The organism is Flaviaestuariibacter flavus (genome assembly GCF_004337505.1).
Lineage (GTDB): Bacteria > Bacteroidota > Bacteroidia > Chitinophagales > Chitinophagaceae > Flavisolibacter > Flavisolibacter flavus.
Genome location: NZ_SJZI01000047.1, coordinates 1 through 55,916 on the forward strand (window position 1 = coordinate 1; position 55,916 = coordinate 55,916).

53 protein-coding genes (1 of these 53 running past the window's edge) are annotated in these 55,916 nt (G+C 59.3%); 27 read left to right on the forward strand and 26 right to left on the reverse strand.

All coding sequences use genetic code 11. The features are described from left to right. Positions 1-186: 186 nt before the first annotated feature. Positions 187-906 (reverse strand): DUF4197 domain-containing protein, encoded by a 720-nt coding sequence (locus tag EPD60_RS13545; RefSeq protein ID WP_131448177.1) that lies wholly within the window; start codon positions 904-906, stop codon positions 187-189. A 101-nt stretch (positions 907-1,007) separates the two neighbouring features. Here EPD60_RS13545 and EPD60_RS13550 point away from each other — a divergent pair, with 101 nt between their 5' ends. The 3 genes from EPD60_RS13550 (at position 1,008) to EPD60_RS13560 (ending at position 4,005) form a co-directional block, all read left to right on the forward strand. Beyond that, a complete protein-coding gene (locus EPD60_RS13550) occupies positions 1,008-1,460 on the forward strand; it encodes a hypothetical protein (protein ID WP_131448175.1) in 453 nt (150 codons plus the stop codon). 94 nt (positions 1,461-1,554) lie between these two features. Then, positions 1,555-3,108, forward strand: coding sequence for a lysine--tRNA ligase (gene lysS / locus EPD60_RS13555; RefSeq protein ID WP_131448173.1), 1,554 nt, complete (start codon positions 1,555-1,557; stop codon positions 3,106-3,108). Positions 3,109-3,117: 9 nt separating this feature from the next. Beyond that, on the forward strand, positions 3,118-4,005 hold the full coding sequence (locus tag EPD60_RS13560; RefSeq protein WP_131448171.1) for a glycosyltransferase family protein: 888 nt from the start codon (positions 3,118-3,120) through the stop codon (positions 4,003-4,005). Positions 4,006-4,146: 141 nt separating this feature from the next. Here EPD60_RS13560 and EPD60_RS13565 read toward each other — a convergent pair whose 3' ends face one another. The 7 genes from EPD60_RS13565 to EPD60_RS13595 form a co-directional block, all read right to left on the reverse strand. Beyond that, positions 4,147-4,968, reverse strand: coding sequence for an SDR family oxidoreductase (locus EPD60_RS13565; protein ID WP_131448169.1), 822 nt, complete (start codon positions 4,966-4,968; stop codon positions 4,147-4,149). Between the two features lie 227 nt (positions 4,969-5,195). Further along, positions 5,196-6,185: a potassium channel beta subunit family protein gene (locus tag EPD60_RS13570; protein ID WP_131448167.1), complete on the reverse strand. Its 990-nt coding sequence runs from the start codon at positions 6,183-6,185 to the stop codon at positions 5,196-5,198. Positions 6,186-6,331: 146 nt separating this feature from the next. Continuing rightward, positions 6,332-6,877, reverse strand: a complete 546-nt coding sequence (gene lptC, locus EPD60_RS13575; protein ID WP_165871447.1) for an LPS export ABC transporter periplasmic protein LptC — start codon at positions 6,875-6,877, stop codon at positions 6,332-6,334. Between the two features lie 130 nt (positions 6,878-7,007). Beyond that, on the reverse strand, positions 7,008-8,426 hold the full coding sequence (locus EPD60_RS13580; RefSeq protein ID WP_131448163.1) for a hypothetical protein: 1,419 nt from the start codon (positions 8,424-8,426) through the stop codon (positions 7,008-7,010). After that, positions 8,395-9,132, reverse strand: a complete 738-nt coding sequence (locus EPD60_RS13585; RefSeq protein WP_131448161.1) for a type III pantothenate kinase — start codon at positions 9,130-9,132, stop codon at positions 8,395-8,397. The genes EPD60_RS13580 and EPD60_RS13585 overlap by 32 nt, the downstream gene beginning before the upstream one ends. A 238-nt stretch (positions 9,133-9,370) precedes the next feature. Then, entirely contained in the window at positions 9,371-10,009 is a 639-nt protein-coding gene (locus EPD60_RS13590; RefSeq protein WP_131448160.1) for an LON peptidase substrate-binding domain-containing protein, read from the reverse strand. 332 nt (positions 10,010-10,341) lie between these two features. After that, positions 10,342-12,093 (reverse strand): ABC transporter ATP-binding protein, encoded by a 1,752-nt coding sequence (locus EPD60_RS13595; protein WP_131450071.1) that lies wholly within the window; start codon positions 12,091-12,093, stop codon positions 10,342-10,344. Between the two features lie 83 nt (positions 12,094-12,176). On the opposite strand from EPD60_RS13595, the gene EPD60_RS13600 reads away from it, so the two are divergent. Then, positions 12,177-12,467, forward strand: coding sequence for a YciI family protein (locus EPD60_RS13600; RefSeq protein WP_131450072.1), 291 nt, complete (start codon positions 12,177-12,179; stop codon positions 12,465-12,467). 32 nt (positions 12,468-12,499) lie between these two features. Here EPD60_RS13600 and EPD60_RS13605 read toward each other — a convergent pair whose 3' ends face one another. After that, positions 12,500-13,561 (reverse strand): endonuclease/exonuclease/phosphatase family protein, encoded by a 1,062-nt coding sequence (locus EPD60_RS13605; RefSeq protein WP_207896658.1) that lies wholly within the window; start codon positions 13,559-13,561, stop codon positions 12,500-12,502. A gap of 66 nt (positions 13,562-13,627) precedes the next feature. On the opposite strand from EPD60_RS13605, the gene EPD60_RS13610 reads away from it, so the two are divergent. Both EPD60_RS13610 and EPD60_RS13615 read left to right on the forward strand, forming a co-directional pair. Then, positions 13,628-14,515 (forward strand): M48 family metallopeptidase, encoded by an 888-nt coding sequence (locus tag EPD60_RS13610; protein WP_165871546.1) that lies wholly within the window; start codon positions 13,628-13,630, stop codon positions 14,513-14,515. Positions 14,516-14,586: 71 nt separating this feature from the next. Next, on the forward strand, positions 14,587-14,835 hold the full coding sequence (locus tag EPD60_RS13615) for a hypothetical protein (protein ID WP_131450074.1): 249 nt from the start codon (positions 14,587-14,589) through the stop codon (positions 14,833-14,835). On the opposite strand, the gene EPD60_RS13620 is transcribed toward EPD60_RS13615, so the two are convergent. Next, a complete protein-coding gene (locus EPD60_RS13620; RefSeq protein ID WP_131450075.1) occupies positions 14,826-15,776 on the reverse strand; it encodes a glycosyltransferase in 951 nt (316 codons plus the stop codon). The genes EPD60_RS13615 and EPD60_RS13620 overlap by 10 nt on opposite strands. Positions 15,777-15,863: 87 nt before the next feature. Here EPD60_RS13620 and EPD60_RS13625 point away from each other — a divergent pair, with 87 nt between their 5' ends. Genes EPD60_RS13625 through EPD60_RS13635 form a run of 3 tightly spaced genes read left to right on the forward strand, consistent with a single transcriptional unit; the run spans position 15,864 to position 18,783 of the window. Next, on the forward strand, positions 15,864-16,847 hold the full coding sequence (locus EPD60_RS13625) for a glycosyltransferase family 2 protein (RefSeq protein ID WP_131450076.1): 984 nt from the start codon (positions 15,864-15,866) through the stop codon (positions 16,845-16,847). Then, positions 16,847-17,971 carry a UDP-galactopyranose mutase gene (gene glf / locus EPD60_RS13630; protein ID WP_131450077.1) on the forward strand — a complete coding sequence of 375 codons (1,125 nt, stop codon included), beginning with the start codon at positions 16,847-16,849 and terminating at the stop codon, positions 17,969-17,971. The genes EPD60_RS13625 and glf overlap by 1 nt, the downstream gene beginning before the upstream one ends. 56 nt (positions 17,972-18,027) lie before the next feature. After that, entirely contained in the window at positions 18,028-18,783 is a 756-nt protein-coding gene (locus EPD60_RS13635; protein ID WP_131450078.1) for an FkbM family methyltransferase, read from the forward strand. 85 nt (positions 18,784-18,868) lie between these two features. Here EPD60_RS13635 and EPD60_RS13640 read toward each other — a convergent pair whose 3' ends face one another. Both EPD60_RS13640 and meaB read right to left on the reverse strand, forming a co-directional pair. Next, positions 18,869-19,786 carry a glycosyltransferase family 2 protein gene (locus EPD60_RS13640; protein ID WP_131450079.1) on the reverse strand — a complete coding sequence of 306 codons (918 nt, stop codon included), beginning with the start codon at positions 19,784-19,786 and terminating at the stop codon, positions 18,869-18,871. A gap of 267 nt (positions 19,787-20,053) precedes the next feature. Beyond that, a complete protein-coding gene (meaB, locus tag EPD60_RS13645; RefSeq protein ID WP_131450080.1) occupies positions 20,054-20,965 on the reverse strand; it encodes a methylmalonyl Co-A mutase-associated GTPase MeaB in 912 nt (303 codons plus the stop codon). 39 nt (positions 20,966-21,004) lie between these two features. On the opposite strand from meaB, the gene EPD60_RS13650 reads away from it, so the two are divergent. Continuing rightward, the gene (locus tag EPD60_RS13650; protein WP_131450081.1) at positions 21,005-22,255 is read left to right on the forward strand and encodes an O-antigen ligase family protein; all 1,251 of its coding nucleotides are present in this window, start codon (positions 21,005-21,007) and stop codon (positions 22,253-22,255) included. Further along, positions 22,221-22,976, forward strand: a complete 756-nt coding sequence (locus EPD60_RS13655) for a glycosyltransferase family 2 protein (RefSeq protein ID WP_165871547.1) — start codon at positions 22,221-22,223, stop codon at positions 22,974-22,976. Before EPD60_RS13650 ends, EPD60_RS13655 begins: the two co-directional genes overlap by 35 nt. Before the next feature lie 95 nt (positions 22,977-23,071). On the opposite strand, the gene typA is transcribed toward EPD60_RS13655, so the two are convergent. Further along, on the reverse strand, positions 23,072-24,886 hold the full coding sequence (gene typA / locus EPD60_RS13660; protein ID WP_207896661.1) for a translational GTPase TypA: 1,815 nt from the start codon (positions 24,884-24,886) through the stop codon (positions 23,072-23,074). A 239-nt stretch (positions 24,887-25,125) separates the two neighbouring features. Between typA and EPD60_RS13665 the strand changes: the two genes are divergently transcribed. Continuing rightward, positions 25,126-26,412 (forward strand): serine hydrolase, encoded by a 1,287-nt coding sequence (locus EPD60_RS13665; protein ID WP_131450084.1) that lies wholly within the window; start codon positions 25,126-25,128, stop codon positions 26,410-26,412. 167 nt (positions 26,413-26,579) lie between these two features. Here the strand turns inward: EPD60_RS13665 and EPD60_RS13670 are convergent, their stop codons facing one another. Beyond that, complete coding sequence (locus EPD60_RS13670) at positions 26,580-26,804, reverse strand: DUF2905 domain-containing protein (protein WP_131450085.1); 225 nt, start codon at positions 26,802-26,804, stop codon at positions 26,580-26,582. 39 nt (positions 26,805-26,843) lie between these two features. Between EPD60_RS13670 and EPD60_RS13675 the strand changes: the two genes are divergently transcribed. Continuing rightward, on the forward strand, positions 26,844-27,293 hold the full coding sequence (locus tag EPD60_RS13675) for a hypothetical protein (protein ID WP_131450086.1): 450 nt from the start codon (positions 26,844-26,846) through the stop codon (positions 27,291-27,293). Positions 27,294-27,450: 157 nt separating this feature from the next. Further along, entirely contained in the window at positions 27,451-28,344 is an 894-nt protein-coding gene (locus tag EPD60_RS13680; RefSeq protein WP_131450087.1) for a diacylglycerol/lipid kinase family protein, read from the forward strand. Between the two features lie 230 nt (positions 28,345-28,574). Here EPD60_RS13680 and EPD60_RS13685 read toward each other — a convergent pair whose 3' ends face one another. Together EPD60_RS13685 and EPD60_RS13690 are read right to left on the reverse strand one after the other, a co-directional pair. Then, a complete protein-coding gene (locus EPD60_RS13685; protein WP_131450088.1) occupies positions 28,575-29,576 on the reverse strand; it encodes an NAD-dependent epimerase/dehydratase family protein in 1,002 nt (333 codons plus the stop codon). Positions 29,577-29,673: 97 nt separating this feature from the next. Next, positions 29,674-30,522 carry a 3-hydroxyacyl-CoA dehydrogenase NAD-binding domain-containing protein gene (locus EPD60_RS13690; RefSeq protein ID WP_131450089.1) on the reverse strand — a complete coding sequence of 283 codons (849 nt, stop codon included), beginning with the start codon at positions 30,520-30,522 and terminating at the stop codon, positions 29,674-29,676. A gap of 83 nt (positions 30,523-30,605) precedes the next feature. Here EPD60_RS13690 and EPD60_RS13695 point away from each other — a divergent pair, with 83 nt between their 5' ends. Further along, on the forward strand, positions 30,606-30,791 hold the full coding sequence (locus EPD60_RS13695; protein WP_131450090.1) for a hypothetical protein: 186 nt from the start codon (positions 30,606-30,608) through the stop codon (positions 30,789-30,791). Between the two features lie 87 nt (positions 30,792-30,878). On the opposite strand, the gene EPD60_RS13700 is transcribed toward EPD60_RS13695, so the two are convergent. Continuing rightward, positions 30,879-31,751, reverse strand: a complete 873-nt coding sequence (locus tag EPD60_RS13700; protein WP_131450091.1) for a cupin-like domain-containing protein — start codon at positions 31,749-31,751, stop codon at positions 30,879-30,881. A gap of 106 nt (positions 31,752-31,857) precedes the next feature. On the opposite strand from EPD60_RS13700, the gene EPD60_RS13705 reads away from it, so the two are divergent. Continuing rightward, a complete protein-coding gene (locus EPD60_RS13705) occupies positions 31,858-32,463 on the forward strand; it encodes an L-threonylcarbamoyladenylate synthase (RefSeq protein ID WP_131450092.1) in 606 nt (201 codons plus the stop codon). Positions 32,464-32,602: 139 nt separating this feature from the next. Here EPD60_RS13705 and EPD60_RS13710 read toward each other — a convergent pair whose 3' ends face one another. Further along, complete coding sequence (locus tag EPD60_RS13710) at positions 32,603-33,016, reverse strand: c-type cytochrome (protein ID WP_131450093.1); 414 nt, start codon at positions 33,014-33,016, stop codon at positions 32,603-32,605. A gap of 293 nt (positions 33,017-33,309) precedes the next feature. Between EPD60_RS13710 and EPD60_RS13715 the strand changes: the two genes are divergently transcribed. The 7 genes from EPD60_RS13715 (at position 33,310) to EPD60_RS13745 (ending at position 38,891) form a co-directional block, all read left to right on the forward strand. After that, on the forward strand, positions 33,310-34,395 hold the full coding sequence (locus EPD60_RS13715; protein ID WP_131450094.1) for an efflux RND transporter periplasmic adaptor subunit: 1,086 nt from the start codon (positions 33,310-33,312) through the stop codon (positions 34,393-34,395). Then, complete coding sequence (locus EPD60_RS13720) at positions 34,392-35,651, forward strand: ABC transporter permease (protein WP_131450095.1); 1,260 nt, start codon at positions 34,392-34,394, stop codon at positions 35,649-35,651. Before EPD60_RS13715 ends, EPD60_RS13720 begins: the two co-directional genes overlap by 4 nt. Next, positions 35,648-36,316: an ABC transporter ATP-binding protein gene (locus EPD60_RS13725; protein ID WP_131450096.1), complete on the forward strand. Its 669-nt coding sequence runs from the start codon at positions 35,648-35,650 to the stop codon at positions 36,314-36,316. The genes EPD60_RS13720 and EPD60_RS13725 overlap by 4 nt, the downstream gene beginning before the upstream one ends. 75 nt (positions 36,317-36,391) lie before the next feature. Beyond that, positions 36,392-36,922 (forward strand): GNAT family N-acetyltransferase, encoded by a 531-nt coding sequence (locus EPD60_RS13730; RefSeq protein ID WP_131450097.1) that lies wholly within the window; start codon positions 36,392-36,394, stop codon positions 36,920-36,922. A gap of 117 nt (positions 36,923-37,039) precedes the next feature. Then, entirely contained in the window at positions 37,040-37,621 is a 582-nt protein-coding gene (locus EPD60_RS13735) for a YdeI/OmpD-associated family protein (protein WP_131450098.1), read from the forward strand. Positions 37,622-37,779: 158 nt separating this feature from the next. After that, positions 37,780-38,331, forward strand: coding sequence for a hypothetical protein (locus EPD60_RS13740; RefSeq protein ID WP_131450099.1), 552 nt, complete (start codon positions 37,780-37,782; stop codon positions 38,329-38,331). A 38-nt stretch (positions 38,332-38,369) separates the two neighbouring features. Continuing rightward, positions 38,370-38,891 (forward strand): hypothetical protein, encoded by a 522-nt coding sequence (locus tag EPD60_RS13745; protein ID WP_131450100.1) that lies wholly within the window; start codon positions 38,370-38,372, stop codon positions 38,889-38,891. A 204-nt stretch (positions 38,892-39,095) separates the two neighbouring features. On the opposite strand, the gene EPD60_RS13750 is transcribed toward EPD60_RS13745, so the two are convergent. Together EPD60_RS13750 and EPD60_RS13755 are read right to left on the reverse strand one after the other, a co-directional pair. Further along, positions 39,096-41,246 (reverse strand): S46 family peptidase, encoded by a 2,151-nt coding sequence (locus EPD60_RS13750; protein ID WP_131450101.1) that lies wholly within the window; start codon positions 41,244-41,246, stop codon positions 39,096-39,098. 281 nt (positions 41,247-41,527) lie between these two features. Continuing rightward, complete coding sequence (locus EPD60_RS13755; protein ID WP_207896666.1) at positions 41,528-42,055, reverse strand: glycine zipper domain-containing protein; 528 nt, start codon at positions 42,053-42,055, stop codon at positions 41,528-41,530. Positions 42,056-42,244: 189 nt separating this feature from the next. On the opposite strand from EPD60_RS13755, the gene EPD60_RS13760 reads away from it, so the two are divergent. Further along, entirely contained in the window at positions 42,245-42,943 is a 699-nt protein-coding gene (locus EPD60_RS13760) for a hypothetical protein (RefSeq protein ID WP_131450102.1), read from the forward strand. On the opposite strand, the gene EPD60_RS13765 is transcribed toward EPD60_RS13760, so the two are convergent. Next, entirely contained in the window at positions 42,894-43,925 is a 1,032-nt protein-coding gene (locus EPD60_RS13765) for a DUF4339 domain-containing protein (RefSeq protein ID WP_131450103.1), read from the reverse strand. The two genes, EPD60_RS13760 and EPD60_RS13765, sit on opposite strands and share 50 nt — an antisense overlap. 153 nt (positions 43,926-44,078) lie before the next feature. On the opposite strand from EPD60_RS13765, the gene EPD60_RS13770 reads away from it, so the two are divergent. Together EPD60_RS13770 and EPD60_RS13775 are read left to right on the forward strand one after the other, a co-directional pair. After that, complete coding sequence (locus tag EPD60_RS13770) at positions 44,079-46,172, forward strand: TonB-dependent receptor (RefSeq protein WP_165871548.1); 2,094 nt, start codon at positions 44,079-44,081, stop codon at positions 46,170-46,172. A 353-nt stretch (positions 46,173-46,525) separates the two neighbouring features. After that, positions 46,526-46,921 (forward strand): response regulator, encoded by a 396-nt coding sequence (locus EPD60_RS13775; protein ID WP_131450105.1) that lies wholly within the window; start codon positions 46,526-46,528, stop codon positions 46,919-46,921. A gap of 25 nt (positions 46,922-46,946) precedes the next feature. Here the strand turns inward: EPD60_RS13775 and EPD60_RS13780 are convergent, their stop codons facing one another. The 5 genes from EPD60_RS13780 to EPD60_RS13800 all read right to left on the reverse strand — a co-directional run bounded on the left by EPD60_RS13780 (position 46,947) and on the right by EPD60_RS13800 (position 55,399). After that, a complete protein-coding gene (locus EPD60_RS13780; protein ID WP_131450106.1) occupies positions 46,947-48,530 on the reverse strand; it encodes a sensor histidine kinase in 1,584 nt (527 codons plus the stop codon). Between the two features lie 90 nt (positions 48,531-48,620). Continuing rightward, entirely contained in the window at positions 48,621-50,144 is a 1,524-nt protein-coding gene (locus tag EPD60_RS13785; RefSeq protein WP_131450107.1) for a GH3 auxin-responsive promoter family protein, read from the reverse strand. A 618-nt stretch (positions 50,145-50,762) separates the two neighbouring features. Further along, positions 50,763-51,830: a carboxypeptidase-like regulatory domain-containing protein gene (locus tag EPD60_RS13790; RefSeq protein ID WP_165871549.1), complete on the reverse strand. Its 1,068-nt coding sequence runs from the start codon at positions 51,828-51,830 to the stop codon at positions 50,763-50,765. A gap of 134 nt (positions 51,831-51,964) precedes the next feature. After that, a complete protein-coding gene (locus EPD60_RS13795) occupies positions 51,965-54,115 on the reverse strand; it encodes a patatin-like phospholipase family protein (protein WP_207896668.1) in 2,151 nt (716 codons plus the stop codon). Positions 54,116-54,331: 216 nt separating this feature from the next. After that, positions 54,332-55,399: a COX15/CtaA family protein gene (locus tag EPD60_RS13800; RefSeq protein WP_243647837.1), complete on the reverse strand. Its 1,068-nt coding sequence runs from the start codon at positions 55,397-55,399 to the stop codon at positions 54,332-54,334. 153 nt (positions 55,400-55,552) lie between these two features. On the opposite strand from EPD60_RS13800, the gene EPD60_RS13805 reads away from it, so the two are divergent. Then, positions 55,553-55,916: the 5' portion of a ribonuclease HII gene (locus EPD60_RS13805; RefSeq protein WP_131450110.1), read on the forward strand. 248 nt of this gene lie beyond the right edge of the window; the window shows 364 of its 612 coding nt (coding positions 1-364); it begins with the start codon at positions 55,553-55,555; its stop codon lies beyond the right edge, outside the window.

Consider the following 55,916-nt stretch of genomic DNA (forward strand, 5'->3'; position numbering starts at 1 on the left):
GGGCTCGGGCGCCTGCAGCCCGAGCCCGGCTACCGGTGGCAGGGCGGCAAGGTCGATGGGCGGGTTGGTAAAGGTCATGCCTAAAATTAGGAAGGCAGGACGATAAGAAGGGCTTTAAGGTTCCGGGGTTCTAAGGTTCTGCGGTTCCGTGTTCCTGATTCCCTGTTCCGTGTTCATTATATCGGCTTAGCCGCGGTTATTGGCGGCAGCCCCAAACACCCGCTTCAGCACATCCGTCGTACGGGCGGCGGCGTTGGCGCGGATATTGGCTTCTTCCTGTGCCACCTGGTCAAAGAGTGCGTCGACGGCCTTGCCGGCTACATAGGAAACGAGGTCGGGGTTGAGCTTCTGCTGCGTGGTGGGAAAGCCGTTGTAGATGCCGATCACCTCGTCGTAATATTTCGTGGCGTTCACCTGGTCGAGGGTGCTGCGGATGATGGGCGTAAAGGCCGTGATGAGTGCGGCGGTGGTTTTGTCCCGGAAATACTGCGTAGCGGAATTGCGGCCGCCGCGCACGATGTTGAGGGCATCGGTGATGGTCATCTGGCGAAGCGCGTCCACAAAGATGGGACGGGCCTGCACTACGGCCTGTTCGGCGGCGCGGTTCACCTGCAGGATGGCCCGGTCGACCATCGAGCCCATCCCCAGGTCGCGGAGCGTTGTTTCAATACGCTGGGCGCCCGGCGGCATCAGGATCTTGTACGCGGCATTGCCGAAGAAGCCATCGCGCGCATTGAGCGTGCTGATGCCGCGGCTTACGCCCTGGTCGAGGGCCTGGCGGATGCCTTCGGCGGCTTCCGCCTCGGTAATGGGGGCATAGGTGCCCGCGCCGGGCAGGTTCTTAATGGTGTCGCAGGAGGTGAACGGCAGTGCAGCAAGACTGAGCAGCAAAATATATCGATACATGGGGCTCTATTTTGACGGCGTACTTTCAAAAAGAAGGCCACAGTCGCGTTTGCGGTTGCGCAACACATTTAATTACCTGTAGTATCTTGGCGCTCATGCGTATGTGCAAGGCATTTGTCACCCTGCTGTTCCCGCTGCTGCCTGCTACCGGCGCTTTTGCCCAAAGGCGGCCGGAGCCGCCCGGTGTGACCGAGCCGTATTCGCCCGACTGGTACCTCCGTAAGTCGCGGCGCCAGAAGGTGGTTGCCCTGAGCTCCCTCGGCAGCGGGCTCACGCTCTCGCTCATCGGCGTGTTCATGCTCAAGCCCGATTACCGCGACATCTACCAGGTGGAGACCGAAGCGCAGCGGATGCGCCGCAAAGCACGCGAGCGCACCGGTGTGGGGCTGACCGTCGGCGGGCTCGCACTCGTAGCCGGAAGCATTCCCCTTTTCGTGGCCAGCGGCCGCAACCGGCGCCTTGCGCGCGTGGTGCTCGCCCCTGAAGCCGCCCTGCTGCCCTATCCCGCCGCACGCCATTCCTTTGCCGCGATGCACCTTCGGATCGCGCTGTAAACTGCCTGGCGGCAAGGGTTGCATTCACGATTCATACCCCGAAGCTTCGGGAGACGATTCACGATCGTACCTTTGCCGCACTTTTTCCAGGAACATGAGCACACAACACCTTTCCGAGCAGGAGCTGATCCGCCGCGAGAAGCTGGCCGAACTCCAGCGTCTCGGCATCGAGCCTTATCCCGCAGCCCTCTATCCCGTGAGTCACTATTCGCAGGAGATCAAAGCCGTATTTAACGACGATAACAAAGACGACTTCGCCGCCGTTTGCCTCGCCGGCCGCGTAATGAGCGTGCGCGACATGGGCAAGGCTGCCTTCGCCGAGCTGCAGGACAGCCAGGGCCGCATCCAGGTGTATGTGCGCCGCGACGACATCGCCACCGACGGCGACACCATGCTGTACGACAACGTGTGGAAGAAGCTCATCGACCTCGGTGACTTCATCGGCATCAAAGGCTTTGTATTCCGCACCAAGATGGGCGAGATCTCCGTGCACGTGCAGGAGCTCACCTTCCTGGGCAAATCGCTGCGCCCGCTGCCGGTGGTGAAGGTGGCCGAAGGACAGACCTTCGACGCTGTTACCGATCCCGAATTCAAATACCGCCAGCGCTACGCCGACCTGGTGGTAAACCCGCTGGTAAAAGAAACCTTCGTGAAGCGCACGAAGATGATCAACGCCATCCGCGAGTTTCTCAACGAGCACGGCGCCCTCGAAGTGGATACGCCGGTGCTGCAGTCGATCCCCGGCGGTGCGGCGGCGCGCCCCTTCATCACGCATCACAATGCGCTCGATGTGCCTTTTTACCTGCGTATCGCCAACGAGCTTTACCTGAAGCGCCTCATCGTAGGCGGCTTCGACTGGGTATATGAGTTCAGCCGCAACTTCCGCAACGAAGGCATGGACCGCACGCACAACCCCGAGTTTACCATCCTTGAATGGTACACGGCCTATAAAGATTATTTCTGGATGATGAACGTGACCGAGCAGCTGCTCGAGCGCACCTGCATCGCCGTCAACGGAACCGATGAAAGCATCATCGGCGGCAAAACGATATCGTTCAAGGCACCCTTCAAGCGCGTACCGATCTATGAAGCCATCAAGGAGCACACCGGCTTCGATGTAAGCGAGATGGATGAGGCCGGCCTCCGCGAAGTATGCGGCAAGCTCGGACTGGAAGTGGCCCCTTCGATGGGCAAAGGCAAGCTGATCGACACCATCTTCGGCGAGCGTTGCGAGCATCATTATATCCAGCCCATCTTCATCACCGATTACCCGGTGGAGATGAGCCCGCTTACCAAGAAGCACCGCAGCAAGCCGGGCCTCGTGGAGCGATTCGAGCTGATGATCAACGGCAAGGAGATCGCCAATGCCTACTCCGAGCTCAACGATCCCATCGACCAGCGGGAGCGCTTCGAAGACCAGGTGAAGCTGATGGAGCGCGGCGACGACGAGGCGATGTTCATCGACTACGACTTCCTGCGCGCCCTCGAATACGGCATGCCGCCCACGGCGGGCATCGGCATCGGCATCGACCGCCTCTGCATGCTGCTCACCGGCAACGTATCGATCCAGGATGTGCTGCTCTTCCCGCAGATGCGCCCCGAGAAGTCGGATGACGTGCCTGCAGAAGAAAATGAAACGAACGCCTAACTGTAGTTCATGAAAGTCGTCGGCTTTTCCTTCATCCGCAACGCGGCCACGTTTCAATACCCGATCGTGGAAGCGATCCGCTCTATCCTGCCGCTCTGCGACGAGGTGGTGGTGGCCGTGGGCCGCTCTACGGATAATACCCGCGAGCTGGTGGCGGCCATCAGCCCCAAAGTGCGCATCATTGACACCGAGTGGGACGATACCCTGAAAGAAGGCGGACGCGTGCTGGCCGTGGAAACCGACAAGGCTTATGCCGCGATTCCCGCCGATGCCGACTGGTGCATCTATATCCAGGGCGACGAAGTGCTCCACGAAGATGGCTACGACAACCTGCGCGCCGCGATGACCCGCTGGCTGGATAACAAGCGTGTGGACGGGCTCCTGCTCAGGTACCGGCACTTCTTTGGTTCCTACAACTACGTGGGTGCCGAAGGTCATTGGTATCGCCACGAGATCCGCGTGCTGCGCAAGCGACCGGATTTTTATTCGTATAAAGACGCACAGGGATTTCGGAAGGGCAACAACCAGAAGCTGCGCGTGAAGCCGGTGGACGCTTATGTGCATCACTATGGCTGGGTGCAGGATCCGAAGGTGATGAAGGCCAAGTTCAATGTGAAGGACATCATCAACCACGGTGCCGAAGGCACGATCGATAATGTTTCGGATGTCGACAATGTGGTGGTGCCCGAGGGCTATGCTTTTTCGCTGGTCAACTCGCTGGCCCGCTTTGAAGGCCGTCACCCCGCCGTGATGCAGGAGCGCATTGCGAAGATGGACTGGAAGTTCGAGTGGGATATGTCGCGCAACTGGCTGCGAAAGAAAGACAAGTTCAAGAACTTCATGGAGAAGTGGACCGGCTGGCGGCCGTTTACCTACAAGAATTACAAAGTGATTTAGAAGCGGAGAGAAAGAACGCGGATTTCTTATGATTGGTTATGATGCACACGGATATTGGTACCAAAATCCGTATAGATCATAACCAATCTGCGTATTCCGCATGCGGAATCAGCGTTCCTTCTCTCCGGCTTCCTCACATGTTCAAGCGATAAACAAATCCTTCTGCAACTCGTTCTCCGGGTTCACCGCGTACTTCGAAAAGTCGGTGATGCCTTCCTGCTGCAGCACTTCTTCATCGATGAAGAAGTTGCCGGTGCATTCCTTTGAGTTTCGCGAAAGAATGGCGAAGGCCGCTTCGGCCACGATGTCGGGTGTGCGGCTGCGCTGCACGAGGTAGTCGCCGCCGAGCAGGTTCTGTACGGCTGCTGTGGCGATGGTGGTACGCGGCCAGAGGGCGTTGGCCGCAATGCCCTGCGGCTTCAGCTCCTCGGCCAGCCCGAGCGCGATCATGCTCATGCCGTATTTGCTCAGCGTATAAGCGAGGTGCGGACCAAACCAGCGCGGGTCGAGGTCGAGCGGCGGGGAGAGGTTGAGAATATGCGGGTTGCTACCTTTTTTGAGGTAAGGAATGCAGGCCTTCGATACCAGCAGCGTGCCGCGCACATTGATGCCGTGCATGAGGTCGAAGCGCTTTGCTTCGAGGGTTTCGGTGGGCACCAGGTTGATGGCGCTGGCATTGTTCACCAAAATATCGATACCGCCAAAGTGATCCGCTGCCTGCTGCACCGCCGCATTGATCTGGTCTTCGAAGCGGATATCGGCCTGCAGGGCAAGTGCCTTGCCGCCCGCAGCCGCTATCTCCGCCGCCGCGGTATGGATGGTGCCTTCCAGCTTCGGGTGTGCTTCGGCTGTCTTCGCGGCGATGGCTACGTTGGCTCCTTCGCGGGCGAGGCGCAGGGCAATGGCCTTGCCGATGCCGCGCGATCCGCCGGTGATGAATACCGTTTTGTTTTGGAAAGTCATGAGAGAAAGGTAAAGAAGAGTTTTTCACCGCAAAGAGAAAAAGCAAAGAAGTTGATACGCTAAGAAAGGTTCTGAGGTTCTATGGTTCTGAGGTTTTGAGGTTGGTTAGATAACAGCAGTCAAATAAAAGGTCCCGCTTGCGGGGACCTTTTCAATCGTATTCCTTAGCGAATCGCTTATTCAACTTCTTTTCTTAGCGGTTCCGAACCTTCTTTCCCTTTTCCGCCTTAGAAATCCGGCAGCTTCGGCTTCGTTTCCATGATGTCTTCGATGCGTTGGAGCACTTCAGGTGTGAGCAGCGGGAGCACTTCGAGTGCCTTTAGGTTTTCTTCCAGCTGGTTGCGTTTGGTGGCGCCGAGGATGGCGGTGGTGACGTTGGGATTCTTCAGCGTCCAGGCGATGGCGAGCGTTGATTGCTGAACGCCGAGCTCCTGCGCCAGCGTGCCGAGGCGCTTCACTTTGGCAAGCTTTTCATCGGCGATCAGCTTGTCGCGCAGCCAGTCGAAACCTTCGAGGGCGAGGCGGCTGTCTTCGGGAATGCCTTCGTTGTATTTGCCGGTGAGCAGCCCCGAGGCCAGCGGGCTCCAGATGGTGGTGCCCATGCCCACGGTGCGGAAGATGTTGTAATAGTCTTTCTCCACCTTTTCGCGCTCCAGCAGGTTGTACTGCGGCTGTTCCACCGAAGGCCCGATGAGTCGGTAATCGGCGGCCACGCGGTGCGCTTCCATGATCTCGGTGCCGCTCCACTCCGAGGTGCCCCAGTACAGGATCTTGCCTTGCTGGATGAGCGTGTTCATCGTCTGCACCACTTCCTCGATGGGTACGTTTTTGTCGGGGCGATGGCAGAAGTACAGGTCGAGGTAATCCATTTGAAGGCGCTGCAATGCTTCATGGCAGGCTTCGGTAAGGTGCTTGCGCGAAAGGCCATGCTGGTTGGGTTTGTTTTCTTTTCCGCGCCAGCCGAAGAAAGCCTTGGAAGAAACGGTGTAGGAGGTGCGGTCCCATCTCTTTTTCTGCAGTACGCGTCCCATCAGTTTTTCGCTTTCTCCTCCCGCATATACTTCGGCGTTATCAAAAAAGTTGACGCCGGCATCATAAGCGAGGCCCATCAGCTCGTCGGCGAGGCTGTCGTCTACCTGCTTGTGAAAGGTGACCCAGCTGCCGTAGGACAGCGCGCTCAGCTGCAGGCCCGTGCGGCCCATTCTGCGGTATTCCATGAAAAAGGTTTTAGGGTTCTGAGGTTTTGAGGTTCTGGAGTTGTGCAACCGTAGATCGGTTGGCGCGGTTCAAAAATAGGAATGGGCCACGCGGGTTGAACCAATCTTAAAACCTCAGAGCCTCAAAACCACGGCACCCTGCTCGTTTATTCCGGCAGCACATCGGTGCCGACAAGCACCGTCCCGGTAGGGTATTTAATGAGTACGTCGGTGAGGTCCTGCTTTGCCACCATGCCCCGGCCGCCGCGGATGCGCTTGTCGCGCTGGGTAATGCGCACGGTGGAGTCGGTATAAAAGATGGCCGCGTTCTGGTCCCACCACATTTCGGAGGTGCGCAGCGTGTCGCCGTTGACGTTGATCACCTGCACCGAATCGCGGAGCAACACCTTGCTGCGGTTCTCGATATAGCGCGCATAGCGGGCATCGAGATAGCTTTCGACCCTGCCCAGCGAGTCGTAGAAGTCGACATGCATCTTTTTCGGGAACTCGATCACGGTGGAGTCGCCCAGGTAACGCAGCATCAGCGGCGCTTTGAGGATTGCTTTGAGGTTGCCGCTCTGGCTGAACAGGGTGGTCACCTCCTTTGCCTCTTCCACCATCTGCACCGTTTTGTTAAGGTCGTTGATGCGCGCCATGTCGTTCTCGCAGGCGGCAAGCAGGAGTGTGGCTGATATGAGGATCGCGATACGCAAAGCAGTGGTGCAAAGATGCGGTAAAGACGCGGAGCGTAGGTACGCAGATTTCATAAGATCTGTTATGATTTGCGCAGCCGGCCCGTCGTTCTCCGGCAAAAAAAAGCGCCCCTTGCGGAGCGCTTCTTCATTAATCGTATTTCCGTTTCAGGAACCAGGCGTCACTGAGGTTAAGCCCGATGGAGACGCGGAAATTATTTTCTTTCAGGAGGTTGTTGTTGTTGCCGCGGTTCAGGTATTCGAGCGCGAAGTTGAGCATCGTTTGCTGGTTGCGCGCCATGTTGTTGCGGTGGCCGAGCGGCAGGCCGATGCCGGCGGTTGCGCTCCAGAAGGGCAGGCGACCGGAGGCGGTAACATAGTCCTTGCCGATGGCGAAGCCAGCGCGGTAAGCGGTGCGGCCAAACAACGAGCGGCTCAGCGGGGCCGGGAGCAGCTGCCCGCCAACACGAATGATGGTATTGCTTTGTACCGCGTCGGTTTGACCATAGAAGCGGTATTCGTCCCAGTTGCTGTGAACTACATCAACACCGCCCTGCCAGAAGCCACCGCCCTTGATGCCGCCGCCGGCAACGAAGCCAACGGTGTAAGAAGAGGGATAAATGATCTCACCTTTGTTGTCCTTGGTCTTGAACACGGAGTCGGTCAGATTCGTCGGGTCGATGGTGAAGGTGCCTACCGTGCGGTCCTGCGATGCGGTCATCTTATGCCGGATGTTGCCGCTGGCGCCGAAGCGGATATACTGATCTTTTGCTTTGTTGAGCGAAACGAGGTACTGTGCGCCGGCGTTGAAGAACAATTTTCCGTAGGAGGTCTGCTCGCGGTAGACGCCGTGGTAATACAGAACGGTGTCGTTCTCGAAATCGCGGATGGTGGAGATGTCGCGGTTGCCGAACAGGTAGCCGAAGTTGACACCCAGGCTCAGGTTGCCGATCGCTACGCCGGTGCCGACGGAGGCAAGGTAGCTGCCGCCCGAGCCCTGGTATTCGGTGAATACCGAGTCGATGCCCGGAAGCCGGCGACTGTCCTGGATCTGGTAGCCGATGCGGCTGAGCGGACGCAGTCCGAACACCATGCCCCAGCCCTTTTTGATGGGAATACCCACCTGGATATACGAAATGTTGATCTCGGAAGATGTGAACTTGTCGGTAACGCCCGGCGCGCGCAGGGTGCGGTTGTCGATGGCCACGCCTACGTCAAAAAGCACACGGCCGAAGCCGGCCTTGGCCTTCTTCTGGCCGGAGGTGCGCTGCGGCGGCGCCAGGAAGGTGCTGTAAGAAGCCGGGTTGCTGAAGTTGATGTGGCTGTAGAAATTGCGGTTGAACTGCCCCGTGGGATCCACGTTGTCGGCATCGCCGGCGGAAATGCCGCCCATGCCGCGGTTGATGACATGGGTGTTCGACATTTGGTCGCCGAGGCCGTAGCGCGAGTAGGGCGAGTTGCCCTGGGCGCCTGCGGCTACCGAGGTAAGCGCGAGTGCGGAAGCACCCAGCAGGCGGAGCGCAGTATGTTTGGTTTTCTCAGAAGTCAGTGTTGACGCGGCTGATCGCATATAATCCTTTAAAAATAAGTTCGGGGTCTGCAAATATCCTGTTTTTTAGATGGGGGGTTAAAACGGGTCCGTCGCCCCCGGTTAAAAGGGCGTTAAAGTTCCCGAAACGCGCGGCGTAGCTGTCAATGATGCCGTCGATCTCGTGCACCATCCCCAGCACCACCCCGCTCTGCAGGTTGGTGGCGGTGTCGTAGCCAATGAGGGGCACATTCCATTCGCCTTTTACCAATGGCAGTTTGGCCGTGTATTCATGCATGGCGCGAAAGCGCATCTCCATACCCGGGGAAATAGAGCCGCCCAGAAACTCGCCCTTCGTGTTGATGAAGTTGAAGGTGATACAGGTTCCGAGCGTGATGGCGAGGTTATTCGCGCCCGGGAACAGGTCGACGGCCGCGGCGGCAACGGCCAGGCGGTCGGCGCCCATGGTTTCGGGCTTGCCTACGGGTATAGTAAAGGCAAGCCGCGAGGTATTGGACAGCTTGTGAAATCGCGTGTGCGCGCTGAGCAGGACCTCGATCTCCGGGTCGTGGTGCACCACTGATGAAAGGATGCTGCGCGCCGGCCGGTACTGTTCCAGCAGCTCACGCAGGTGCTGCAGCGCGTCCTCGCGCAGGAAGATCACTTCACGGAGGGTGTCGTTCTCGAAGCGCGCCAGCTTCAGGCGGGTATTTCCGAAATCGAGGCAGAATGTAGGGTTCCCGTTCACGGTCAGTTTTGAGTGCGGGGCAAGATACAGCTTTCAGCCCGCTACGCAGCAACCCCTGGGAAGGTCATTGCGAGGAGGCAAAGCGTGGCCAAGCCATACGAAGCAATCACCCACGGCAGGCACCGCCTCGGGTAGCGCAAATAAACGCAGGGCCGGCCGCAGGGGATTGCTTCAGCACTACACTTCGTTCCGTGCCGCGCAATGACGGCCTTGCTGATGACGGCTTCTTTGTCCCTGCTCATTTCAGGTTAAAACCCTCGATGTTCCGGAAGTGCCCGTTCATTTTGATTTTTTCCTTCAGTTTCTCCATCTCTGAAATGAGCGGCACCACCCGGGTGATGTGCTGCTTCAGGAACTCAAGGCGCTGGCGCTCGTCGAGGAAATTGAGCAGGCGGTATTCTTCTTCAAGCGTGAGGCCTACGTGGTGCGCCATATCGTAGCTGCGCAGCTCGCTGTCTTCTTTCTTAAAGTCTTTCGTCACTTTGAGCATCCTGTGCAGCTCGCGCACGCCGGCAACAAGGCGGCGGATCGTTTCGGGGTTGGCATCTTCATATGTAACGGGGTAGTTGACGATGGCGCCGCTGTACAGTTTGTCGGGCACCTGCTGGATCACTTCCAGGATGCGGAAGATGCGCTGCCCTTCGGTCTTTATGTCCATTTCGCCGCCCTCGTACAATTTGCTGAGTTCGCTGATCTGCACCAGCGTGCCGAAGTCCTGCAGCTCGTTATTGATCACGGTGGGAATCCCGAAGGGACGCTTTGTTTCATAGCACTCGGCAATAAGCTGCTTGTAGCGCGGCTCGAAGATGTGCAGGTTGAGGCGCTCGCCCGGATACACCACGATGCCCAGGGGGAAGATCGGGATGAAATTCGTCATAGGCGGAATGTACTGCAAAAAAGATGCAAGCAGATTGAAGGCAGATTACATGAGTACATGAATACATGATTACATGAGGGCAGCAGGAAATCTGCCTATCTCGAATCTCGGATCTGCAAACAAATCAGACATCACACATCCGACATCAGCCATCCCTCTCCGGCTCATGTATTCATTTGCTCATGTAATCTGATTACATGAGGGCAGCAGGAAATCTGCCTATCTCGAATCTCGGATCTGCAAACAAATCAGACATCACACATCCGACATCAGCCATCCCTCTCCGGCTCATGTATTCATTTGCTCATGTAATCATGTAATCTCCCCTCTACTCACCCGCTCAGACCTTCTTCCCTTCCAACCTGCTGTATCCAGAGCGCGTAGTAAAGTTCTTTTTTCTCCAGCAGCGCCTCGTGTGTTCCCTGCTCCGCGATCTTTCCTTTTTCCAGCACATAGATGCGGTCGGCATGGCGGATGGTGGAAAGGCGATGGGCAATGGAGATCACCATCTGGCGGCGCTCGGCGGCGATGCCGGTGAGCGTGGCGGTGATCGACTCTTCGGTGAGCGAATCGAGCGCGGCCGTGGCCTCGTCGAAAATAAGCAGCTGCGGTGCGCGCAGCAGGGCGCGGGCGATGGAGAGGCGTTGCTTCTCGCCGCCCGAGAGGCGCGTGCCGCCTTCGCCAAGAACGGTATCGAGGCCCCTGGGGCCAGCCACCAGCTGCCGTGCCGCCGCACGGTCGAGTGCCGCCAGCATCTCTTCGTCGGTAGCGCCGGGCTTGATGAAGAGCAGGTTTTGCCGCACCGTGCCGGCAAAGAGCTGCGTCTCCTGCGTCACAAATCCGATCTGCCGCCGCACGCGGTTGTAGCGGATCGCGCTCACCGGCACGTCGTCGAAAAGAATGCTGCCCGAGCGCGGCGTATAGAGCCCTACGAGCAGCTTCACCAGCGTGCTTTTGCCCGAGCCGCTCGGGCCTACAAAGGCGATCGACTCGCCCTGCCGTACCGAGAACGAGAGGCCGTCCAGGGCGTTGTGCTGCGCCGTGCGGTGGCGGAACACCACGTCGCGGAATTCCAGCTTTTCGAAGGTGCCGATATCAATCGGGTCGTCGGGCCGCGTTTCCACGGGCTTCTGCATCAGCGTGTCGAAGTTGTGCAGCGAAGCCTCCGCTTCACGATAGGCCAGGATGATGGTGCCGAGGTCCTGTATCGGAACAAAGATGTAGTTGAGAATGATCTGCATCGAGATGAGCTCGCCCGCGCTGAGCACCTTGCGGAAGATGAGCCACAGCAGGATGAAAAGGATCGACTGCTTGAGCAGGTTGAGCGTGATGCCCTGCAGGAAGCCGAGGGTCCGCACGCGCTTTACCTTTTGCATTTCCAGCTCGAAGATCTGGCGGGTGAAGGTCTTGAGGCGGCGCACCTCGGGATAGGTGAGGCCGAGGCTTTTGACGAGCTCAATGTTGCGGAGCGATTCGGTGATATGCCCCGAAAGCACCGCATTCTCCCGGTTGATCCGCCGCTGCACCGTTTTGATCTTTTTGGAAAGCATTCCTGTGAGCCCGCCCAGCAGCAGCACGCCTACCAGGAACACCGGCACGAGCGCCCAGCTTTTCGTAATCGCGTAAAATATCAGGAAGCCCACACCAACGAGGGTGGAGAACAGCAGGTTGACGGCCTGGGTGAGAAACTGCTCGGTATCGCGCCGCGTTTTCTGCAGCACGGTGAGCGCCTCGCCGCTGCGCTGCTCTTCATACTCCTCGAAGGAGAGCCGCAGGGTTTGCTTGAGACCATCGTCGAACACGGACTGGCCGAAGCGTTGCACCAGCAGGCGGAGGACATACTCCTGGAGGGAGCGCGCCGCGCGCGCCGCCACCGCCACGCCGATAGCAAGCGCCAGCAGTCCAAGCGCGCCGCGCACAAGCTCGTCTTCGCTGCGCGTGCCGGGATGCAGCGCATACCGGTCGAGGATGCGGCCGAAGATGACCGGATCGAGAAAGGTGAGTGCCTGCGCCACAGCCGCGAGGGCCATCGACAGCAGCACGAGGCCTTTGTAGGGACGCAGGTATTTCCAGAAAAGTTTCATGAAGCGACAGGGTCTGTCTTTCTCTTCAAAAAATAACGCCACGCCCGCGCGGCGCTTACCTTAGTAACACCGAATCTTTTTTTATGTTCCTGATCTCCCTCACCTACCGCGTGGCACCCGAAGAAGTAGACCGGCACCTGGAGGCGCATGCGGCCTTCCTCGACCGCCATTACGCAGCGGGCCACTTCGTTTTTTCGGGACCCAAGGTGCCGCGCACGGGCGGCGTCATCCTGGCGCACGGGCTTTCTCACGAGGCGGTGATGCAGCTCATTTCCGAAGACCCGTTTTACCTGAATTCCATTGCGAATTACCACGTGCAGGAGCTTCAGCCCACAAAATGGGATCCGCGCTTTGCGCCTTTTGCCGGAGGTTGACCTCCCATTTATTCTCCTATTCGGCCACCGGCTTACGGTTGCTGGTCTCCTCCTTGCCTTCTTCGATCATTTCTTCCACTTCCGCTTCGGCGCCGGCCTCCAGCTGCTCCACCCGCGCCTCCTGCCGCCCGTCGGCCGGGTTGATATAAAAAATGGCAATACAGCGGGAGGTGATCGGAGCCGATGGGCCGCAGGGTACAGAACTCCTCCACAAAGACTTCGGGTGAATGAAAAAAGAGGTCGATGGGAAAGCGCAGGAATTTGTATTTCGCGTGGAAGGTGGACACAAAGCCGCGCCCGATGCGGGGGTCGATGAGTCCCGACTCTTTGCGGAACAGGACCGAAGAGCGGGCCCAGGCAACGTTGTTGAAATCGCCCACCACCAGCGCATGGCCGTTGTGCTCCTTTACTTTTTTCGCCACCGACAGCAGCTCGCCGTCGCGCTCGCGCGCCGTTTCTTCTTCGGTGGGGCTCGGTGGTGCCGGGTGCACGCAAAACACCGTGAAGCGTAGTCCCGCCGGGTCTTCGAGCTCCGCCTCGATACTCGGCAGGTCGTCGGAAACGAAGTAGTGCGCCTGCAGGCGCCGCACTTTCAGCCGCGAGTAAAAATGCATCCCGTAGGTGTTCTCCATCGGGATCTTGAGCGAATGCGGGTAATCGGCGTCGAGCGGTGCCAGCGCGTCTTCCCAGGCTTTGTTCGACTCCATCGTCAGCAGGATATCAGGCTGCTTTTCCCGCACCAGGTCCAGCAGGCGGTGGTGCTCGTTGTTAAACTGGTATACGTTCACCGATAACAGCGACACATCGCCGCGGCCTTTCCGCGAGGGCGGCGGCGGCACGCGGTAAAGGCGGGTATAAGGAAAAAGCGTTACGATGTTGCCGCCCGCCAGCACGCAAAGCGCGCCCTGGAGGATCCAGAAGCGGGTGTCGTGCTCCGCCGCCACAAACCCGAGCACGATCGTCAGCAGCTGCAGCACCAGGGCCTGGATGCGCCCGAACTCCCAGATGCGGAACACCCAATGCGGGTGCGGTACCAGCGGCAGCAGGGCGGTGACCAGGAGCAGGGAGGCTAATGCGAGGTAAAGAATATCCATAGTTCGGGTGCAGAAATGCAAAGCTGTTGCCACTCCATCTGGCCCTTCATTTGCACAGCTGGGGGCATGAAAACCCTGTTTTTCACCTTGCTGCTTTCCTGCCTGCTCGCCTGCAACGGGGTAGATACCGTGCTGGGCACCGACGACAACAAAAGCCGGCAGGATGCCACTTCGTATTCCTATGCCTGCCTGGACAGCAGCGTAGCCGGGGAGCGCACCACGCAACGCATTTCCAAAGCGGCCGACCTTGTTCGCGACCTCGCGGTGCGGAAGGGAAGCATCACGGACGAGATGCAATCGGAATATGGTGCGGCTTTTCACCAGGATGTTCTTGAAACCGGGGAAATGAAGCTTGTCGGCGACAAGGCGCTCGACACCCGGCTGAACGCCATGCTCAACGAGCTGCTGCGGCAGCGCACAAAACCTTCGGGCATCAAGTACGCGGTTTACGCTGTGGAAGACACGATGGTCAACGCCTTTACCTTCGGCGGGCGCATTTATGTTACCCGCGGGATGCTGAACCAGTGTAAAGGCAATGACGCCCTGCTCTATGCCATCATCGGGCACGAGGTGGGCCACAACGAGGTGGGGCATATCCGCGCCACCATCCAGGATATGCGGCTCACCGAAAAGCTCTTTGGCGAAGGCGGCGGCACCTTTATGCAGCTGAAACAACTGCTGGCGGCCTCTTTCAACCAGAAGAACGAACTCGAGGCCGATTACTACGGCATCAACCTCACCCACCACATGGGCCTCGACCTGTGCACGGTGGTGTCTTTCTGGCGCCGGATGGCAGGTAACGAAAACCCCTATAGCCGGGTGGAGGACTTCCTGCGCACGCACCCTTTCTCGGCGGCGCGGGCCCAGTGTCTTGCCGATCATATCCAGAACAACTTCGGTGTGGCCTGCGGCACACCCCGCCCGCAGGAGCTGCACCCGCCCACCGGCAAATAGGTGCGCCGGGTCACGTTAAAATTGCCGGCAGCCGGCAATGCGAGCGGTCATCGGCTTAACTTTGCGGGGCTATGAAAAAGGCGATCCTCCGTATTTCTTTATTCGGCTTCCTGCTGGCGGCCGCGCCCGCGGCGCAGGCGCAGTGTTCGGTATGCAGCCGCACCACCGAGCAAATGGGTGAAAAGCCGGCAAAGGGCATCAACAACGGGGTGATCTATCTGATGGCGATGCCGCTTACCATCATCGGCATCATCGGCTACCGGTGGTGGCAACGCAACCGCGAAGACATCGCGGGCGGCGGTGGCGGCTATCAGTCGTAAAAAGCCCAGCGCGCGGCATACTTAAAGATGCTGGCCGCATTCATATTCTTTTTGCGGCGGCGGTAGTAGAAAAATACTTCCCAGTTTTTCAGGATGAGGCGCAGCAGCTCGATCTTACGGCCGGTAGATTTCCGGTTGGTGAGCAGATCGAGAAAGCGGGCGCCCAGTTCGCGGATCTCGGGGCGCACGTTCGGCGCGTCCTTGAAATGCTTCAGGTGACGGATCGTATCGTTGCGGTGATAGATCAGGGCTTCCCTACGGGTGGTTTCTTTGTGGCCGGAGGCATTCTTGCCGTGTATGCGGTGCAGCACCAGGGGCTCGTCTACGAACACCACGCCGCCGTTGTCGGCCGCGATGTAGGCAGTCCACCAGTCGTAGTAGATGCCCTCGCGGAAAGGCAGCACCTTGGCCAGGAAGTGGCGCTGCACGATCATGGCATGCCCGCTGACGGTGTTGGCGAAAAGCAGCTTGCGCGCGTCGTTGCCGCTGAAGAAAACATTATGGTGCGAGCGCTTCGGCACCTCGGGCACCTCGCCTTCAAAGCGCATCGAGTCGCAGTATACCAGCGGGCTTCCCGGATTCCAGGCAGCCACGCACTTCTCCAGCTTTTCCTTTATCCAGATATCGTCCTGGTCGGAAATGGCCACGGCATCGCCGGTGGCGGCCAGCAGCGCCTGCTGGAAGTTGCCGTTGAAGCCAAGACGCTGTGCGTTGCGGTGTACTTTCAGCTCGGGCCACTGTGCGGCATAGCGGTCGAGGATGTCGAGCGTGCCGTCGGTAGAGCCGTCGTCGAAGGCCAGCACCTCGTAGATCGGGTAGGTCTGGCTGCGGATCGAATCGAGCTGCGCGCCCAGGTAAGGAGCGCCGTTGTAGGTGCAGAGCACCACCGAGATACTCGGCTGCCAGGCGCGGGTGTTTGTTTGTTCAGAAGCTGCGTTCATGGAGGTAGGGAACAAAAGTATTGTTTTCAGACAACCCGCATGCGCTACTTCGCCGGCGGATGGAACCGTTTCACTTAATTTGCGCCCATGCAAGGCATCTCCGTGGTCATCCCTAATTACAACGGCGTCGGGTTGTTTCCCCACACGCTGCCCACGGTTTTCGAGGCACTGGCCGGCCTGACCCTGCCCTGGGAGCTCATTGTCGTCGACGATTGCTCCACCGACGACTCGGTGACCTGGCTGCAGGCACACTACCCGCAGATCATCCTGCTCCGCAACGCGGTCAACAGCGGCTTTTCGGTGACGGTCAACAACGGCGTACGCGCCGCGCAGTACGACCTGGTGCTGTTGCTCAACTCGGATGTAAAGCTCACACCGGGCTATTTCGCACCGCAGCTCCGCTACTTCGACGACCCGCAGACCTTTGGCGTAATGGGGCGTATTGTTGGCTGGGATGATGATATCGTGCAGGACGGTGCCAAGTATCCGTATTTCCACGGTGTCAAGATCAAGACCTCCGGCAACTACCTGCCGGAAAGCGAGGACGAACGCCGCGGCGGCCTCTTGTCGATGTACCTCTCCGGCGCCAATGCGCTGGTGCGCCGCGAACTTTATTGGAAGGTCGGCGGGCTGAATGAACTCTTTTCGCCGTTTTACGTCGAGGACTTCGAGTTGTCGCTGCGCGCCTGGCGTATGGGCTTCCTGTGCTGGTACGAGTACGACGCCGTATGCCGCCACCGCGTGTCCACCACCATCCGCACCGGCGCGCGCAAGCGCTTCGTGGAGATCGTGTACAACCGCAACAAAATGCTCCTTCATGCGCTCCACCTTCCGCGGGGTGCACGCTACGTCTATTTCCTGCAGCTGCTGCTGGAGACGCTCGCCCGTCTCCTCACCGGCCGCTGGTCTTTTGTGCAGTCGCTCGGGCAGCTGCTCGGCCGTTATGGCCGGGTGCGGCAGGCACGGGCAAAGTTTTTGCAAAATGGGAACAGCACGCGTCTCCTTTCGGTGCGCGAGGCAGCTGACCGCGTTTTGCAATTCATCAAGCACAAAAAGATCAAAAAATTCTAATGGCAGAGTACGATTATGTAGTTGTAGGAGCTGGCCTCTTTGGGGCAACCTTTGCACACCAGGCCCGCCAGGCCGGCAAGCGCTGCCTGGTGATCGACAAGCGCGAACACACCGGGGGAAATATTTATTGCAAGAACGTGGAAGGAATCAATGTGCACTATTACGGTGCGCACATCTTCCACACCAACGACAAGCCGATCTGGGACTTTGTGAATTCGTTCGTGGAATTCAACCGCTACACCAATTCACCGGTTGCCAATTACCACGGCAAGCTCTACAACCTGCCCTTCAACATGAATACCTTCTACCAGCTGTGGGGCGTCATCACACCCGAGGAAGCGCAGGCGAAGATCCACGAGCAGATCGCTTCGCTTGATATCACCGAGCCGCGCAACCTCGAAGAGCAGGCCCTGATGCTGGTGGGCACCGACATTTATGAAAAGCTGATTAAAGGCTATACCGAAAAGCAGTGGGGCCGCAGCGCCACCGAGCTTCCGGCCTTTATCATCAAGCGCCTGCCGGTGCGCTTTACGTTCGATAATAATTACTTCAACGACAAATACCAGGGCATTCCCGTCGGCGGCTACAACAAGCTCGCGGCAGGCCTCCTTGAAGGCATCGACGTGAAGCTGGATACCGATTTCTTCAAAGACCGCGACTACTTCCGCTCCATCGCCGACAAGATCGTGTATACCGGTCCGCTCGACGAATATTATGATTATCGCTTCGGTGAGCTCGAGTACCGCAGCCTGCGCTTCGAGCACCAGACGCTGGAGCAGGAGAACTTCCAGGGCAACGCGGTGATCAATTACACCGAGCGCGATATTCCTTATACCCGCATCATCGAGCACAAGCACTTCGAGTTCGGCACCCAGAAGCATACGGTGATCACATACGAATACCCCGCCACCTGGCAGCGCGGCATGGAGCCGTATTACCCGATGAACGACGACAGGAACACGCAGCGCTTCAAGCAGTATTCCGACCTGGCGGCGCAGGAGCACAACGTGATCTTCGGCGGCCGCCTTGCCGAATACCGCTATTACGATATGCACCAGGTGATCGGCTCGGCGCTGTCAAAGGCGAAGCGCGAGCTGCAGGGCACGAAGGAGCTGGCAGCCTGACGCGGTTATTCCCCGGGCCTTTCGTTTCTTTGCGGTCTACCACTCAAGTTCACAGAATGTCAGTATACCGCAAGCGCCTTCAGGCCCTCTTCGGAAAGAAGGACGGCTGGAAATTTTACCTGCACCATAAGCTGAAGAAGGATCAGCCGTTCCGCTTTCCCTTCCTTAAGCATCCGGTATATCTCCGCTATATCCTGTCGCAGTCCGATCATATCATGTTCGAGCAGATTTATTATTCGCGCGGCTATGACATCGACCTGCCGATCACACCGAAGTGGATCTTCGACATTGGTGCCAACGTGGGCCTTGCCGCCCTGTACTTTGCCAACCGCTTTCCTGATGCGAGGATCATCAGTGTGGAACCTGAAAAGGCCAACTACGAGCAGGCGGTGCTGAACACGAAGCCTTACCCCAACGTGGAGGTGCTGCACGGCGCCATCTGGCCGCGGGAAGAAACGCTTCGCCTGCTTGATAAGGGCTTTGGCGAAGCTTCCTTCATGGTGACGTCTATCGAAGGAGAGGGCTCTTATGAACTGCCCGCTTATACCATCGGGGGGCTTATGCGCCGTGCCGGCATCGACACAGTGGACCTGGTGAAGATCGATATCGAAGGCGCGGAGATGGACCTGTTTACCGAGAACTTCGAGGAGTGGCTGCCGCGCACCAAAGTGCTGCTTGTCGAAACCCACGACCGCTACCGTCCCGGCACGAGCCGCGCGGTGTTCAATGCTATCAACAAATACGATTTCGACCTCGAAGTGAAAGGCGAAAACCTGGTGTTCTACAACCGGACGCTGATCCCGAGAGGATAATTCAGGGAAAATTTTGGAACAAAAGCCTTGCATCGCGAGGCTTTTGTTGTTATTGCTTATGCGATTTCCGCGCTTTTCGTGTGGGCTACTCCGGCGACTCTCCGCGTGCAAGGATCCGTGCTTCAAACAGGTTGCTCAGAAGCGACTTGCGGCGGTAGCGGAACAACTCCTGGTGGCGGACCAGGAAGAAGAAGAGCGGCCAGGAGAAGCCTTTGCTTTTCTGTTCATAAAGGTGCAGCAACTTTGCATGGAAGGCCTGCTCTTCGCCGCCGGTGACGCGCACGATGTTCCGCATCCAGTTGAGGGCAACCTGGTAGCGGCGCCACCGCTCGGCGAGGCCGCGCCGGCGCTGCTCGGGCCTGGTGACGATATTGACCGTAACGTTCCGGTCGTGCTGCCGGTAATGCGCCAGCACCTCGTTGAGGTACACGCCTCCTTTCCGGCCGGCGGCAATGATGGCAAACCACCAGTCGTGGTAGGCATTCTCCGGAATCGGCAGCCCCGCTTCAAGCACGGCGCGCTCAATCAGCATCGTGTGCCCCGACACCATATTGTACAGCGCAAAGCTCCGCGTGTCGCTGAAGGAAACGAGGTTGCGCAGGTCGCTCAGCTTTTTGCCGAGGCTTTCACCCTGTGCATTCACCAGGAGACTATCGCTGTACACCAGCGAGTGGCCGTTGATGCCCCGGTACAGCTTTTCGATCTTATCGTGCATCCAGATATCATCCTGGTCGCAGAACGCGATGTATTCGCCGCGCGCCAGCGCCGTAGCCCGGGCGAAATTTTTCGAATAGCCCAGGTTCTCTTCATTGAAGAAGAGGCGGAAACGCCTGTCGCGTGCGTACTCTTCAAGAATGGCCCTCGTGTCGTCGGTGGAGCGGTCGTCGCATACCACGAACTCCAGGTTGGCATAGGTCTGCGCCACCAGCGAATCGAGCTGCTCGCGCAGGTAGGCGGCACCGTTGTAGGTGCACATAACAACCGAGATGAGTGGCTGGGACATGGAGCGCAAGATAAATCTCAGATCTCAGATCGCGGATCTCTGATTTGGCTGCAGCCCTGCAAAGCCGTCATTGCGAGAAGGCGAGCGGAGCAACCCAATAGTGCCGTCATTGCGAGGAGGCGACTGAAAGGAGGCGACGAAGCAATCTCCCCTTCTATGGGATAACTCCCTTGCTTCGGTTTTGAGCAGTGCCATAGCCGTGGGGATTGCTTCGCTTCACTGCGTTTCGCTCGCAATGACGGCCTTATTCCGTTCACGATTGACGATTCACGATTCACGGCTCATGATCTCCTCCACAAACCGGTACAGCTGAAACTCCTCCGGCGGCACCGCGTCGATAGCCGCCCGCAGCGATTCGTGCGAAAGGCCCTGCATGCGCTGCTGGAGAATGAGCTGCCAGGCCTTTTCGGCCAGGAGCCAGCTGCGACGCGCCGGGTAGCGATGCGATGCGCCGTGCCTGTTGATCGCATCGGCCAGCTCGCCGAGTCCTTTTCCTTCGTGGGCAACGGTAGCCAGGATGGGGATCTCTTCGCGGTGCTGCGAGAAGGCGGGCGCCAGCATCTGCCGGAGGTTCCTGATGAAGACGGCAGCGTCGGGGCGGTCGCTTTTATTAACAACAAAAATGTCTGCGATCTCCATCAGCCCAGCTTTCATGGTCTGCACCTCGTCGCCGGCCTCGGGTACCAGCACCACCACGGTGGTGTCGGCAAGCCCTGCCACTTCGATCTCGCTCTGGCCTACCCCCACCGTCTCCACCAGCACGTGATCGAAGCCGGCGGCGCGGAGCACGTCGGTGAGTTCGATGATCCGCGGGTGCAGGCCGCCCATGGAGCCCCGCGTGGCCAGCGACCGTATAAATACGGAAGGGTGCGTGTACCAGCGGCTCATCCGGATCCGGTCGCCGAGTACGGCACCGAGGTTGAAAGGAGAGGAAGGGTCCACGCAAAGCACAGCCACTTTTTTCCCTGCATCTACAAGGGCGCCGATGAGGCCATCGGTGAGCGTGCTCTTACCCGCGCCCGGCGGGCCGGTGATGCCGGTTACATGCACGCCGGCGGGCCAGCGCAGCGCCGCCAGCAGCTCGCGGTAGCCCGGAATGCCATTCTCTACGAAGGAAAGCGTGCGTGCCAGCGCGCGTTGATCACCCGATCCTAATTGTGCCAGCAGCGATTGCCACATGAAAAACTATTGTAGGTTTACAAATGTATGGTGCTTCCCATGAAGTACCGGCAGCCGGTGCTGCTGGGAATCTTGTTGCTTTCGGTGCTGAGCCTTTTCGTTTCGCGTGCGGGCCTTTCCATTTCGATGATCGCTTTTGTGGCGCTGACCTCGCTGCACCGTAACATCGGCGCGCAGCTGCGCCACCTGCTGCGGCAACCCGTACTGCTCGGCATGAGCGGCCTCTTCCTGGTGCCGCTGGTGAGCGGCCTCTGGAGCGGCAATACCGATGAATGGGCCGGCGCCCTGCAGATCAAGCTGCCCCTGATCTTTTTCCCGTTGGCCTTCGCGGGCAACTGGTGGCTCACGCCGCGGCAGTGGCGCATCCTGGCCTGGTTCTTCCTCGGCTGTGTGGCCCTGGGCGCCGCCTGGAGCCTTTCGGGCTACCTGCTGCACTTCGAGCAGCACAACGAAGGCTTCCTGCGGGCACAGACCTTTGCCACGCCGCTCGGCGACGATCATGTGCGCTTCAGCTGGCTGGTGAGCATCGCCGCACTTACCGTGATCCTTATGTGGCCGCAGTCGGAGCGGCGCCTGCGGCCGCTGCTGGCCGTACTTTTCCTCTTCTATGCGCTCTACCTCCACATCCTCGCGGCGCGTACCGGACTCGGATCTTTTTACATCATCCTCGCCGCCTCGGGGGGCTACCTGCTTTGGCGCCGCCGCTCCTGGTTGCTGGGCGGCATCGCCGTATTGCTGCTGGTGGCGGGGCCGCTGCTGGCCTGGCGCTTCCTGCCTTCCTTTCACAACCGCGTGCAGTATATCCGCTATGATTTCACCTTTGTAAAAGGCGGCATCTACACGCCCGGCGCCAACGACGGCAACCGTTTCATCAGCATCCGCGCCGGCCTCGACCTGCTGCGTCAATACCCCGGTGGCGTCGGCTTCGGTGATATCTTCCCGGTTGCCAACGAGTGGTACGATGCGCACTATCCCGGCATGCTGGTAAACGACCGCTTTTACCCGAGCTCCGAGTGGCTGGTGTACGGCGTGGGGGCAGGGTGGGCCGGTGTGCTGCTGTTTTCGCTCTGTATGCTGCTGCCCTTGCTGCAGCGTCGCGTGCGCTACCGTTTCTGGTGGCTGGTGCTCAACGTGAGCGCGGCCTTCAGTTTTTTGTTCGATATTGGGCTCGAAGTGCAGTATGGGGTTTACCTCTACGCGTTCCTACTTTTGTGGTGGTGGAAGTGGCTCACACCAGATCCGGGCCCGGCGGACTATGCAAGCAAACCTATCGATCGTCATCATCTGTAAAAACGAAGCCGACAATATCGAACGCGCCATCAGCAGCGCGCGCGGGCTGGTGCGCGACATCGTGGTGTACGATAGCGGCAGCACCGACGACACCATCGCCATCGTAGAAGCGATGGGCATACCCGTACACCGCGGTCCCTGGCTGGGCTTCGGGCCTACGCGCCGCGCCGCCACGATGCTGGCAAAAAACGACTGGGTGTTTTGCCTCGACGCCGACGAAGCCCTCAGCGAGGCACTGGTGGACGAACTTGGCGCGTTTCGCCCCGAAGCCGGCAACGCCTGGCAGGTACAGCTCCGCAACCACCTGGGCAAGCGCTACATCCGCTGGGGCGTCTGGCGCAACGACTTCCGCCTCCGGCTTTTTCACCGCCACGAATGCAACTGGAACGACGACCTGATTCACGAGAAGGTCGTGCCGCTGCAGCCGGTGCATATTCATCGCCTCAAAGGAAGCGTGGAGCACCGCACCGCAAAGAACATCCGCGACTACCGCGGCAAGATGGAGAACTATGCACGGCTGACGGCGGAGATGTACTTCCGGAAGGGCAAGCGCGCCGGCCTGCTGAAATTGCTGTTCTCTCCGATGCTGACGTTTTTGAAAAGCTATTTTGGTAAGATGGGTTTTCTTGAAGGATTGTGTGGCCTTGAACTGAGTATGGCAACGGCGGCCTATACGGCAAAGAAGTACGCACACCTGAAGCTGCTGCGTAAAGGCTCCTGATATATTTGTAAGTACACAAAAAAAGCCCCGGCGTTTCCGCCGGGGCTTTTTCTTTTATTATTCCCTCCCCATTCGGGGAGGGCCAGGGAGGGGTCTTAGATGGCCTCGGCGCTCATGCGCTTCGACTGCTTCTTGCGCTCCTCTTCGTCGAGGATCACCTTACGCATGCGGATATTGTTGGGCGTAACCTCGATGCACTCGTCCTGCTGGATGTATTCCATGCATTCTTCGAGGGTCATGAGGCGCTTGGGGGCGATGTTGGAAGCCGCGTCGGAGCCGCTCGCCCGCATGTTCGTGAGCTTCTTGCCTTCGTTGGGGTTCACCACGAGGTCGCCGGGCTTGTTGTTTTCACCGATGATCATACCCTTGTACACCTCTTCACCCGGATCTACGAAGAAGAAGCCGCGATCCTGGAGCTTGTCGAGCGAGTAGCCGGTGGTCTGGCCATTGTCCTTCGCCAGGAGCACGCCGTTGTTGCGACCGGGGATGGGTCCTTTCCAGGGCTTGTACTCCGAGAAGCGGTGGTTCATCACGGCTTCTCCGGCGGTGTTGGTGAGCATATTGGTACGCAGACCGATGAGGCCGCGCGAGGGAATGTCGAATTCGAGGTGCTGCATCTCGCCTTTGGTTTCCATGATCAGCATCTCACCCTTGCGGCGGGTAACGAGGTCGATCACCTTGGAGGCGTATTCCTGCGGCACGTCTACCACGAGGGTTTCAAAAGGCTCGCACTTCACGCCGTCGATCTCTTTCACGAGCACCTGGGGCTGGCCGATGGTGAGCTCGTAGCCTTCGCGGCGCATCGTTTCGATAAGGATACCGAGGTGGAGGATGCCACGACCGTAAACGAGGAAGGAGTCGGCCGAATCGGTGTCCTTCACACGGAGGGCGAGGTTCTTTTCGGTTTCCTTCATGAGGCGGTCGCGGAGGTGACGCGAGGTCACGAACTTACCGTCGCGGCCAAAGAAGGGCGAGTTGTTGATCGAGAACATCATGTTCATCGTCGGCTCGTCGATAGAGATCGTGGGAAGCGCTTCCGGGTTGTCGAAGTCGGCAAGGGTATCACCGATGTTGAAGCCTTCGATACCCACTACGGCGCAAAGGTCGCCGGCAACTACTTCTGCTACTTTTTTCTTACCCATACCTTCAAACACGTAGAGCTCGCGCACGCGCTGCTTCTTTACGGTGCCGTCGGCCTGCATGAGGGTGATGGGCTGGTTTTCCTTGATCACACCGCGGGCCACACGGCCGATAGCGATACGTCCGAGGAAGGAGGAGTAGTCGAGGGAGGTTACCTGCATCTGCAGCGAGCCTTCGCGCGTGGCCTTCGGCGGCGGCACGTGCTTCAGGATGCCGTCGAGCAGGGGCTCGATGCCTTCAATCTGCTCCAGGGAGTCGTTGAACCAGCCGTTCTTGCCCGAACCGTAGAAGGTGGGGAAGTCGAGCTGCTCTTCGGAAGCGTCGAGGTTGAAGAAAAGCTCGAACACGGCGTCGTGCACTTCGTCGGGACGGCAGTTGGGCTTATCAACCTTGTTGATGATCACGATGGGCTTCAGGCCGAGGGCAAGGGCCTTGCCGAGCACGAAGCGGGTCTGGGGCATGGGGCCTTCAAAGGCGTCCACCAGCAGGCACACACCGTCGGCCATCTTGAGTACGCGCTCCACCTCGCCGCCGAAGTCGGCGTGGCCAGGGGTGTCGATCACGTTGATCTTAACGCCCTTATAGGTAACGGCGGCGTTCTTCGAGAAGATGGTGATGCCGCGCTCGCGTTCCAGGTCATTATTGTCCATGATCAGCTCGCCGGTTTCTTCGTTGGCGCGAAACACGGATGTGGCGTGCAGGATCTTGTCTACCAGGGTCGTTTTACCGTGGTCTACGTGGGCAATGATGGCAATATTTCTGATATCCATAATAAAATTGAGGCGAGTTCCGCACGTTGGCGTGGCTCTTTTTGGAGGCGCAAAGGTACGGCATCGGGTCGGGGTATCCCGGAAAGCGGGGCACTTTACAAAAACTTTTTATAGGTAGTAGGCCCCCGTCGGGCTTCCTCGCGCCGCATCTTTGCGGGTCGGGGACCCTGAACCGCCTTTGGCGGCGTTCCTCGCTCCCGGTCCTGAACTGCCTGCCCTTCTTTCCCTACCTTTCCGTCATGCTCCGCCTTGCCGCCCTTCTACTCCTGCTTTCGGCCGCTGCCTCGGCCCAGCCCCGCACCGACCGCTTCCTCGACAGCCTCATCCGCAGCAGCCGCGACGAAACCGTGCGGAAGGTGGCCGGAGACCCGCTGGCCTGCCGCGTGCAGGTCATCTACACCCGCATCGACCGCGATGCCCGCAACCGGCCCCACTTCACCAATTACTATTGGAATTACGACCCGGCGCTTTATTTCAACCCCGCCTCCATGGTCAAGCTGCCCCTTGCCTTCCTTTCGCTCGAAAAGCTTCGCGGGTTGGCACCGCAAGGCCTCACGCGCGACACGCGCATGGTCTTCGACTCGTCGTACCCGGGGCAGCGCGCCCTGCTTTCCGACAGCACGGCCGCCAATGGCGAAGCCTCGCTCGGACAGTTCATCCGCCGCGCCTTCCTGGTGAGCGAGAACGATCCCTACAACCGCATGTACCAGTGGGTGGGCCAGCAGCGGATCAACCGGCGCCTCCACGAGCTTGGCTATGGCGACGCCCGCATCCTCCGGCAGTTCATGGGCTTTACAGCCGAGGGCAACCGCCACAGCAACGGGATGCGCTTCCTGGCAAAAGACGGACGGGTGCTGTATGAGCAGCCGCCATTGCGCAACCCCGACAGCATTCCGCTGCCACCGCCGATCCTGGTCGGCAGGGCGCACCTCGACCGTAATGACAGCCTGATTGAGGCGCCGATGGATTTTGCCCCGCAGAACAACCTTTCGCTGCTCAACCTCCAACAGATGCTGCAATCCGTGCTTTTCCCGGCCTCGGTGCCGCCACGGCAGCGCTTCCGGCTCGGCAGCGACGACCGGGCCTTCCTGCTGCGCTGGCTGTCGCAGTTCCCCTCCGAAACCGACAACCCGAAGTACGACACGGCGCAGTTCTACGATTCTTACGTAAAGTTCTTTTTCCGCGACAGCAGCCGCCGCCTGCCGGAAGGGGTGCGCGTTTTCAACAAGGTGGGCTGGGCCTATGGCTTTCTTACCGATGTGTCGTACGTGATGGACCGGGTAAACAAGGTGGAATACATGCTCGCCGCCACGATTTATGTCAATAGCGACGGGGTGCTCAACGATGGGAAGTACGATTACGAAACGGTGGGACATCCCTTTCTCCGGGCCCTGGGCGAGACGGTTTACCGCTACGAGCTGGGCCGCCCGCGCCGCCACCGTCCCGATCTCCGCGCGCTCATCATCAATTACGGGCACCGCAACCCGCGCGACACCCGCCCGGTGCTGCGGGACGTTGATAACTGATCTGCTGATAGGATGCGCTTGGGAGCGCCTGCGGCCCTCGGGGGCGCGACGACACAACGGCGCAACGACACGACGAAAACTTTTGCCTGACGACGAAAAAACGATCCGTTGCGCCTTCGTGCCGTCGCGCTCAAGGCCGCCTGCGGCCGCTCATTCCCGACCGATCATTAAAAGAAACGCCGCAGCAGGTTTACGATTAACGTAAGCACAAGGCTCAGCAGGATCATGGTGGTCAGCGGGAAGTAGAAGCGGAAGTGCTCCCGCTCCACCCGGATATCGCCCGGCAGGCGACCAAATTTGTTAAATAGCCCCGGGAAGGACCATACCAGTAAACCAACCACCAGGATCAGCCCTCCTATAAGCACAAGATATTTCCCGGTGTTTGGACCCATTGCGCCAACTTTGACCGGTAACCCACAAAAAACAGTCCTATGCGCATCCTGCTCCTGCTGCTCAGCCTTTTTACGGCCACGGTGCTTTTCGCGCAAAAGCGCGGTGCCGCTTCCGGCGAAGAAGCTTCCTGGAAGATCACCTACGGTAAGAAGACCTTGCTCAGCACCTCGGTGGAAGACGAGGCGGTCAACGTCATCACCCTGCGCCGCGCCGACCTCAAAAAGAACGGCACCTTCACGCTGCAATTCAAGCCCGCGGCCGGCCAGGCCACCGGCTGGAAGCGCACCATCGGCATCTACGGTCCCTCGGACGAGACCCTGAAGGAGTTCAGCGGTAACAAGCTTTCGCTCAGCTCCCTCGCCCTCAGTGGCCTGCTAAGGGGGCGCACCCAGGTGAAGATCTGGACCATGGCCATTCCCTCCGACCCGAAGAAGGCCGCGCTGGTGCGGATGCGCCGCGTGCACCTGGTCACCATTAATGTAGAATAGCGGGGAGAGAAAGGCCGCAGATCTTTTATGATTTTTATGATTAACGCAGATATTGTTACCGGCGTAAGCCAATCATAATAAATCATAACCAATCCGCGTATTCCGCCTGCGGAATCAGCGTTCTTTCTCTTGCTCCGCCTAGCTTTGCAGCCTCATCATGCGCCACCTCCTCCTCATCATCAACCCCATCTCCGGCACCCGCGGCAAGGCCGACCTTCCCGCGATGGTGGAAGCCCGCTGCAAGTCAGCCGGGTTCCGGTTTTCGCAATACCCCTCGGTTGCCAACGGCGACTACTCCTACCTCGACGATATCATCGTGGCCGAGGGCGTCACCGACCTGCTCATCGCCGGCGGCGACGGCACCATCAACGCGGCCGTGAACGGATTGCGCAAGCACGGGCTCCCCTTTGGCATCCTGCCCTGCGGCTCGGGCAACGGCCTCGCTTTCAGCGCCGGCATCTCGCCAAAGCATCCCCTCGCACTCGAAACCATCATCGCCGGTCATGCGCAGCCGGTGGATGCTTTTACCATCAACGGCCACTTTGCCTGCATGCTCTGCGGCCTCGGCTTCGACGCCCAGGTGGCGCACGACTTCGCTAACGACCCGCGCCGCGGGCTCAACACCTACATCCGGAAAACCGTTTCGAATTTCTTCGCCGCGAAGGCTTATCCCTTCCTGCTCAGCGCCGGCGACCGCGAGCTCGACACGCAGGCCTTCTTTATCTCCATCGCCAACAGCAACCAGTTTGGCAACAATGTTACCATCGCGCCCAAGGCCTCGCTTTCCGACGGCCTCCTCGACATCGTGGTGGCCACGCGCCAGAGCAAGCTCGGCCTGCTGCTGCACACCGCCCGCCAGATCGCGGGCTACAACGAAATACAGAATGAAGTGATCAACGAAAAGGCCGGCATGGTCTACTTCCAGACCCCCGCCCTCGATATTTATAACCCTGCACACGCACCGCTCCACATCGATGGCGACCCCGCGGAGACGGCAGAGAACTTTGAAGTGCGGGTGATACAGGGGGCGTTTCGGTTGCTGATGCCGTGACCTCACCCCGGCCCCTATCCCTGGGGGAGAGGGGTGACTCTCGGGTTATAGTACTAATGTTTGAAACAGTCTTCGATTTGAAGCTAATAATATAAAGGCCGGATGCCACAGGCATCCGCTCTTTGTTTTTGAAGCTCAATCAGCATAAAGGCTCAAAAAATAAAGAATGTTCAGTAGAGTCACCCCTCTCCGTCCCGGAGAGGGGCCGGGGGTGAGGTCTGGGGATGATGTCAAACCGAAAGCACGCCTTTCGAAACTGCCTCTTTATATCTCGCGCAGGCATTTTCAATTACCTCCTCCAGCGGGGCAAAGGCGAAGCCGGGCAAGGCTTCCAGCAGGGCGTGGTTGCTGAAGGTGGTGCGGCTCTGGGCCACGCGCGCGCTTTCTTTTGTAAGCAGGGCCTTCTGGCCGGTGAGGGCCGACTTCAGCGCTTCCATCCGCCAGGCGATGCTGCCCAGCAGCGGCGAGGCTTCCCGCGAGGGGCGCGGCTTGCCGAAGCCGTCGGCCATGGTGTCGAGCAGCTTGTGAAAGCTCCAGTTGTCGCCGTTGACGATAAATCGTTTTTCGCTGATATCGCTTTCCAGTATTTCTACGGACGCCCGGGCGCAGTCTTCCACGCCCACAAAACCGTTGACGCCTTCGGTATACCAGGGTGCGCCCTTCCAGGCATTGCGAAAAATGGCGCAGGAGCTCTGGTGCCAGTCGCCGAAGCCCAGGATGGTGCTGGGATTGAGCACTGCGCCTTCAAGGCCTTCCGAAAAGCCGCGCCACACTTCTATCTCCGCGGCGTACTTGCTGCGGGCGTAGGCGGTGTTACTTTTTGTTTCGCTCCACTTCTTGCTTTCGTCCACAAGACCGCCTTCCCGGGTGCGGCCGAGCGCGGCTACCGACGATATGTGCACGAGCCGGCGCACGCCTTCTTCCAATGCCACGTTCACCACGTTGGCGGTGCCGTCGATATTCACCTGGCGCATCCGCGCGCGGTCGGCGCCGTGAAAGGAAACCACGGCGGCGGCGTGGATGATGCGGTCGACGCCCTGCATCGCGTCCTGCAGCGACACCACATCGAGCACGTCGCCTTCCACCCATTCCACCTTGTTGAGGATTTCAGCATCGATAAAGAAGGGCAGCTTCGCGCTGCGCCGGATGGCGCGTACGGGCAGGCCGCGGCCCACCAGTTCTTTCAGGATATAAGCACCGAGAAATCCGGTGCCGCCGGTAATTAATACCATTTCGGGTTCTGGGATTCTGAGGTTCTCGGGTTCTGAGGTTAGGGCTGGGGGCTAAATGGTTCGAAAACCACCCCAGAACCTTAAAACCTTACAACCTTTATTTAGAGTAATCGTAATATCCTTTCCCCGTCTTGCGCCCGAGGTTGCCGCTTTCCACGCGTTCCTTCTGGATGTTGGAAGGCTTCAGTCTCTCGGGATTGCCCATCTGCTCATACACCGAGCACGAAACGGCATAGTTCACGTCGTTGCCGATGAGGTCCATCAGCTTGAACGGACCCATCTTGAAGCCCTGGGCTTCGAGCAGGCGGTCGATGGTTTCGAAGGGAACGCCTTCTTCGGCAAGGCGGAGCGACTCGATATAATAAGGCCGTGCCACGCGGTTGACGATAAAGCCCGGCGCATCGGCACAAACCACGGGCACCTTGCCCACGGCTTTGGTAAAGGCCACCAGCGCTTCGGTCACCGCGGGGTCGGTGTCTTTGCCTTTTACCACCTCCACCAGCTTCATCAGCGGCGCGGGGTTGAAGAAGTGCAGCCCGGCCACGCGTCCCGGTGCGGGAAGCGTTGAAGCCAGCGCCGATATCGAAAGCGAAGAGGTATTGGAAGCGAAAATGGTTTGCGGTCCGTTGAGGCCCGCCAGCCGCGCAAAGAGCGCCGTTTTGGCCTCCATCTTTTCGATGATGGCTTCCACGACGAGGTCGGCCACGCAGTCGTCTACCGATGACGTAAACCGGATGCGGCCGATGATGTGGTCGGCTGCCGGCGCTTCGAGCTTTCCTTTCTCCACCAGCGTCTGCAGGTTTTTAGCGATACCCGCCCGTGCCTTTTCCAGCACAGCTCCGTTGAGCTCGTAAAGCACCACGCTTTTACCGGCCGCCGCCGCCACCTGGGCAATGCCGCTGCCCATCGTTCCGGCACCGCATACACAAACAGTATTGATTTCCATTGGCCTGATTATCGCATAAAATTACGGGCTGCCGCCCACAGCGGGCCCGCAGACTTTACCCACAACCGCAAATTGAACCGCAAATGAAAATGAAACACTGGATCCTCCTCGGCGCAGGTGCCGCCCTGGGTGCAGCATTGGTAAGCCTGCTCATCGGCCGCCAGGACGACAGCGAGAAGCCGCCCAAGGGCGCGCCGCAGCTGCCGCTGCAAAACCCCGGCGACCAGAGCGAGTTCCTGACGAGCCCCGGAGAATCACAGATCGGGTAAATATGGTAATGCGGTAATGTGATAATGCGGTAAAAATTCTTTGCTTTCTCTATTACCGCATTACCGGATTATCACATTACCGCATTGTTACATTGCTTTCGCGGCATTAGCGAAAACCAGCTTCTTCTTCCGCTCATACCACCACATCGGTGCTGTCTTTTTCATCAGCGTATCGATGGAGCGCATCCCGAAAAGATTCCACGCACCCCTGAGCTTGCCGGTGAGCGAGGGTTGCAGCGCGCGTAGGCTCATGGCAAAACCGCTGTCGAGGTACTCCATGTGATGCCAGTAGCCGGCGGGCATGAAAAGCGTGTCGCCGTGTTCGAGGATCACCTCGTAGCCGCGCGCTTCTTTGAGCGCGGGAAACTGCTCGTAATCGAGCTTGCTGTTTTCATTATAGTAATTGGAGAAATCCGCCAGGCTCAGCACCTCGAAGGGCTTGCGGTACAGCTTGTGCTGCTCCTCGAAAGGAAACAGGAGCACGCGCTTGCGGCCGGCGAACTGTGTATGCAGGATGTGCGACATATCGATGTCGAAGTGCATATGCGTGATGGAGGTAGCGCCACCCACGAAGAGCATCGGGAACTTCTTTACGAAGCCTTTCATGAGGTCTTCGGGCCAGTTGAAGTCCTGCACCAGCTGTGGGGCATGATCGAAGATGTTGAAGAGAAAGATGCGCCAGCCCGCGGGGCCGTTCCGGATGGTGTCGATGTAATCACCAAAAGTGCGGTAGTCGTCGGCCTTGTTGATGGGCGTGTAGGCGTCGCTTTTAATGTTGTTGTAGAGGCCTACTTTCTGATCGCCTACGAGGCGCTTGAAATAATCCCAGTCCCACTTGCGGTAGGCCGGCCATTCCTCGGCCAGCCGGCGCAGTACCACGGGCTTCTGCGGACCGTAATAGTCCTTGCGGAAGGTGGTGGGATCGAGCCGGTCGAACACGGGAACGGGAGACAGCTGCATGAAGGTCTTTAGTTTAGCCGGCAAAGCTAATTTTTTGTTGCCGCGCGCGCCGCGTCATTTCGATGAAAGGGATGTTAAAAGGCTTAACTTTTGCGTCCTGTAATTTATGCTGATCCACATACATCCCGAAAACCCGCAGCCACGACTCATCCGCCAGGTGGTCGACATCCTCCGCGACGGCGGCATCATCATTTATCCCACCGACACCATTTACGGGCTCGGCTGCGACATCTCCCAGCACAAGGCCGTAGAGCGCATCTGCCGCATCAAGGGCGTGGACCCGCAAAAGGCCAACCTCTCCTTTGTGTGCTACGACCTGAGCGACCTGAGCAAGTACGCCCGACAGCTCGATACACCGGTGTACCGCTCGCTGAAGCAATACCTGCCCGGGCCCTACACTTTTATCCTCGGCGCCAGACGCGAGGTGCCCAAGATCCTCAAAACAAAGCGCGATACCGTGGGCATCCGCATCCCCGACAATAAGATCGCCCGCTGCATTGTGCAGGAACTCGGCAACCCGATCCTGAGCGCTACCCTTCCCGGCGAGATCGTAGAAGAGTACACCGACCCCGAACTCATGCACGACCGTTTCGAAAAACAGGTGGATGCCGTCATCCACGGCGGCATCGGGGGCATGATACCGTCAACCGTGATCGATTATTCGTCGGGTGAGGCCGAAGTGGTACGGATGGGCGCTGGTGAATGGCCGTAAAGCCGAAGAGAGAGAACGCAGATTTTTTATGATCCTTATGATTTATGCAGCTATAGTTGCCGGCGTAAGCCAATCATAAAAACATCATAACCAATCAGCGTATTCCGCCTGCGGAATCAGCGTTCCTTCTCTCCAGCCGCTACTTGCCTTCAACGAAATCGGCGATCTGATCAATGTCTTTTTCCGATAGCTGTGGAAAGGCGGTCATGATAGCACCAAATTGTTGCTGCAGGCCTTTTGTGTAAGGATCTTTCGCCATAAAGGCCGAAGGGTTATGCACCCAGGCATACAGCTGCTTACGGTCGGCCCAGGGGCCGCGTGATGTAAAGCCGCGCAGCGCAGGTCCGGTCAGCGCCTTGTCGAGTGAATGGCAGGCGGCGCAGTTGGCGGCAAATAATGTTTTGCCGGGCGAAGCGGGCGCCTCTGCTGCTGCCTTAACGGGTGTGACGGCCCCTGCCGCCGGGGCAGCGGGATGGATAACCGAAGTTTTAAGCAGCGAAAGGGTCGCCCAGGCGGCAAGCAGCAGCACTGCGGCGAGGAAGATGTGTTTCATGCCGCAAAGCTCCTCCGGGTCCCAAAGGACGGACCTGAAGCAGGTCATATTCAAAGTTGACCTTTATCAGGTAGCAAAAAGGCCCCGCGAGGGGGCCTTTCCGTTTAACCTTCAACCATTCTTTTACAGCAGATTTTTGAAAAAAAATGCAGCAAGTGTCTGTAAGACGCAGGTAAGACACCGAAACGCTGCATCGGTTTAATAGCTTTTTTGCTAAAATGGTTTTGGCTGACGAGGCTCAGCCGCCCTGCCCGGGGCCGGCGCAGTAACTTTGTCGGATCACACTCCCCCGCATGTATCAGCTCAGGTACTACTTGTTCGCGGCTGCCTTCCTGCTATCCGCCTGTGGCAAACAGGTGGAGAAGATCTATCCCCGAGAAGAGCCGATAACCGAATCCGTTTATGCTTCCGGCACGGTAAAAAGCAGCGATCAGTACGATGTGGCCGCCACCGTTACCGGCGTTGTCCAGCAGGTGCTGGTAGACGAGGGCGACCTCGTGCGGGAGGGGCAGCCGCTCTTTGTGCTGGCGCAGGAAGCACCGCGACTCCTGGCCGAGAACGCACGCATCAATGCCGAGTACGGCGACGCCGCCCGCAATGCCGACCGGCTGGCCGAGCTGCGCACCTCCATCGATGCCGCCCGCGCGCGCCTCGGCACCGACTCGGCCCTCTACGCCCGCCAGCGCGCCCTGTGGGCCGACGGCATCGGCACCCGCAACGAGCTCGACGCGCGCGAGCTTGCCTGGCGCCAGTCGCGCGACGCCTACCGGGCCAGCCAGTCGCGCTATACCCAGTTGCAGCGCCAGGTGACGCAGTCGGAGCGTACCACGCAGACAACGGCGGCCCTCAGCCGTGCGCAGCTGGCCGACTATACCATCCGCAGCCGTATGGCCGGCCGCGTGTATGCCGTCAACCGTAAAAAGGGAGAACTCGTGGGGCCGCAGGTGCCCCTTGCCGTCATCGGCGGCAACAACAATTTCCTCCTCGAGCTGCAGGTAGATGAATTCGATATCGCCCGCATCCGCCAGGGGCAGACAGTGCTGGTGCAGCTGGATAGTTATAAAGGACAAGTGTTCGAAGCCACGGTGTCGAAGATCGACCCGCTGATGAACGAGCGTACCCGTACGTTCAAGGTTGAAGCAACATTTCGCACGCTGCCGCCGCAGCTGTATCCCAACCTGACCGTGGAGGCCAATATTGTGCTGCAGTCGAAGCCGAAAGCGCTCACCATCCCCCGCGGCTATATGGTCGACGACAACCACGTGCTGCTGGCCAACAAGGAAAAGCGCGCCGTGCAAACGGGCGTCAGCGACTACCAGCGCGTGGAGATCACCGGCGGCCTGCGTAAAGACGAAGCCATCATCAAGCCCACGCCATGAGCCTGCGTCTCGTTACCGATATCGCCGCCTCCCTGCTGCGCGCGCGCCTCCGGCAAACGCTCGTGGCCGCCATCGGCGTCACGTTCAGCATCACCATGTTCATTACACTGCTCTCGTTCATGACCGGTCTCAACAACATGCTCGACGGCCTCGTGGTGAACCGCACGCCGCACGTGCGCCTTTTCAACGAGGTGAAACCTTCGGCCGTGCAGCCGGTGGCGCGCGTGCCGCAATACCGCGGCTACTATCATTTTATCTCTTCGGTGAAGGCAGCCGGCGCGCGCGAAGAAGTGTATAACAGCGCCGCCGTCATCCGCACCGTAAAGGCCGACCCGCGCGTGCTTGGCCTGGCGCCGCGCATCAACACCCCGATCTTTTTCAACAACGGCGCTACCAGCATCAACGGTGTCATCTACGGCGTGGACGTGGACGCAGAAGTGCGGCTCTTTCACTTCAGCGATTACGTGGTGGAAGGGCGCCCCCAGGACCTGAAGCATGTGGCCAACAGCGTGATCCTGGGCAAGGCGCTCGCCGACAAGCTGCTGGCGCATGTCGGCGACGTGGTGCCCGTGACCACGGCGCGCGGCGACCAGTTCTCCCTCAAGGTGGTGGGCATCTTCCAGAGCGGCGTTACCGACTGGGACAAGGTACAGAGCTACGCGGCGCTGTCTACCACGCAAAAGCTGCTGGGCCGCCCGGCGTCGTATGTAACCGACATCAACATCAAGTTGATCGACATCGGCAAAGCGCCTGCTATGGCGAAAGAATACGCGCGTGTTTTCGACACCGATGCCGAAGACATACAAACGGCCAACGCCCAGTTCGACACCGGCACGAAGATCCGCAACCTGATCTCCTACGTGGTGGGCATCGTACTGCTCACCGTGGCAGGCTTCGGCATTTACAATATCCTCAATATGATGATCTACGAGAAGATGGACGCCATTGCCATCCTGAAGGCCACCGGCTTTACCGGCGCCGACGTGCGGCGCATCTTCCTGATCATCGCGCTGAGCATCGGCTTCTTCGGCGGGCTCGTGGGGCTCGGCCTCGGCTTCGTGCTCTCGCTGATCATCGACCAGATCCCTTTCAACACAGCGGCGTTGCCTACGGTGCACACGTACCCCATCAACTACAACCCGCTGTTCTATTTCATCGGTTGTTCGTTTTCACTCATCACCACCTACCTGGCCGGCTTCTTTCCCGCGCGGAAGGCGAGCCGCGTAGACCCGGTGGTCATCATCCGCGGCAAATGATCCTCGAAGCGCGCCATATCAGCAAGTCTTTTCACGACCCGGTGACCACGCAGGTGCTGCGCGACCTGAGCTTTTCGGTAGACCATGGCGAATTTGTATCGGTGACCGGCAAGAGCGGCTGCGGCAAGAGCACGCTGCTGTATATCCTGAGCACGATGGATACCGACTACGAAGGCGAGTTGCTCATCGACGGCGAGCGGATGACCGGCCAGGGCCGCAACCGTCTTGCGCGCATCCGCAATGAAAAGATCGGCTTCGTGTTCCAGTTTCATTACCTGCTCAACGAGTTTACAGTGCTGAAGAACGTGATGCTGCCGGGGCTGAAGCTGCACCAGCTTTCGGCGCAGGAAGTGGAGCAGCGGGCCATCGAGCGCCTCCGCTGGCTGGGCATTGAGCACCTCGCGCTGAAGGGCGCCCACCAGATTTCCGGCGGCGAGAAGCAGCGCGTGGCCATCGCCCGCGCCCTCATTAACGACCCGCACATCGTGATGGGCGACGAGCCTACCGGCAACCTCGATAAAAAGAACTCGGACATCGTATTCGACATCTTCCACCGCCTTGCGCAGGAGCGCGGGCAGACGCTGCTGGTGGTGACGCACGACACGACTTTCGCCGAGCGCACCGGGCGGACGATCCGGATGGAAGACGGGCGGATCGTGGGTTAGCGGAAAGGACAGGCGCTTATTGCAGCGTACCTTTATGCGTCGACCGGAGCCTCTTTCCCGGCCCCACAACTACCGATGCCAGCACGCCCGCCAGTTACGATCGTTCCTGCCCAGGTTTCCGATGCCGCGCTCCTCAGCCGGCTTGCCGGGCAAACCTTCCGCGAGTCGCACGGACACAGCGCCGCGCCCGCCGACATCGACGCCTACGAAGCGGCTAAATACAAGGAAGCGGAACTGGAGCGCGAGCTGTCGGATCCCAACAATATTTACCACCTCGTTTATTACGAAGGCGAACCCGCGGGCTTTTCAAAAATCCAGCTCAACTCACCTTACAAGGGCGCTGCGCAGTCGAACCTGGCCAAGCTCGATCGCATCTACGTGCTGCGCGCCTGGTACGACAAAGGCCTTGGCAAGACGCTCTTTCAGTTCCTGGTTTCATTAATGAAAGACGCAGGCCAAGCCGGCACCTGGCTCTACACCTGGAAAGAAAACCACCGCGCCATCGCCTTCTATGAGCGCCAGGGTTTCAGGATCATTGGCAGCCACGATTTTTTCCTTTCGCCCACGCACAGCAATCCAAACTGGCAGATGCTGTTGTTGTTTTGAGACCTCCTCCCTGCCCTTTCCAAGGGGAGGGGGGAGCTGATTAGTGCAGGCTGAAGTTGGTACCTGTTGGCTGCCAGCGATAAACTTCTTAAATCTGCAGTACCCAAAATGAATGCTATGAACCCCAAGGTGGACGCGTTTATGGAAAGAGAAAAAAGGTGGCAGAAAGAAATGCGCTTGCTGCGCGGTATCCTGCTCGGCTGCCAACTTAGCGAGGAGCTCAAATGGGGCGTGCCCTGTTACACCCTCGGCGGTAAGAACGTGGTGCTGATCCACGGCTTCAAGGAGTACTGCGCGCTGCTCTTTCACAAAGGCGTGCTGCTGCAGGACGCCGAAAGCATCCTGGTGCGGCAAACCGGGCAGGTGCAGTCGGCACGGCAGGTGCGCTTCACCAACGCGGAGGAGATCCGCGAGCTGGAACCGGTGCTGAAGGCCTACCTGCAGGAAGCTATCGAAGTGGAAAAGAAAGGTTTGAAGGTGGCGTTGAAGAAGACGGAGGCTTACGCCGTGCCTGAAGAACTACGGGAGAAGTTCATCGGCCATCCGGAGCTCAGGGCTGCCTTCGAGGCGCTCACCCCGGGACGCCAGCGCGGCTACCTGCTGCACTTTGCGGCGGCGAAGCAGTCTAAAACACGCGTGGCGCGGATTGAAAAGTATACGGAGCGGATACTGGAGGGGAAGGGGCTGCAGGACGAGTAAGCGATAATGAACGATATCTACTTCTATCGAATCGCCACGCGTCGCGGGTTAACGGTTGGTTGACGGTTCACCGCTCACGATTCAGATCAGACATCTGCGATCTGAGATTCCCGGATCTCCAACAAGCTGTATCTTCCTCCCTCACCAACAACTGCTCCATGGACCGCGTTCTGAAGGTATTCTCCCGCCCCAATTGCCTCTTCGCCGAGCTTTCTTTTTTCTATGATCGCCCCGACAGCGTGTCGGCCCTGCTTACTACGTACCGCGCTATTGAGTTTGAAAATGATGGCGAGTTCAGTTATTCCGTTTACCCGGGCCTGAACCAGGAGCTGTATCCTTCGTTCCGGCGCTTTTCGAGCGTTGCCGAGGCGCGGGCGCACGACTGGGAGCTGGTGCGGCAGCGGGCGGCGCACGAGTTCGAGGCTGGTCTTACCTACACCTACGGCTACGACGAAGACCCGGTGCTGCTGCGCTATGTGCTCGAAGACCACCGCGGCTGCCAGGCAATGATCGACTTCCGCTACAGCTTCGCGGCCAACACCAAAACGATGGTCTACCGCTCCACCCAGCACCCGCGCTTCGATCACGAGCTTGTGGCCACTGGTCTCGACAGCAACGCCGACTGCATGCAGCGGGTTCCCTTGTTTCATATGGGTGAGCCAACGAGTATTAACTTCAACGACCTGCGCCGCCTGGAGCCCTGGTATTGACCGGGGCCACCGGGCCGCCGCGACATAAACCGATAGCTATGGATCGTAAACTGAATGCCTTCTCCGCCAAAGGCAACCTGCTGGCCAGCGCGGCCTTTCACTACCTGCCGGGAACGGTGCGGGTGGTATTTAACGAATACAAGGCCGAGCCGGTGGGTCCCGACTACCTGCCCGATGTGATCGTGCCCTACAGCCACCACGTAACCGAGCTGGAATATGAGCCTTTCGACAGCGTTGGCAAGGCCGAAGCGCACGACCGCGCTTTTATCTCCGGCATGCTGCGGCAGGACCTGACGGCGCTCGGGCCCATCCGCTTCGCCTATACAGCCGATGCGGTGCATACCCGCTGCCTGGCTTTCAGTTCCGGCCATTGCATCGGCCTCTTCGACATCGCGGCCTACATACTGGAGCATAAAAAACAAATCAGCTTTATCTCCGCCGAAGCCGCCGAATACGACCGCAGCCACTGGGTCGACTTCTTCGACAACAACGAGGTGGCCATGGCCGGGATAAAACTGGATCCCGCCATCGGGCCCTTCAGCGTTGAGACTACGGGCTGAGGGGCCGGCCGCAAGCGGCCTTGGTTCACGACAGCGCGACGGCACGACGTTTTTATTATCAAAGGCACCGCATGCGGTGCCTTCGTTTTGCCTCAGAGTCACTGCGCCGCAATGTGCAATAAAAAGGTCTCGCAAAGCGAGACCTTTTTATTGTCATGCCGTTGTGTCGTCGTGTCGTCCTGCAAACAGTCGCCGCAGGCGACCTTACTTCGCTGCCTTCTTCGGGTGCACGAACTTCAGCTCGGAGATGATGTTCTGCGCGCCGGCGAACTTGTCGATGATGAAGCACACGTAGCGGATGTCGACCATGATGTTGCGGCAGATATCGGGGTCGTAGGAGATGTCGCTCATGGTGCCTTCCCATACGCGGTCGAAGTTGAGGCCCACGAGGTTGCCCGAGGCATCCAGCGCGGGCGAGCCCGAGTTGCCGCCGGTGGTGTGGTTGGTGCCGATAAAGCATACCGGCTGCTTTCCCTTAGCGCCATACTGGCCGAAGTCTTTGTTCTTGTAAAGCGTGCGCAGCTTCTCGGGCACGTCGAATTCGTAGTCGCCGGGCACGTACTTCTCCATCACGCCGTCGAGGTAGGTGTACAGCCCGTAGTTGACGCCGTCGCGCGGGTTGTAAGCTTTGGCTTTACCGTAGGTAACGCGCAGTGTGCTGTTGGCATCGGGGTAAAAGCGCTTCTCGCCAAACACTTCCATCTGGGCGCGCATATAAGTGCGTTGCAGCGCGTTGATCCGTGTTTGCAGCTCCGTTACGTTGGCGCCGGCGGTGCTGCCGTAGGTGTCCTGCATTTCGAGGGCGAGGTGGAAGGCGGCATCCTTGCGCAGGGCGGCAGCCACCTCTTTCGGCTCGCCGTTGAGCAGGCGGAACAGCTCCGTGGAATCATCAACCAACGAGTTGCGGTACAGGTCGGCGATGCGCTCCGGAGTAGCTTTCGAAGCGAGGGTGGCGGCCACGTAGTCGGCTTTCTGGTCATTGGCATAAAGCGGCAGCAGGGCCTCGGCCACGGCGCGGTCCACCGTGGGGTTGAATTCGGCGTAATCGGCACGGAGCTCGGCGCGCACTTTATCGCGCACCGTGTTGTAGTCGGGGCTTCCCTTTTCGGCGGCGGCCACCAGCGGCTGCAGGGCGCGGGCCATCAGCAGCAGGTCGATCTTCGGCAACACTTCGTTGTAGTAGTCGCGGGCCAGCGCGTACGGCTCCAGCTGCTTCCAGGCTACGTTGAGCTCGGCCAGCACGTTGCCGTACTGCTCCTTCCACTTCGGGTTGGCCTGTACGCGGTTGCGGAACCCGGCTTCGTAGGCCAGCTTTTTCTGCACCACGTTCTTGGCGCGGAGGCCGAGCACTTCGCCCTTCCACTTTTTATAGGCATTCTCGATGCCGGCATACTTGGCGGCATACTGGATGCGGATGCCTTCGTCCTGGCGCATATAGCCGTTGAGTACCGACAGCGCTTTCTCGCGGATGTTGATCTTCGCCGGGTCAGATACGTTCATGATCTGCACCACGGCCGCGGAGGGCAGGTACTCGGTGGTGCGGCCGGGGAAGCCAAACACCATGGTGAAGTCATTTTCGGCAACGCCGTCGAGCGAGATGTTGAGCGAGCGCTTCGGCACCAGCGGCTTGTTGTTGGGCGAGTAGTCGGCAGGGCGGCCGTCGGGTCCTGTATAAATACGGAACAGCGAGAAGTCGCCGGTATGACGGGGCCACATCCAGTTGTCGGTGTCCTTGCCGAAGTTGCCGATGGAGGACGGCGGCGCGCCCACGAGGCGTACGTCGCGGTAGGTTTCGATGACGAAGGCGTAATACTTGTTGCCTTCAAACATAGGGCGGATGATGATCTCCTGCCAGGCTTCGTGCGGGAGGCTCTTGCGCAGCAGGGCGATCTTGCGGTCCACAAGGGCCTGGCGGTCCTTCTCCGGCTGTGCGGGATCAAGGCCTTCGGTCACCTTGCCGGTCACCTCGTCGATGCGCACGATGAAGGAAGCGGTGAGCCCGGCGTTGGGCAGCTCCTCGCCTTTGTTCTTCGACCAGAAGCCGTCGCGGATATAGTTATGGTCGAGGGTGCTGTGGTTCTGGATGGCGTCGAAGCCGCAGTGGTGGTTGGTGAGCAACAGCCCTTGTGTGGAGATCACTTCGGCGGTGCAGAAGCCGCCGAGGCTCACGATCGCATCCTTCAGCGAGCTTTTGTTGATGCTGTAAATGTCGCTGGCGGAGATCTTCATGCCGAGGCGCTTCATGTCTTTTTCATTGAGCGACTGCAGGAGCTGCGGCAGCCACATGCCTTCGTCGGCAAAGGCGGCGAGGCGGGCGGAGAGGAAAAGGAGGACAAGCAAGGTGATTCGTCTCATAAAGAAAGGTTGAATGTCAAAAGTAGGAGCGGATGAGATGAATATTGAATATCGATCAAGGAACTCCGAAAGCAGAATAGAAGGAGAAGCGGGAATATTCAATAATCAATGTTCAATGTGCAAGGCTCAAGGTGTGGTAGCGCTCCACTTGAAAATTGATCAGGGAGCGTTGAATATCGAACATTGCTGCCTCAAATCAGACATCCGAGATCTTAATATCACAAAAAGGCCCCGGAGGAATCCGGGGCCGTCAGGGTGTCTTTCAAAAAAATTTATCGTTCTTAATAACGTCCGTCTTTTTTGTCCTGGCCGCGACCGATGATCGCACCGGCGCCAGCACCGAGGATACCGCCGATTACAGCACCGGCACCACGGTTTTTCTTGTTGATGATGGCACCACCGGCAGCGCCGGCTACACCACCGATAACGGCGCCTTTAGCGGCTTTCGACCAGCCCTTTTTGCGTGCTACCGGAGCAGAGGCTGTGTTCGAAGAGCCCGAGCTATAGGTGCCCGAAGAGCTGCGGCTCGAAGAGGAGCTGCGGCGGGTGCTGCTGCTGCTCGAAGAGCGGGCCGGCGCATAAGCGCGGGTAGAGGCGGCGGCAGCTACCGGGGCAGCGGCCACGCCGTTATTATAGTTCTGCATGGCGGCCAGCTCGTTCTGGGCCTTCCAGGCCTGGTAAGCGGCAAGACCCGCGGTATCGGGAGTAGTCGTTGTCGTTGTCGTTGTGGTGGTCGCAGCAGGATTAGGCGTCGTGTTACAGGCGGCCATCGTTGCAGCGATCGCGATTACTGTAATAAAATTTTTCATAACAATCATTTTTCGGTGAACTGATGGTTGTCTTCTCCCTCATTAATACAAAAGCGTGCCAAAGCAGCCGCGCTTGTTAAAGAAAGAAGAGTTTAACTTATAACCAGCTATAAAAGAATGTTTTAGGTCGGAATCCTTTTAACAGAAAATCCCGGTAACCCGGAAAGGGCGCCTGTGGTCTTATGGTCCATGAAACCCAAGCTTCCGCCGCCTGCCTGGTGGGCCGCCTTTCTCTCGCTCTGCCTTGTAGCCACAGAGCTGCACGAGCAGGTACATATACAGACGGGCTACCTGCTCTTTGGAGCTTATGGCCCCCGCGACTTTAACCGCTGGCAGACAGCAGGTTCGGGGCCGGAGAGTGTGTGGGCCTCAGCCGCGGGGCCGCTGTTTTCCTATAGCCTTGCCTGGGCCGGCACACTGCTGCTCCGCCGCGGCGGCAAAAAAGCCGGCTGGGGCATAGCGCTCGTGTTTGCGGCGCTTCCCGGCGCGCACATCCTTACCTCCTGCGTGGGCAGTGGCGATGAACGCGTGGTGTTGGATCATTTTATGGATGCCCGCAGTGCGGCCGGGCGCAGCCTGCTGGCGGCCTGGTCGCTGCTGGTATATGGAGTGCCCGTTGCCGCAGCGGTGCGGGCACTGCCGGCAGGGCGGCGCATCGCATTGCTGGTGCTGCTGCTGCTGGCGCCCATCCTTGTGGAATTCGGATTGTTGCACCGGCTCTACAATAGCCTGCTGGAGCGCGGCTGGGGTGCCACGGTCCCGTTTGGTGGCACGCCCCTGCTGGTGCAGGCGCACCTGCTCTCCGTGCTTATATTTTGCTGGATGATGCGCCGGGCGATCAGTTGTCGCTGGCCGGGGCAGCCGCTTCCTCGCGCTTCTTCTTTTTAAAGAGGCCGCGGAACAGGCCAAAGCCTTTCTTTTCTTCTTTCACCTCGCTGTCGGCGACGCTCTTGTTGTCGGGTGTGACAGCGGTTTCTTTCGGCTTTGCTTTTTCTGCAACGTCGTTCGCAGGCTTATCGGCTTTGTCGGGTGCGACGGCTGTCTTCACCGGCTCGCGAAGCGGATCGGCGCTGGCCGGTGCGGCTTCCGTGCCTTTATTGGCGGTGGCCGGGTCGGGAGTGACGGCAAGTACATCGCTGTCGGATGCAGCCGTACGTTTCGGTGCCGCCGGCCGGGGGTGCGTGGCGGACTTATGTATGGCAAGGGCCGACGAATCGGTATGCTCGCTGTTGTTGCTGAGGGCGATGGGCTGTGCCTTCGGCTGGGGCAGCAGGAAGCCGGATTGCTGCGGCTGCTGCCCGGGCACTGCCGTGGCGGTGGCTGCATTGGCGCTTTCGCTGACCAGCTGCGTGGCCTGCCCGGCCACCTGCGGGCGCACCTGCACCAGGTGGGAGAATACGCCGCTGCGCCAGCCGATCACCACCAGCGTGGAAAGGGTGCAGAAGAGCATGAATTCGGCAATATTGTTCCGGGTGGAAGCAGGCTTATACTGAACGACCTCTACGGCGTCCTCCTCGCGGAGATAGACGGGGCCTGTGGGAATCTCGGCACGCGGTGTTCCCTGGTGGAGCGGCACCTGGTGGTACAGGGCGGCGAGGGCGCGGCGGCGGATGCTCTCGGCACGCAGGGCCATCTCCCGGTCGCTGATATGCTCCGTGACAGAAGACGAAAGTTTTTCGGTGGGGGAGAGGCTATAGCCCTTGGGCAGGGCGGACTCGATCTCGGGCACTTCGGCGGGCTGGTGCCAGTATTGACTGCGGCCTTCCACCCACACAAGATCGCCGGGCAGCAGGCATTGTTGCAATAATTCACCAAGTGGAAAGGGACCGGTTTCGCGGTTGTTCCGAAGTAAGTAATAGCGATCGCTCATAGTTCCGGGATTTTTCGTGGGAAGTCCCTCCGGTGGCTGTTCTTCAAGGTTCCAGACAGGCTTCGCTAACCATTGTATCTACCAAAGGCATGCCCATTTGGCACCGCAGTTATGCCGGCCATCAAATGGCCTTCTTTTTTTAACAGCCTGCTCATGACGACTGCTTCAACCTGCCCGCCGGCCTTGTTGTTCCTCGGACCACTGCTTGCTTCCCTGGCCGCGAACGGCCAGGAAGCGGACAGCTCGGTGCAGCTCGGCGAGGTGCGGGTGCAGGCCTTCGAGGGTGCGCGCCGCCTGCGCAACCTGCCGGCGCCCGTGCAGTACATCGGGCAGCGCACCCTCGGGCGTTTTGCGCCGACCGCCATCGTACAGGCCGTGAATTCAACGCTCGGCGTCCGGATGGAAGAACGCTCCCCCGGCTCTTACCGCTTTAACATCCGCGGCTCCGCACTCCGGTCTCCCTTTGGCGTGCGCAATGTGAAAGTCTATTTCAACGACCTTCCCATCACCGACCCTGGCGGCCACACTTATCTCAACCAGCTCGGTTACTACAACTTTCATCACCTCGAAATCATCCGCGGCCCCGGCAGCAGCCTTTACGGCGCGGGCACCGGTGGCGCCCTGCTCATTGAAAGCAGCGATACCGCGGAGCGCCCCGGCCTCCTTACCGAGTGGGCCGGCGGCAGCTACGGGTTGCTCAATGCCTATGGGCGCATCATCACCGGCAGTGAAAAAATGCAGAACAAGATCGGCTTCCAGCACCAGGAGAGCGTCGGCTACCGCGCACACTCGCGGCTGCGCCGCGACGTGCTGAGCTGGACGGGAAACTTCCGTCCCGCGGCGGGGCGGCAGCTCAAGACCACCTTTCTGTACGGCGACCTGAAATACGAAACGCCCGGTGCGCTCACCGCTACAGAATATGCCCTTGATCCGAAGGCCGCGCGGCCCGGAACTCAATTCTTCCCTGGTGCGGAAGAAGCGCAGGCCTCCATCCGCCAGCAGCAGCTGCTGGCCGGGCTTGCATACGAACAGGAGCTGCTGCCGCGGTTGACAGCGAAAAGCAGCGCCTACACGCAGTTTACCCTCCTGCGCAATCCTACCCTTCAGAATTACGCCCGCAGCAACGAGGCGCACGGCGGGCTGCGCGGCCTGCTTTCCTACAGGCTTCCGCTCGGTGCCGGCAACAGGCTCCGCTTTGATGGCGGCACCGAATGGCAGGAAGGATTCACCACGCTCGCTATTAATAAGAGCGACGCGGGCAACCCGGATTCGCTCCGCTACATCGACGAGATCCGCAACCGGCAGGTGCTGTTCTTCCTGCAGGCCGTCGCCGACATCGGGCCCTGGACCCTGACCGCCGGCACAAGCCGCAACTTCCTGCGGGTGCTCTTCCAGCGCTACAGCCCGGCCTCGGCCGGCCTGCAGGAGCAGCGCTTCCGGCAGTGGTCGCCGCGCGTGGCGCTGCTGCGCCGCCTCGGCAGGTGGAGCCTGTGGGGCGCATTCTCACGGGGCTTTTCGCCGCCCACCACCGCCGAATTGCTGCCTTCGGGCGGCACCATCAACACCGGTCTCTCAGCCGAGCTCGGCGACAACTTCGAGCTCGGGCTGAAGGCTGCGCCGCTGCGCGGGCTATTCGTGGAAGTGTCGGGATATCATTTTCGCCTGCGCAACACCATCGTGCAGCGCCGCACGGCCGGCGGTGGTGATTTCTTTGTCAATGCCGGCGGCACGCGGCAGCAGGGCATCGAGGCACAGGCGCGCTACGAGCTGCTGCCCCGCGCCACCTTCACGGAGGGCACGGGCTTCTGGGTCGCCTATACCTGGCAGCACTATCGCTACCAGGACTTCAGGCAGGTGACGGAGGATTATTCGGGTAATGCGCTGCCCGGCATCGCGCCGCATACGCTCGCTGCGGGCGCCGACCTGTGGCTGAAGGGCCGCTTCTTTGCCACGCTTACGTATTACTACAGCGACCGGCTGCCGCTCAGCGACGCCAACGATGTGTACGCCGCCGCCTACCATCTTGTAGGTGCTAAAGTGGGCCTGCAACACTGGTGGAAGGCGCGCCTGCGGGTGAAGCTGTTTGTGGGCGCGGATAATTTGCTGGACGAGCGCTATAGCCTGGGCAACGATATCAACGGCTTCGGCGGACGTTACTTCAATGCGGCCGCGGGCAGGAACTGGTACGCGGCCCTGGTGGTGGAGCACTTGTTTCGGGAAGCCCGCCCAAGAGATAATATTCAATAATCAATTTTCAATGCTCAGGTCGCAAGGTGAGGGAGCAGTCACTTGAACATTGAATATTGAGCATCGATTATTGAATATTTCTACGCCTTTACGCTTTGAATGTGCTTGTGGCAGCGGCCGGTTTTCCCGGGAGGCCATCCGTATTTTTACGAAGAAAATCGGCAAGTTTCCCGCTTGCCTGCGCCGCGCTCCCTTATTAGTTTTGTTTGCAGAAGTTGGCTGAGCCATTCAGCCGTTCCGATCCTACGAAAAACCAGATTAAGATCCGTTCCCTTGAAGAACCTTCACCCGTCAGTCAACTTCTATCTTCATTCGCCGCCGAAGCATACACAAGGTTCTGAATCAAATTAAACATGCTGCCTACACTGCCCTACCGGGTCTTCCTGGTAGATGATGATATTGACCTGCTGATGCTGCTGGAGCGCCGCCTCCAGGCAGCGGGCTACGCCGTGGAAACCGCGGCCAGTATTGCCGAGGCCGAAGAGCTGCGGCACGCTTTCCGTCCGCACCTCTACCTCGTCGACATCAACATCAACGGCGAAGACGGCCGCACGCTTTGCTGGAAGATAAAGATGCAGGAAGGCGATGCCGGCATAAAGGTGTTGCTCATTACCGGGTACGACTGCCACCGCGGCCGCGCGGCTCTCTTCGGCGCCGACGAGGTGCTGGCCAAGCCGGTGCCCACCGATTACCTGCTGATGCGCCTCCAGTTTCACCTGGGCAGGCTGGCCGCCGACCAGTTGCGCTGACTCCTTACTGACTTGTTGAATTGAATTATTCCTGCGCCAGGGGCAGGTACACCGTAAAGGTTGCGCCCGCGCCGGGAGCGCTGCTTGCGGCGATGGCCCCGCCGTGGCGGTGCACGATCTTCTGGCAAAGCGCAAGCCCGAGGCCGGTGCCTTCGTAGCGGTCTTTGGGATGCAGGCGCGTAAAGGTTTTGAATATGCTGTCGGTGTAGGCCGGGTCGAAGCCGATGCCCGAGTCGGCCACGGAGATCACTGCGTAGGCCTGCTTCCGGTGGAGGTGCTGCTCCTGTATTTCTACGGATGTGGCCGTCCGGCTCGTGATGCGCACCCGCGGCGCTTCACCGGGGCGGCCGAACTTGAGGGCGTTGTTCACCAGGTTGAAAAACAGCTGGTGCAGCAGCACCGGCACGCCATTCAGTTGCGGCAATGCGTCGATGTGGAGCTGCGCGCCGGTTTTCTGGACCTGCAGCTCGAGGTCGGAAACAACGTTCTCCAGCGTTTCTGTAAGGTCAACCACTTTTACATCGCGATCTTCCAGGTGGTCGGCCACCGAGTAATGCAGCACCCCGTCGATCATCTGGGTCATGCGCGCGGCGGACGTTTCGATGCGGGAAAGGTAGTCGGGGCCGGGCGCGGGCAGGTCATCGCCAAACTCCTGCTGCAGGCGGCTTACGAAGGTGCGGATCTTGCGCAGCGGCTCTTTGAGGTCGTGCGAGGCTACGTGGGCAAACTGCTGCAGGTCGTCGTTGGAGCGCAGCAGCTCGCTGGCCTGCCGGCTCAGCGTTTCATTGAGGGCCTTCAGTGTGCGGGTTTGCTCGGCCACTTCCTGTTCCAGCAGGCCGGCGTTGTCTTTATGGCTTTGAATGTCGGAGGCGGCGCAGATCCATTTCACGAGGCGGCCGGCTTCGTCTTTGAGTGGCAGCACCTGCGCGGAAAACCAGCGGTAACGGTCTGTATGGACGTTGCGCAGGCGGTATTCCCATTGCACCGGCACCACCTGCTGCTGGGCCATCTGCCAGAGGTCGAGCACCACCGGCAGGTCGTCGGGGTGCATCATACTGATGCGGCCTTCGCGGCCCACGCTTTCATCGTCCTGGCCGGTATAGGTATACCAGCGGTCGTTTACATATTCGGTGTTGCCGCCCGCATCCACGATCCACACGATCTGCGGGATGGAGTTGGTGAGCAGGCGGAAGCGTTCTTCGCTTTCGCGCAGGGTTTGCTCGGCTGCTTTTTGCCGGTGGATGTTGGTGGCGGTGCCAAACCAGTGGCTGATGTCGCCGGCGGCGTCGCGCTGCGGCAGTGCGCGGGTGAGGTGCCAGCAAAAGGAGCCGTCGGCCAGCTGCATCCGGTGCTCCGATTCAAAGGGAAGGCCGGTGGCCAGGCATTGCATCCAGGTAAGGGCGGTGTTGCCCGCATCTTCCGGGTGAATGATCCCCTGCCATTCCCAGCTGCCGTCGGCGAGCTGGTGGGCGCCGGAATATTCGTGTATGCGTGAATTGAAATAGGTTACCCTTCCCTGCGCATCGGCCATAAATACGAGTTGCGGCATGGCGTCGGCCAGCTGCAGCATGGGATTGTCGAGCGAGTTGGTGGAGGTGCGGAAAGGCATCAGTTAGAGTTGGCGGGTTGAAGGTCGGCAATCGGGCGACATAGGGGGGCTTCAATAGGTCAAATCCCTTATTGAGCCCTTGAATGGCCCTCAGGCCTCGGTGGCCCGGCCGAGGAAGGCGGCCACTTCTTCCAGCACGCGCCGGTCGTTGCTCAGGCGGGGCACTTTGTGCTGTCCGCCCAGCTTGCCTTTGCTTTCGAGCCAGCGCTCAAAGGAGCCCGCGGGCACGGGCACGATCTGCGGGCCGCGCAGGGCGATGTCCTTATGCCGCTTTGCCTCGTAGTCGCTGTTGGCTTCCTTGAGGGCCGCGTCAAGAGCATCGGCAAAGGGAGCGATGTCTTCGGGCACCTGTTGAAACTCGATGAGCCATTCGTGGGCGCCGTTGTCTTCGCCGGAGAAGTATACCGGCGCGGCCGTATAGTCGTTGACGGTAAGCCCGGTGGCGCGGCAGGCGGCGGCAATGGCCTTGTCGGCATTATCAATGATCAACTCTTCGCCGAAGGCGTTGATGAAATGCTTCATACGCCCCGACACGCGCACGCGGAAGGGCGACAGCGAGGTGAACTGCACCGTGTCGCCGGGGAGGTAGCGCCAGAGGCCGCCGTTGGTGGTGATCACGAGGGCGTATTGCCGGCCCAGCTCCACTTCGTCGAGCTGCAGGGTGCGCGGCTGCGGGGCGTCCCACTCGCCGGCGGGAATGAATTCGTAGAAGATGCCGTGGTCGAGCATCAGCAGCATGCCCTCCGCGTTGATATCGTCCTGCGCCGCGAAGAAGCCCTCCGAGGCGTTGTACATCTCGAGGTAGTTGATGGGCGCGCCGATCAGTTCTTCGAAGGCCTTGCGGTAAGGAACGAAAGAAACGCCGCCGTGCATGTACAGCTCCAGCGAGGGCCATACTTCCTTGATGGTGCTTTTGCCCGTCAGCTCGAGGATGCGCCGCAGCAGCACCATCAGCCAGGTGGGCACGCCCGCCATCGAGGTTACGTTTTCGTGGATGGTATGCTGCGCCAGCTTTTCGATCTTGGCTTCCCATTCGTCCATGAGGATGATGGGCAGCTCGGGCGTGCGCAGCCAGTTGCTCCAGAAGGGTGAGTTCTGTACCACCACGGCCGACAGGTCGCCGTACTGGATGTCGTCATTGAGCTGGCTTACCTGGTGGGAGCCGCCGATAATCAGGCCCTTGCCGGTGAGCAGGTCGGAGTCGGGGTGGGCCGCATAGTACATGGTAAGTACATCCTTCGAAGCCTTGTAGTGATTGTCCTTGAGGCTTTCGTCGGATACGGGGATGAACTTGCTTTTGTCGGAGGTGGTGCCGCTGCTTTTGGCAAACCAGCCAACCGGTGTGTTCCAGAGCAGCTGCTCTTCGCCCTGGAGCATGCGGTCGATCCAGGGTTTCAGGTCTTCGTACTGGGTGAGGGGCACCTGCTCTTTCCACTGCTTCAGCGACTGGATGGCCGAGAAGCCGTGCTGCCGGCCGTACTCGGTATACTGGCCGGCCGCCAGGAGGTCCTGCCACACGTTGTACTGGGTGGCCACCGGGTCGGTGCGCCACTGCTCTACCGACCAGAGGCGTAAGCGGGCAAATCTCGATATGGCAGGGCTGAGTAGTTTCATGTGTGGACGCCGGCAAGATAGCCAACGTAGGTTGAATAGCGAATAACGATTAACGAATAGCGGCGATGCAGGTTTTCCGGTAGCGGCGGGCCTTGCGGCGGACGCCCGGTGCCAAACGGTGGCATGCAGGTGACCATCCGGGAGCGTGCAGTGATCACTGGGTGCCGTGCAGGTGCCCCTGGGGGGGTGTTGCGGCGTCCGGCGACATCCCGGCGGCGTTCACCGAAGTTTTTGCCGCCGTCGGCTAGGAGCGGCGCCGGTGGCGGCTTTCCGGTTGGAATTTTGCTCCTGCCTGAAAAACCAAATCCACCCATGAACGAACTTGTCTCGCGCCACTCGCTCCGTAGCCTTGTGAAGCTTTTCTTCGTAATCTTCGTACTGCTGGTACTTGTGAACGTGTTTCACTGAGTATCGGACAGGCGGAAAACGCAGAAATCCCGGAAAAAATTTGAAGCCTTCGCTATGCGGAGGCTTTTTCGTTGGCAGCAGTCAGAGAAAGAACGCTGATTCCGCACGCGGAATACGCGGATTGGTTATGATTTGCACTGATGTTGGTACCGATATCCGCGTTTGTCATAACAGATCATAAAAAATCCGCGTTCTTTCTCTTCTTCTTTTCTATGGGTTGTAATCATACGGCAGCTGGTCCGCCAGGTTCTTCCAGCTCCAGTAGCCTTCGTTTACCCAGCTGCGTTGCTCGGTGAAGTAGCCGTTGGGTTTTACGAGGATGGCGTCCTTCAGCTCGATATAGGAGATCTGCAGGGGTACGTTCTTCGGCAGCCCCATCTGCTCCAGGTATCCGGCCTCCGGCTTTGCTTTGAGGTAGCTCACGCTCACCTTGCGCGGAAACCAGAGCTCGGCGTTGCCGGTGCTGTCGTCGAAGAAATAATAGCTCGTGTCGTAGGGATTGGTGAGGCGGCCAAACTGGGTTGCGCTGCCTTCCGAAAGCATGTCTACCGTAAAGCCGTCCTGCTTCAGGGTGCTGTCGTAATAGGAGCGGATGAAGTGCAGCCGCGACCCGAGATAGGCCGTCTCGCGCGCCCTGGCCCAGGCGGCCTGCTGCGTGGCATCGCCTTCCATCGGCAGGAAAAGGCAGTTGCCGCGGTAGGAGTTGATGTCGGTCTTATAGTAATAAACAAACGAGTCGAGGTTGTATTGCAGGTTGTAGCCGAGGGCGGCGTTGGAGATCTTCAGCGGCTCGGAGGCGAACACCTTCAGCTTGTTGCTGCGCTTGTAAAAGAAAAAGCGCAGGGCCGCCGGGTTTTCGAGCTTCGTCTGCTTCGCGTTTTCCGTCTTGCCCAAAAAGTGACCGAGGAAAAACTCGCCGTATTTCTCCCAGCCGTCGGGTACTTCGTTGGACACCTGGATCACCACTTCGGCCATGCTCTTGTCTTCCTTCTTCAGTGCGAAATTGAGGGTCTGGTCGCCGGAGCCTTCCACGTTCATCCGCTTCGATTCGTAGCCGGTGTAGGATACCACCAGCTCGTAGCCGCCCTTGCCCAGCGAGAGGCGGTAGCTGCCGTCGGCCTTCGACACCATACCAATGGTGGTGTTCTGCGCGAACACGGAGGCGCCCTCGAGGGGCTGGCCCGTTTCGGCATCGGTGATGGTGCCGCTGATCACACCTTGCGCGAAAGAAAACAAGGTAAGGAGGGTGGCGGAAAGCGAAAGAAGGAGCTTTTTCATGGAGTGGCTAAGATACGCTGCCCGGCTGGGGGAGAGAAAGAACGCAGATTTTTTATGATTTGTTATGATAATCGCGGATATCGGTACCAACATCAGCTTTTATCATAATTAATCTGCGCATTCCGCTGGCGGAATCAGCGTTCTTTCTCTGGTGCCATCAGCCCCAGCATCCTTGCAACGCTGTGCTGGTTGGCTTCGCTGTTGATGGAGCCGGCGATATCGAGCTTCTCGCGCTTGGTGAGGTGGAAGTTGAGCGCCGCCTTGTTCTCCTGCTTGTTGGGAATGTATTGGAACGACACGCGGTGAATGGGGAAGCGGCTTGTGCCGAGGAAATAAGAAGCCATATCGCCCTGGGCATAGTCCATCATCTTATACCAGTTGTGCTGCAGCAGGAAGAAGGGCTTCACGGCGTTCTCGGTCATGGTGCTGGCGTCGTAGGGATTTTCCCAGCCGCCGTCCATGCGGTCGCGCACCTGCACCAGCAGGGCGCCGCGGGTGTTCTTTTCAATCCAGCCGTGCATCGCCGCCAGGAAGCGCAGGGCCGTTTCCACGCCGTAGTTGTCGCGCAGGCCGCCGTCCATCACGTCGGTAACGGGGTCGGTGGGGATCATCACGTTGGGCAGCACCACGGGGAAGGTGGCGTTCATCCGGAGGGCGGAGAGCAGGTGCAGGTTGTACGGATCCTGCTGGCGGAAGTAGCTGAGGAAGTCTACTGCGTCGGGCGAGCCGGCGTCGAGGCTGTCGCTGGGTGCGGTCATCATGAAGCGCAGCGGCTGCGTGGAGATGAGCAGCTTCTTGGCATCGCGGGTGATGACGTTGTGATAAAAGATCAGCGGGATGCGCGCCGCTGCTTCGTCGGCGCGGTAGTCGCCAAGGCGGCGGTCGAGATAGCCGCGGGTGTTGCGGTTGAGGGCCTGCTCGAAAGCATAGCCGCGGTCTTTGATATAGGTGTACCGGCCGTCGGTGAACTTATGCTGCGGCGAAAAGAGGTCGCGGATAACGAAGGAGGTGAAGGTCGGGTTGAGCAGGTCGCGCGCGATATCGTCTACCCAGCGCGCGTCGTGCAGGTTGATGGTGGAATCGGTAAGGTGGCGGCGGTACAGCTCGCGGAAATAAGTAGCGCCGATCATGCCGCCCGAGGCGCCGGTGATGAGAAAGGTTTTTTTCATCATGGCGCCGCCGGTGATGGAGTCGAGGTGCTGCAGCACATTCATGGTGAAGGTGGCGCTGCGGGTGCCGCCGCCCGAGGTGGCCACCAGGATCAGCAGGGGTTTTTCCTCGCCCTGGCGGGCTTTCCAGCGCTCCAGGATGGCGATCATATTGTCGCGGTCGGCCTGCACGGCGGCGGGTGTTGCCAGGGCGGAAAGGCTTTCGGCGGAATACTTCGGACGCTCGTCGCGGTTGGCGTAGTTGAGGCCGTAGGCGCGGTTGCGCGGGTCGATCCACTCATTCTGGTACAGCACGTTGAGCAGCAGCAGGAAGGCGATCAGGATGGGCGCGCTCCAGCTCTGGAAGAAATAGGCAAAGGCCCCGGACACGCCGATGAGGATGGCGCAGAAAAGCATCAGCGATGCCGCGGCGGGAAGCTGGAAGGCCGGCAGGTCGAGAAAGAAGCCAAGCGCCACCAGGAACAGGAAAGCAAAGACCATGGAAAGCACGGCGGCGAAGTGATGGCGCTTGAAGATCTTTTCCATCAGCTCGGCGGAATAGTGGCTCACGTCGCGGCAGCGCCGAACACGCAGCAGCGAATCGAGAAACCATTCCGAGCGGATGAGGGTGCGACCGCCCGTCGGGGCCTGCTCGGGCTGGAGTTGTGCGATGACATTTCCCGCCTTCTTGAACAGCGGCTGCAGGCCGCGCAGGATGGTCTTGTCGGCCCGGAAGAAATAAAGAAAGGAAACCACCAGTATCAGCAGCAGCCCGCCTACGAAGCCGAGTATCAGCAGGAGGATCTCGCCGTTGGGAATGAGCTCGCGGTAGTGGGCGAATGAATAAGCGCGGAAGAAAAAGAAGATGAGAAAGCCGAGGGGCAGCGCGCTGTTGTTGATGCAGTATTTAAGAAAGGGAAACTGCGTGGCCGCCAGGAAGGTGAAGTGCCGGCTGAAGAGGATGAAGGTGGTGATGTTCCAGCACATGATGAACACGCCCATGGCCGCGCCCACCAGCATCGTGCTGAGGGCGTTCACATCGCCCAGGTATTCGGGTGCGAGAAAGAGGGCCTCGGCACCGAAGGTCTTCATGAAAGCACCGCCAACCACCGCAAAGAGCAGGAGCCAGAAAAGCAACAGGACCTGGTATTTCCTGAAGTGAAGAAAAAGTAATTGTACGGGTAGTGAATAGAATATGCCTCTCAGGTACGCCATGGAAGGGTGGTGCTTGATCGGGCGTAAGTTACCGAAGAAAATGTGTGATGTCCGATCTCCGATGTCCGATTTGGCTGGCGCATGCTAAAAAGGATCGCACAGCGATCCTTTTACATCCGACATCCGACATCGGAGATCTCACAATACACTCGGTCGTTTGTTGCGGAGCAGGAAGGCGTTTGCCACCAGGGCGAGCAGCAGCAGCAGGGCGGTAAACTGGTGCAGCTGCGCCATCCATTCGAAGTCGTTCCAGCGCGCCGGGCGGATGTGTACGGAGGTGAGCACCGTTGCCACGCCGAGCGCCACCTGCACCAGCACAAGCAGCAGCGGCAGGATGCGTGTTTTGGCAAAGAGGGCCGTGGGCCGGCGGCGGAAGGCGCGGTAGGTCCACACCAGGATGAATACCGTAAGCAGGTAGGCCAGGTTGCGGTGGATGAAATGAATGGTGATGCGGTCTTCGATGGCGCTGACGAGCCCGTGGGGGAAGATGCGCGGCACGAGGGTGCCGTTGATGTCGGGCCAGGTGGGCGCTGCCGGCGCGGCACGGTGGCCGGCCATCAGCGCACCGAAGATGAGTTGCAGGCCGAGCAGTCCCACGATCCACCAGGTGGCGGTGCGGAGGCGGGGCGCGGTCACCTTATCGTGCGGGTCGGTGAGCAGCTGCAGGGCAAACCAGAAGGTATAGCACAGCAGGCCGAGGGCGAAGATGAAATGCAGCGCGAGCCGCGTGGGCTTTACATAGATGGCGTCGCCTTCGAGGCCCGAGGCCACCATGATCCAGCCGATGGCGCCCTGCAATCCGCCCAGGATGAAGAGCACCAGCAGGGGCTTGATCATGTCCTGCCGGAAGCGGCGCTGCACGAGGAACACCACGAAGGGGATGGCGAACACGACGCCGATGAGGCGGCCCCAGAGGCGGTGAAACCATTCCCAGAAATAAATGAATTTGAAATCGGAGAGCTGGAAGTCGGAGTTGAGCAGGCGGTATTGCGGCGACTGCTGGTACTTGTGAAACTCGGCGAGCCACTGGCCCTGGTTGAGGGGCGGCAGCGCGCCCGTGACCACGTTCCATTCAGTGATGGATAGCCCCGAGCCGGTAAGACGGGTGATGCCGCCCAGGATGACCTGCACGATGACCATGACAACGCCGATGAGGAGCCAGATGGCCACGGGGCGGGAGGAGCGGGACTTGAAGGTGGATCTCAAGAAAGACTTTTTGGTGTGCGCGGCAAAAGTACGCCCCGGTTGCTGAGAGAAGGAACGCAGATAGCGCAGATTCTTTTGGCTTGTTATGATAAATTGGGCGTAAATCCGATCCTTTCTTGTCCTTCGCTTGATTTCTCTTCCGAAATTTGCGCCATGCTGCGCGCTTATTTCCAGGAAACACTTATCGAAGCCGGCCTCGACGAAGCCGGGCGGGGTTGTTTGGCCGGGCCGGTTTATGCCGCGGCCGTTATCCTGCCGCGCAGCTTTGCGCACCCGCTGCTCAACGACTCCAAGCAGTTGACGGAGAAGGAGCGCTACGAGCTGCGCCCGGTGATCGAAGCCGAAGCGATCGCCTGGGCCGTTGGTTTCCTGGAGCCGGAGCAGATCGACGAGATCAATATTCTCCGCGCGGCCTTCAGGAGCATGCACCTGGCCGTTGAAAAGCTGTCCGTGGTGCCCGAGCTGTTGCTGGTAGACGGCAACCGCTTTACGCCTTATGCCTTCATCCCGCACCAGT

Excerpts from the sequence above, each read along its gene's own strand:
- EPD60_RS13655 (WP_165871547.1), top strand. The coding sequence starts at position 22,221 with ATGCAAGCAAACCTATCGATCGTCATCATCTGTAAAAACGAAGCCGAC.
- EPD60_RS13665 (WP_131450084.1), top strand. The coding sequence starts at position 25,126 with ATGCTCCGCCTTGCCGCCCTTCTACTCCTGCTTTCGGCCGCTGCCTCG.
- EPD60_RS13560 (WP_131448171.1), top strand. The coding sequence starts at position 3,118 with ATGAAAGTCGTCGGCTTTTCCTTCATCCGCAACGCGGCCACGTTTCAA.
- EPD60_RS13730 (WP_131450097.1), top strand. The coding sequence starts at position 36,392 with ATGCCAGCACGCCCGCCAGTTACGATCGTTCCTGCCCAGGTTTCCGAT.
- EPD60_RS13685 (WP_131450088.1), bottom strand. The coding sequence starts at position 29,576 with ATGGTATTAATTACCGGCGGCACCGGATTTCTCGGTGCTTATATCCTG.
- EPD60_RS13740 (WP_131450099.1), top strand. The coding sequence starts at position 37,780 with ATGGACCGCGTTCTGAAGGTATTCTCCCGCCCCAATTGCCTCTTCGCC.
- meaB (WP_131450080.1), bottom strand. The coding sequence starts at position 20,965 with ATGTGGCAATCGCTGCTGGCACAATTAGGATCGGGTGATCAACGCGCG.
- EPD60_RS13605 (WP_207896658.1), bottom strand. The coding sequence starts at position 13,561 with ATGGATATTCTTTACCTCGCATTAGCCTCCCTGCTCCTGGTCACCGCC.
- EPD60_RS13785 (WP_131450107.1), bottom strand. The coding sequence starts at position 50,144 with ATGAAACTACTCAGCCCTGCCATATCGAGATTTGCCCGCTTACGCCTC.
- EPD60_RS13715 (WP_131450094.1), top strand. The coding sequence starts at position 33,310 with ATGTATCAGCTCAGGTACTACTTGTTCGCGGCTGCCTTCCTGCTATCC.
- EPD60_RS13590 (WP_131448160.1), bottom strand. The coding sequence starts at position 10,009 with ATGACGAATTTCATCCCGATCTTCCCCCTGGGCATCGTGGTGTATCCG.
- EPD60_RS13700 (WP_131450091.1), bottom strand. The coding sequence starts at position 31,751 with ATGCAGCTGTCTCCCGTTCCCGTGTTCGACCGGCTCGATCCCACCACC.
- EPD60_RS13705 (WP_131450092.1), top strand. The coding sequence starts at position 31,858 with ATGCTGATCCACATACATCCCGAAAACCCGCAGCCACGACTCATCCGC.
- EPD60_RS13640 (WP_131450079.1), bottom strand. The coding sequence starts at position 19,786 with ATGTCCCAGCCACTCATCTCGGTTGTTATGTGCACCTACAACGGTGCC.
- EPD60_RS13670 (WP_131450085.1), bottom strand. The coding sequence starts at position 26,804 with ATGGGTCCAAACACCGGGAAATATCTTGTGCTTATAGGAGGGCTGATC.
- EPD60_RS13595 (WP_131450071.1), bottom strand. The coding sequence starts at position 12,093 with ATGAAACTTTTCTGGAAATACCTGCGTCCCTACAAAGGCCTCGTGCTG.
- EPD60_RS13615 (WP_131450074.1), top strand. The coding sequence starts at position 14,587 with ATGAAAAAGGCGATCCTCCGTATTTCTTTATTCGGCTTCCTGCTGGCG.
- EPD60_RS13620 (WP_131450075.1), bottom strand. The coding sequence starts at position 15,776 with ATGAACGCAGCTTCTGAACAAACAAACACCCGCGCCTGGCAGCCGAGT.
- EPD60_RS13635 (WP_131450078.1), top strand. The coding sequence starts at position 18,028 with ATGTCAGTATACCGCAAGCGCCTTCAGGCCCTCTTCGGAAAGAAGGAC.
- EPD60_RS13625 (WP_131450076.1), top strand. The coding sequence starts at position 15,864 with ATGCAAGGCATCTCCGTGGTCATCCCTAATTACAACGGCGTCGGGTTG.
- EPD60_RS13775 (WP_131450105.1), top strand. The coding sequence starts at position 46,526 with ATGCTGCCTACACTGCCCTACCGGGTCTTCCTGGTAGATGATGATATT.
- EPD60_RS13600 (WP_131450072.1), top strand. The coding sequence starts at position 12,177 with ATGTTCCTGATCTCCCTCACCTACCGCGTGGCACCCGAAGAAGTAGAC.
- EPD60_RS13725 (WP_131450096.1), top strand. The coding sequence starts at position 35,648 with ATGATCCTCGAAGCGCGCCATATCAGCAAGTCTTTTCACGACCCGGTG.
- EPD60_RS13790 (WP_165871549.1), bottom strand. The coding sequence starts at position 51,830 with ATGAAAAAGCTCCTTCTTTCGCTTTCCGCCACCCTCCTTACCTTGTTT.
- EPD60_RS13745 (WP_131450100.1), top strand. The coding sequence starts at position 38,370 with ATGGATCGTAAACTGAATGCCTTCTCCGCCAAAGGCAACCTGCTGGCC.
- EPD60_RS13710 (WP_131450093.1), bottom strand. The coding sequence starts at position 33,016 with ATGAAACACATCTTCCTCGCCGCAGTGCTGCTGCTTGCCGCCTGGGCG.
- EPD60_RS13675 (WP_131450086.1), top strand. The coding sequence starts at position 26,844 with ATGCGCATCCTGCTCCTGCTGCTCAGCCTTTTTACGGCCACGGTGCTT.
- EPD60_RS13750 (WP_131450101.1), bottom strand. The coding sequence starts at position 41,246 with ATGAGACGAATCACCTTGCTTGTCCTCCTTTTCCTCTCCGCCCGCCTC.
- EPD60_RS13580 (WP_131448163.1), bottom strand. The coding sequence starts at position 8,426 with ATGCGATCAGCCGCGTCAACACTGACTTCTGAGAAAACCAAACATACT.
- EPD60_RS13765 (WP_131450103.1), bottom strand. The coding sequence starts at position 43,925 with ATGAGCGATCGCTATTACTTACTTCGGAACAACCGCGAAACCGGTCCC.
- typA (WP_207896661.1), bottom strand. The coding sequence starts at position 24,886 with ATGGATATCAGAAATATTGCCATCATTGCCCACGTAGACCACGGTAAA.
- glf (WP_131450077.1), top strand. The coding sequence starts at position 16,847 with ATGGCAGAGTACGATTATGTAGTTGTAGGAGCTGGCCTCTTTGGGGCA.
- EPD60_RS13545 (WP_131448177.1), bottom strand. The coding sequence starts at position 906 with ATGTATCGATATATTTTGCTGCTCAGTCTTGCTGCACTGCCGTTCACC.
- EPD60_RS13610 (WP_165871546.1), top strand. The coding sequence starts at position 13,628 with ATGAAAACCCTGTTTTTCACCTTGCTGCTTTCCTGCCTGCTCGCCTGC.
- EPD60_RS13550 (WP_131448175.1), top strand. The coding sequence starts at position 1,008 with ATGTGCAAGGCATTTGTCACCCTGCTGTTCCCGCTGCTGCCTGCTACC.
- EPD60_RS13695 (WP_131450090.1), top strand. The coding sequence starts at position 30,606 with ATGAAAATGAAACACTGGATCCTCCTCGGCGCAGGTGCCGCCCTGGGT.
- EPD60_RS13755 (WP_207896666.1), bottom strand. The coding sequence starts at position 42,055 with ATGAAAAATTTTATTACAGTAATCGCGATCGCTGCAACGATGGCCGCC.
- EPD60_RS13680 (WP_131450087.1), top strand. The coding sequence starts at position 27,451 with ATGCGCCACCTCCTCCTCATCATCAACCCCATCTCCGGCACCCGCGGC.
- lysS (WP_131448173.1), top strand. The coding sequence starts at position 1,555 with ATGAGCACACAACACCTTTCCGAGCAGGAGCTGATCCGCCGCGAGAAG.
- EPD60_RS13780 (WP_131450106.1), bottom strand. The coding sequence starts at position 48,530 with ATGCCTTTCCGCACCTCCACCAACTCGCTCGACAATCCCATGCTGCAG.
- EPD60_RS13735 (WP_131450098.1), top strand. The coding sequence starts at position 37,040 with ATGAACCCCAAGGTGGACGCGTTTATGGAAAGAGAAAAAAGGTGGCAG.
- EPD60_RS13650 (WP_131450081.1), top strand. The coding sequence starts at position 21,005 with ATGAAGTACCGGCAGCCGGTGCTGCTGGGAATCTTGTTGCTTTCGGTG.
- EPD60_RS13770 (WP_165871548.1), top strand. The coding sequence starts at position 44,079 with ATGACGACTGCTTCAACCTGCCCGCCGGCCTTGTTGTTCCTCGGACCA.
- EPD60_RS13570 (WP_131448167.1), bottom strand. The coding sequence starts at position 6,185 with ATGGAATACCGCAGAATGGGCCGCACGGGCCTGCAGCTGAGCGCGCTG.
- EPD60_RS13690 (WP_131450089.1), bottom strand. The coding sequence starts at position 30,522 with ATGGAAATCAATACTGTTTGTGTATGCGGTGCCGGAACGATGGGCAGC.
- EPD60_RS13720 (WP_131450095.1), top strand. The coding sequence starts at position 34,392 with ATGAGCCTGCGTCTCGTTACCGATATCGCCGCCTCCCTGCTGCGCGCG.
- EPD60_RS13760 (WP_131450102.1), top strand. The coding sequence starts at position 42,245 with ATGAAACCCAAGCTTCCGCCGCCTGCCTGGTGGGCCGCCTTTCTCTCG.
- EPD60_RS13565 (WP_131448169.1), bottom strand. The coding sequence starts at position 4,968 with ATGACTTTCCAAAACAAAACGGTATTCATCACCGGCGGATCGCGCGGC.